Genomic DNA, 46506 nt, shown 5'->3' on the forward strand with positions numbered 1-46506 from the left:
GGCGGCGTGCGCATCCTCAGATGCAACTCCGCCTGGCCCGGTATCTGAGGATGCCGACTCCGCGTCGAAACGGGAACCAGTAAATCCCGGCAGAAATTTGCCGACAGGTTCCACCAGATGTAGTGCGCCCAGAGGGCACCCGGAATTTCTGCCGTGGTATTTACGCCAGACTGTAATCGCGTGTTTTCTGGCCAATATCTTCTTGACCCAATGTCTTCAGGAGAGAAACCAACAATGACTTTGGAACGCATCCTGTTCGATGACCTTGAGATCGGCGAGATTGCCATGGAGCTGGACTACGAGCCGCCCCAAGAAATTGTGCGCTGGGGGCTCGAAACCTTTGGCGACCGGGTGGCCATCGTCTCCTCCTTGCAGATCGACACCATGGCCATCCTGGACATGGCCTACCAGATCAACCCCAACGTCCGGGTGATCACCGTGGACACCTGGCGCCTGCCCGAAGCCACCCTGGAATTCCTGGACGAGGTGCGGGCCCACTACCCCCAGGCCCGGTGGGAGGTCCTCACCCCGGACGCCCAGGAGGTGGAGACCATGGTGGAGCGCCACGGCGCCGACCTCTTCTACAAGTCCGTCTCCCTGCGCTTCCTCTGCTGCCACATCCGCAAGGTACGGCCCCTGGTTCGGGCGCTCCAGGGGCTGGACGCCTGGTTTACGGGCCTGCGCCGGGACCAGTGGGCTTCCCGTTCGGCCATCAAGAAGGTGGAGCTGGACCACGACCACGGCGGTATCGTCAAGCTCAACCCCCTGGCCGACTGGACCGAGGAGGAGGTCTGGGCCTACCTGGAGGAGAACGGCGTGCCCGTCCATCCCCTCTATGCCCAGGGCTACACCAGCATCGGCTGCGCCCCCTGCTCCCGGCCCATCCAGCCTGGCGAGGACAAGCGGGCCGGCCGCTGGTGGTGGGAACAGGACGCACCCAAGGAGTGTGGCATGAACTGCCCCATCGAGACGGGCGGCTTCGAGCATGAGGCGGAGATCATCCTGGCCCAGGCCCACGGCGATGGGGGAGCCGAGACCTCGTATCTGGCCGGCGTTCGCCAACGCAACGGCCACCGGGTCTAACGCCTATGGAAGCCTTCATCCCGTACATCCAGGCCGTGGGCCGGGGCGAAAAGCTCAAGCGAGACCTGACCTGTGACGAGGCGGAAGAGGCCATGCGCCTGATCCTGGCCGGGGACGCATCCCCGGCCCAGGTGGGCGCCTTCCTGGTCAGCCAGCGGGTGAAAGGCGAGAGCGCCGAGGAGATCGTGGGCTTCACCCGGGCTGCTCGAGCCTTCGCCCAGCAGATTGCCCCCCGGGTGGAAGGGCTGATGGACCTGGGCCTGCCCTACGACGGCAAGGTCAAAACCCTGCAACTGGCGCCGGCGGCCGCGATAGTCCTCGCGGCCGCCGGGCAGCCGGTGGTATTCCACGGCGCGCCCGATGTGCCCACCAAGCGGGGGGTGGGACCGGCCGAGGTGTTGGCGGCCCTGGACATCCCGGCTGACCTGCCGCCGGAGGTGGTGGAGCGCCAGGTCGAGGAGGTGGGGATCGGCTTCCTCTACGCGCCCCGCTTCATCCCGGCCTGGCATGCCCTGACACCCATCCGGCAGCAGTTCGGCCTGCGCACCGCGTTGAACACAGTGGAGAAATTCCTCAACCCGGCCAATGCACCGCTGGTGGTGGCCGGCTTTTTCCACATGGGCTACCTGCAGCGCATGCGGCTTGCCCTCCAGGCCCTCTTCGGGCAGGGCTGGATCATCCAGGGGCCGGAGGGCTCCATCGAGTGCCCGCCAGGGCGGGCCACCCGGGTGCTGTCTGCAGATCCGGCGGCCGATCCCCTGGTCATCGACAGCCAGGCCCTGGGGCTGGAGGGCCGCGGGGAACTGGCCGCCCCAGGCGAGCCCGCTGCGCACGCCCGCCTGCTGCACCAGCTCCTGGCTGATCCTGCCGGGGCTGAACGGGCGGATGCCCTGCGCTTCGCCAGGGATACGCTCTTCCTCACGGCAGGGCTGCTGCTCTTCCTGGGGGGACGGGCCGTTGACCTGGCCGCTGGCGTGGAACTGGCCCGACAGACGGTGGAGCAAGGGGCCGCGCTGGAGCGCCTGCAGGCGTGGCAGGCCCTCTGCCGTGCGGCGACGGTTGGGGGCTGATCCGCCCGCCCGGGCAATTTCGCGCCACGGGCCAGGATCGTCTAGAATCACCCCCTGCCAGACGGCATCAGAACCTGTCTAACGCACGAAGGAGTAAACCATGTCCCTGTACGAAGAACTGATGAAAGCGAACGAGCACTACGCCGCATCCTTCGACCGCAGCAGCCTGACCGCGCCGCCAGCCCGGAAGCTGGCCGTGGTGGTCTGCATGGACGCCCGCCTGACGGTAGAGGAGTTCCTGGGGCTGCGCACGGGCGATGCCCATATCATCCGCAACGCCGGGGGCGTCGTGACCGAGGATGCCCTGCGTTCCCTGATCATTTCCCACAAGCTCTTGGGCACCCGGGAATTTCTGGTCATCAACCACACCGACTGCGGCATGCTCACCTTCAAGGATGAGGATCTGCGTCGGCGGCTGGCCGAAGAGACCGGCGCCGATGCCAGTGAGCTGGAGTTCCACGCCTTCGACGATCTGGAAGCCAACGTCCGCGCCCAGGTTCAGAAAATCAAGGATAGCCCCTTCATCGCGGACGACGTGGTGGTGCGGGGCCTGATTTACGACGTCAAGACGGGCCGGTTGCGGGAGGTAGCCTGACGTGCACATGGGGGCGGGCTGAGGGCCCGCCCCCGCTGTGCCTACAGGAAAGGACGTCGGTTTCCGTAGGTGCGGTTTTTAACCGCACGATGATGCCAGATCCAGGCGGGTGAAGGAAAGGCGACGGAAGCGCAGCTGCGAGCTGCGCCTACGGGGAAGAACGTCGGCGTACCCGTTGCATCCAATCCGGGCGGATGGCGGCCCTTGCCGTAGGTGCGGTTTTTAACCGCACGATGATGCCCGATGTCACCAGGCCCCCACGGATGCCGGTACTCCGTAGATTTGGCCACCTTCGGCGGGCCGGAGACCCGCCCTCCGTCCCCGTAGCATCCGACCCGCGCCAATGGCGTTCCTGTCCTGTAGGGGCGGGGCTTGCCTCGCCCGATGGTGCTCCGGCGGGCCGGCGTCACAGCAGCGGATTCCAGCGCAGGGAAAGGCCCACGGCCAGGACGGTCAGAAGGGCGCCCAGGCCGGCAAAGGCCGCGCTCACCTCGGTGGTCTCGTGACGGGTGATCAGGTAGGTGGGCAGGCTGCGGAAGACGTCGTGGAGCTCGCCGGCACTCTCCGCCGAGTAGTACTCGCCCCCGGTCATGTCCGCAATCTGGATCAGCGTCTCTTCGTCGATACCCCGGCGGAAGCGCCCGCCGCCCCCGCCAAAGCCAAAGCCCCCCACGAAGGGCTCGTAGCCGTCGAAGGCCCCACAGTCCATCCGCCCGCCCGTGGCCGTGCCAAAACCGATGGTGTAAACCCGGATGCCCCGGTCCACCGCCTGCTGGGCCGCGTCCAGGGGGAGAACACCTGCGTTGCTGGCGCCGTCGGTCAGCAACACGATGATATCCGGCGCGTAGGCACCGGGCACCACCGGCGTCACCGGCGGGTCGCTGCTGCGGCGCTGGGCTGGGGCCACGTTGGGGTCCACCTCCGCGATGGCGTCGATGGCCTCCAGGATGGCGCTGCCCACGGCCGTGCGGCGCCCCGTCAGCAGGCTCTGGATCACATCCCGCAGCACCCGCTTGTCGGCCGTGGGCGGGTGTACCATCTCCGCGAAGCCGGCAAAGGCCACCACGCCGATCTGGGTGCCGGGCGGCTGGCTGTCCACAAATTCGATGGCCGCGTTCTTGGCTGCCTGGAGCCTGTTAGGCTCGATGTCGGTGGAGCACATGCTGCGGGAGACGTCGATGGCCAGGATGATGGCCGTCTGATTGGTGGGCATGGCCACCACCGCCACCGGCCGGCTCATGGCCACGATCAGGCTGGTCAGGGCCGCCAGTAGCAGGGCAAACGGCACATGGCGTCGCCAGCGGGACTGTTGGGGCAGGGCAGCCCGCACCAGGGAGAGGCTGGAGAAGCGCACGGCAAAACGCTGCCGTCGGCGCAGCATCCACCAGTAGGCATAGATGGCCAGCGGAATCAAGGCCAGCAGCCCCAGAAACCAGGGCCAGAGTAAGTGCATGGAACACCTCCTTCTTCACGGCACACGGCCGAACCACAGCATGGAGAGCGCGCCGCCGCTCAGGATCATCAACAGGGCCGCGCCGGCAAACAGGAAGGTGAGCTCGGTGCGGTCGGGCCTGGTGACCAGTTGCAGATCCAGGTTTTCGTAGATGGCGCTGAGCTCTTCCTCGTCCTGGGCGTTGTAATACTCGCCCTGGGTCATTTCGGCGATGGCCTGGAGCATGGCTTCGTCCAGCCGGGTGTGGAAAAGCAACCCCTCGACCTCGATGGTAGTGCCGGCGGAGCTGCCGATGCCGATGGTGTAGATGCGCACGCCCCGATCTGCCGCGATCTGGGCCGACTCCAGGGGGTCGGGCGGCGCGGTATTTTCGCCGTCGGTGAGCAGCACAATCACCGCGGAGCGGTAGCTGCCCGGTGGGGCCGGTGTGGGCGTGGGGATGGGCGTGGGCGTCAGGTTGCTGTAGACCGCGCCGCTGGGCTCCGGCGTGGCGAAGATGGTGTTGAGCGCGGTCAGGATGCCCGAAGCCAGGGAAGTCCCCCGTTCGGGCTGGAGCCGGTGCAGGGTGGCCAGCACCGCCGCCCGGTCGGTGGTGGGGGGCTGGACGGTGAAACCGCTTTCGCTGAAGGCCACCACGCCGATCTGGACGGTGGCGGGCTGGCGCTCCACAAATTCGATGGCCGCGGCCCGGGCGGCCTCCATGCGGCTGGGCTGCAGATCGTCGGCCGCCATGCTGCCGGACACGTCGAAGGCCAGCATGACGATCCCTTCCAGCCGGGGGAGGCTCAGCTCGGCTTCCGGGCGGGCCAGCCCAATGCAGAGGAGGGTCACCCCCAGCAGAAAGAGGCCGTAGGGCAGGTGGCGACGCCAGCCCGGGCGCTGCCCCTGGGCTGTCTGCACCAGACCCAGCGCTCCCCGGGCCGCCAGGATCTGCTCCCGCCGCCGTTGGATGCGCATGTAGTAGAAGGCTAGCGCCGGCACCGCCAGCAGACTCGTCAGCAGATAGGGCCAGATGAAGGTCATGCTCACCCCGATGAATTAAGACCGGGTGACCGGGCGAACCGGGTGGGTAATAACCCGATCCCCAATCACCTTTTCACCCCGCCGCCCCCAGTTTTCGCCGTTGCTTGCGCAGGGAAGCAAAACGCACGATGGCCCGCACCAGGTCCTCCTCCGTGGAGAGGGAGAGGGGATCCACCCCTGCCCGCTTGAAGGCCTCGGCCAGCTCGACCTCCCGGCGCTGCGCCAGCTCCGCGTATGCCTCCCGAAAACGGCGATCCCCCGTGTCCACCAGCAGTTGCTCCCCCGTCTCCGCGTCTTCCATCACCACGAGTCCCACGTCGGGCAACTCCCGCTCCCGGGGATCCCACAGGCGGATGGCCAGCACCTCGTGGCGACGGCTGAGGAGCTTGAGGGGGCGTTCCCAGCCGGGCGCGCTGATGAAGTCGGAGACCACAAAGAGGAGGGAGCGCCGCTTGATGGTGTTGAGCCCGCTGTTGAGCAGTTGGGCCAGCTCGGTGAAGGGCGCCCGGGGCAGTTTGGGCTGGCGCAGCAGCTCGTGGAGCAGCCGCAACACCTGGATGCGCCCGCCCCGGGCCGGTATCACCTGCCGCACCCGGTCCCCGTAGAGGATGGCGCCCACCCGGTTGCCGTGGCGGGTCAACAGCCGGGCCACCGTGGCCACGAAATCGATCAGGATCGCCCGCTTCTGCCGTTCCAGCGTACCAAAATCCATGGACGGGCTCAGATCCAGCAGGAACCAGGCCGTCAGCTCCCGATCTTCCGTGTACTGGCGCACGTAGGGCGTGTCCATGCGCGCGGTCACGTTCCAGTCGATGTAGCGGATATCGTCCCCGGGCTGATATTCCCGCAGGTCGGCCAGGTCTACGCCGTAGCCGTAGAAAAGGGTGCGGTAATCGCCCTGGAGCAGGCCATCCAGCCGCCGGATCACGTGCCACTCCAGCCGGTGCAGGATGTGCTCCGGCGTGGCTGTGACCGGGGGCGTGGCCATGCCCTTACCGGACGCCCCGGGCCCTGATCTGCTCATGGACCGATACCTCCGGCAGTGGAATGCGAGCCAGGATTTGGTCCAGCAGGTCGTCTGCGCTCACGTTGTCGGAGAGCGCCTCGTAGGAGAGGACCAGCCGGTGGCGAACCACATCGTGGACCATGTCCCGCACGTCCTGGGGCAGCGCATACATGCGGCCCCGCATGAAAGCCAGGGCCCGGGCGGTCAGGATCAGGTTGATGGAGGCCCGGGGGCTGGCCCCAAAGGTGATGTAGGGGGCCAGCTCCGCCAAGCCCACTTCCCGGGGCTGCCGGGTGGCGCCGACCACCTTCACCGCGTATTCGATCAGGGCCGGATCCACGTAGACCTGGTCCACCTCCTGTTGGAGGGCCATGAGCTGATCCGTGGTCAGCACTCGCTGCACGGCCTGGAGGGCGCCGGTCATGCGCTCCACGATGACGAACTCCTCGGTGAAGGAGGGGTAGCCCACCAGCACCTTGAGCATGAAGCGATCCACCTGGGCCTCAGGCAGGGGGTAGGTGCCCTCCACCTCGATGGGGTTCTGGGTGGCCAGCACCAGGAAGGGCTGGGGCACCGGGTAGGTCTCCCGCCCGATGGTCACCTGGCGCTCCTGCATCACCTCCAGCAGCGCGCTTTGGACCTTGGCCGGCGCCCGGTTGATTTCGTCCGCCAGGAGCAGGTTGGTGAAGACCGGGCCGAAGGAGGTGTTGAAGTCGCCTGTCTTCTGGTTGTAGATGCGGGTGCCCACCAGGTCGGCCGGCACCAGGTCCGGCGTGAATTGGATGCGCTTGAACTCGCCGCCGATGGCCTGGGCCAGGGTCTTGATGGCCATGGTTTTGGCCAGCCCCGGCACCCCTTCCACCAGGATGTGACCCCGGGCCAACAGGGCCACGATCAGCCGCTCCAGCAGGTGATCCTGGCCGACAATGATCTTTTTGACCTCGTAGAGCAGGCGCTCGATGATGAGGTTCTTGTCGCCGTCGAGGGGGGGTGGAGTGGTCATGGTTGGTGTTTTTCCTGGTAGGTAGTGGATTGGTAGTTGGTAGACGGTAGTTGGTAGACGGTAGACGGTGGTCGTGGTGGGGCCAGGGTGCGCATAGTCATTGACGGACTGTGCACCACCCAAGGCGTAACCGTTGGCCCGTGCCCGTCTTCGCTAATAGGGCGGGATCTCGCCCCCGCCGCCGGCGGCTACGGTGATGGGCACGGCAAAGCCGATGCCGATGAAGAAATTCTCGTCGGTGGGATTGGCCAGCCCGGTGACGATGCCGACGACGTGGCCTTCCCGGTTCAGGAGCGGCCCGCCGGAGTTGCCCGGGTTGACCGCCGCGTCGAACTGGATCAGCCCTTCCAGCGGTGGCCCTCCGTTGGGCGGCCGGAAGGTGCGGTCGAAGCCGGAGATGATGCCCGCGCTCATGGAGCCGTACAGCCCCAGGGGATGACCCACCACGTAGGCCTCGTCCCCCACCTGCATGGCCCGGGGATTGCCCAGGACGGCCGGCACGATCACCCCCGGCAGGCGGGCCGGGCTGAGCAGCGCAATGTCCAGCTCCGGCCGGGCCGAGACCACCTGCGCCGGCGAGGCGGTGCCGTCGGCAAAGGTCACGGTGATGGCCAGGGAGTTGGTGACCACGTGCAGGCTGGTGAGGACGCTGGCGTTGGCATCGATGACCACGCCGCTGCCCAGGCCCGCGCCATGTTGGGCCTCGCCCTCTGTCCCTTCGCCCGGCGTTTCCACCTGGACCAGCACCAGGGAGGGCCGAATGACCTGGTACACGTAGGAGGAATACGCCGGCATGGGCGTGGCCGATGCCATGGCCTGGACCACGGTTTCGTTGACGTCGTTGATGGAGAGGGGTTCAGGCGGCGGGAACAGGTGGTTGTAGATGCCCAGCGCGGCCAGGGTGATCAACACGCCCAGCAAGGTGGGCGCGGCACGCTGTATGAGGTTGCGAAAGCGATGGAGGCTGCGTTGCCAGGCGTAGAACCGATTGGCAGCCGATTCGTCCATGTGGCCATTGGTGGAACTACGATCCGCTCCAGGTGGGGCATTGGGCCCGTATGGGGTATTATATCATCGATATCGCGTGCAAAATATGAAGATTTCATGTGAATTTTTCTGTGGATGTTCCAATGACTGCAACCCGGCGTTGCCTGCCGGAATGGACGAGGAGGGCACCTTTGCAGCTACGTCTTCTGGCCCCAGAGTTCGCCGTCTGTCGTCTGGACCAACACGCCGCCATCCCTGGCTGGGCCACGGCCGGCCCTTTCTATGCCATCACCCGCACCGGCCGTGAACTCTCCATCGTCTGTCCGGCGGAACAGGTGCCCCAAGAGGTACACTGCCAGCGGGGATGGCGCTGCCTGGAAGTGGATGGCCCCCTGGATTTCAGCCTGATCGGCGTGCTGGCCTCCCTGACGGCGCCCCTGGCCCAGGCTGGGGTCAGTGTGTTTGCTCTCTCCACCTACGACACCGACTACCTGATGGTTCAGATATCCAACCTCGACCGGGCCATTACGGCCCTGGCAGCCGCCGGTCACATGGTCCATCCAGAGTGATATCCAACCCCTCACCACAGGAAGGCAACATGTCGACTGAATCCACGTTCCAATCCACCGAACCCATGCCCCTGCCCCCGGACTTCAACCCGGAGACCCTCATGGTGGCCAAGACCACCGAGTATGGGCTCTTCCACGAGGTTCGCCGGGCGGCACGCCTGGCCGCAGATCTGGTGGCCCATGGTACGCCCCAGGACTGTGCCCTGGCTGCCCGCATTCTGGAGGCGGTGCTCCGCTGCCAGGAGCGGGATCCCCGGGATCCCCACCATGGCAACTTCTACTGGATGCGGGAAGACGACCATGTGGAGGACCTGAACGCGGTGGAGTTTGTGCTGGAAGCCCTCCTCCCCATGATGATCCGTCACGAGGACCGGCTTCCTGCCGAGATTCGATCCGCTGTGCGGGAAGCCATCCGCCTGGGGCTGGCGGAGATCCGGCGGCTGGATGTGCTGGTGGCCTACACCAACATCGCCGTGCTGGACATCTTGAACACCTGTCTGGGAGGCGAATATTTGGGCGATGAGGCCCTGGCCCGTCGAGGCTACGAAAAGCTGGCCGCGTGGATCGCCTTTACCAACCGGTCTGGCCACCCCATGGAGTACAACAGCCCCACCTACACCGCCGTCACCTTGCGGGCCCTCAAGCGGTTGACGGACCTGGTGCGGGATGAGGCCACCCGGCAGCGGGCCCGGGCCATGGCCGCTCGTCTGGCCCTGAGTGTGGCCCTTCACATCCACGCCGGAACGGGGCGCTGGGCTGGACCCCACGGCCGGGCCTATCAGCCGTCGGTGGTCTGCGAGACGCCGCCGGAGGTGGAGATGTTGCAGGCCTGGATCGAAGATGGCACCGTGCCCGCCTGGGTGGGCCAGCTCCTGGCCGAGCGGCCGGCCGTCTACCAGGTGACCGAGACGGCCGAGGCCAGCCGGGACCTGGCCTTGACCACCTTTCTTACCCCCGAGTTTGCCCTGGGCACAGCCAGTGCCAGCTTCCATCCCCAGGCCAATGTCTGCATCGCCCACGTTCGACGTCCCCGCTCTGAACAGGACCCGGCCGGCTGCGGCGTCTTCTACACCCGCTATCTGTTCGATGAGAAATGGTTCGGCGACGCGTATCACCCTACCGACCGGACCAAAACCCGCAACCTGCCGGATGAGGGGAGCTTCGTGGGCGTGCAGCGGCGCAATCAGGCCCTGTGCGTCTACGGGCTGGCGGGCCGCAGCCAGTTCCACAGCGCCAAGGCCGCACTCATCTGGACCCGGCGCGCAGCCCTGGACCAGATCTGGGTGGATGGGCAAGAAGTGTCCACACTGCCGGTGACCATCCCGGAGGGCGCGACCGTGGTGGTAGCCAGCGGCGATGCCTACGTGGCCATCCACCCCTTGAGCCGCACCGCCCTGGGCAAGGAGGCGCCGGCGCGCCTGGTGGAGCGGGATGGCGACCTGGTGCTGGAGCTGTACAACTACCGGGGGCCCGAGAAGCGCTTCTGGGAGCTCAACTGGCCGGGCGCGTTCTACAAGGGGCGCCCCATCTGTGCCTTCTACGTGGAAGTGGCTCCTCGTAGCGCGTATCCAGAAGCGGCGGACTTTGCCGCGGCCATCCATGCCGGGGAATTCGCCGAGACGCTGGAACCCGCTTTCACCTATCCGGCCGAGGGAGAGCGCCGCTACACGGTGGCCTACCGGCGAGCAGGTCAAGAACTGGGGCTCTCAGTGGACCTGATGCAATGGCGGCTTCTGGGTCGTTGGACCGAAGCCGGGCCACTGGGTTGGCCCATGCTGGAGGGGGAATTTGTCCGGCAGGCGGCCGAGGGCACGGTGGAAGTGGCCGGGGCACGCCTCAGCGCCGACGGTGGACCCCTCTGGCTGGTCAGTTTGCCGGAATCCCGCCGGTGGATTGGGGGCTATCTGGGCCTGGGACCCACCAGCCTGCATCTGGCCACCCCAGAGGGCGAGATCACCCGTAGCGTCGACGGCCCCGACGTTCTGGTGTGGGAAGCGGGGCATCCATCCGCGTGAGATCGGCCACTAGCGGGGCTGGCATTTCCGGGGGTACGCCTCAGAAGGGAGAAGGAATGGGGCGTACCCCCGGCGTTTTGGTGGCTTTGATGCGACTGGCCAACCCGTGATATACTGAGGACAGGCCGACGGCGGCAGACACCGCTCCCCGGTGCCGCTGTTGACTCCGTCCATGCCCGTTTCAGTTTCATCCAGCTACCCAACCATTTGACCCTGCCGTCTTCATTGCTCCCTGCTGTAGCCGTGCATGCCCAGGGCAGCCCCGTCCCATGGAGAGGCCACCGCAACCGTTGGATCCCCCCTTACGCTGTCGGTTTCCGCTGCGGCGTAGTCCGCCGGGAGCGGACCTGTCGGCATTTAAGATCCGTGTGCTCCCATATCATCCACATTTCACCCACATCCCCAATGAGAACCAAGGAGGTTTAAGATGTCCCTGTCCAACAAGCGGGTAAGCAGGCGTCAGTTCCTGGTCACCTCATCGGCTGCGGTCGCCGGGCTGGCCCTGAGCGCCTGTGGTACTGCGGGCCCGGCTCCAGAGGTTGCTCCCCCTGCCGCGGAGGCGCCACCAGCCGCAGCCGCCGAACCGGCGGTCGCCGGCCAGCGTTTCAAGGAGGCGCCCATGTTGGCCGAGCTGGTCAAGGCCGGCCAACTTCCCCCCGTGGATGAACGGCTCCCCAGCCAGCCCATGGTGGTGGAGGTGGTGGATCAGATCGGCACCTACGGCGGCACCTGGCGTGGCGGCACGGCGGAGGTCAACGGCAATTTTTACATCCGCAACGGCGGCTACCAGCAGCTCCTGCGCTGGACACCCACCTGGGATGGCATTATCCCCAATCTGGCCGAGTGGGTGGAAGCCAACGACGAGGCCACCGAGTTCACCTTCAAGCTGCGGGAGGGCATCCGCTACTCGGACGGCGAGCCGCTGACCGCGGACGACATCCTCTTCTGGTACGAAGATGTCCTCATGAACAGCGAGCTCACGCCGACGGTGCCCAAGTGGCTCACCCGCGACGGCGAGCCAGTGGTGGTGGAAAAGGTCGACGATTATACGGTGGTCTTCAAGTTTGCCTCTTCCCATGGCCTTTTCCTCAAAGAAGCTACCCAGACCAACTTCGACCGGAGCTGCCACTATCCGCGGCACTATCTGGAAAAGTATCACCCCAAGTACAATCCGGATATCGAGTCTGTGCTGGAAGAAGAGGGCTATTCCAACTGGGTGGAGCTCTTCGGTACCAAGTCGGAGCCCCATTTCAACAAGGATCTGCCCGTGTTGCGCCCCTGGCTCTTCAAAAATAGCCTGGGCGAGGCCACGGCCCGGGTGGAGCTGGAACGGAACCCGTATTTCTGGAAGGTGGATGCCGAGGGCCAACAACTTCCGTACATTGACCGCTATGTGGTGGACATCGTTTCGGATGTGGAGGTGCTGGTGCTCAAGGCCCTCAACGGCGAGCTGGACTATCAGGAACGCTTCATCTCTGCGCCCAAAAACAAAGCCGTCCTCTTTGACAACATGGAACAGGGCGGCTACCACTTCTACGATCTGACGCCCACCACTGTCAACGAGATGATCATCCAGTTCAACCTGAACTGCACGGACCCGGTCAAGCGGGAGATCTTCCGCAATAAAGACTTCCGCATCGGCCTCTCTCACGCCATCAACCGCCAGGAGATCATCGACGTGGTGCACATCGGTCAAGGCGAACCCTGGCAGGCCGCGCCCAGGCCGGAGTCCCGCTTCCACCACGAGCGGCTGGCCAAGCAGTACACCGAGTATGATGTGGACCTGGCCAACGAGTACCTGGACAAAACCGGCTGGACCCAGCGGGATTCTGCCGGTTTCCGGATTGGTCCCGACGGCAACCGCATTTCCTTTATTATGGAGATCGACGTGGCTCGCACCACCTACGTGGACGCCCTGGAGCTGATCCGGCGACACTGGGAAGTGGTCGGCGTCGAGATGATCGTCAAGACCATGGAGCGCTCCCTCTGGGAGGAACGCTGTCGCGGCGAGGGGCTGGACTTCCACGCCTCGGCCCATCGTTTCGGTGGCGGCAGCGGCGACGCGGTGATCCTGGATGCCCGTTACTACCTTCCCATGAACAACAACTCCATGTATGCCAAGGCGTGGGCCTGGTGGTACAACGGGAGCAACCCGGAGCTGGCCGAGGAACCGCCCGAGGCGGTCAAGCGGGCCTATGAGCTCTACGATGCCATCGGCCGCACCGCGGACGACCAGGAACAGTTCAACCTGATGATGCAGATCCTGGACATTGCCGCCGACGAGTTTTACTGCATTGGCACCGTGTTGGAGCCCAATGCCTTTGGCGTGGTAACCAACCGCATGCGCAACACTGCGGATGTGATCCCCAACTCCTGGATCTATCCGACGCCGGCTCCTTACAATCCGGAACAGTTCTTCGTGGTGGATGGCTAGGCTGGGAGGGGGCAGGGCTTTGCACCTGAATTGCCCGGTCAGGCCCATCGTCAACCTGGGGCAGGATTTCATCCATGGATGGTAAAAGGCCGTCGGGGCGGGTAACTCCACCCTGGCGGCCTTTTCGCGCCGCAACCTCTTCATGGCCAGGGGCAATTCCGTTTCTCCCTGCATTTGGACCCTGGCCTGGATTCGCCCTACAATGGCCCCTGGCCATTGCCCTCTCAGACGGGCGATGGCCCGCTTTTCGTGGAGACGGAACTTTCGGCAACAGGATGGTCACGCCTTGACGAACGAAACCAATGAAACCGACATCCAGTTGATCCTGGCCTCCGCCAGCCCCAGACGCCGCCAGTTTCTGGCCGAGCTGGGGTTCCAGTTTACTGTCTTGGCGGCGGACATCGACGAGACGCCCCTGCCCGGCGAAGCGCCCGTGGAGCTGGCCCGGCGTCTGGCCGAAGCCAAGGCCCAGGCGGTGGCTCGCCAATGCCGGGAGATGGGCCGCCCCCAGCCCAACGCCGCGACCCTGGTGGTAGCCGCGGACACGGTGGTGGCCCTGGGCGATGTCCTGTTGGGGAAGCCCGAGGACGAGGCGGACGCAACCCGCATGTTGCGAACCCTGCGGGGCCGGCCCCATCAGGTCCACAGCGGAGTCAGCGTCCTGCGCCTGGACGACGGCCAGCAGCGGACCCGGGTCAACTCCACCACCGTCCACATGCGCCATTACAGCGACGCGGAGATCCGGGCCTATGTGGCCAGCGGCGATCCCCTGGACAAGGCCGGGGCCTATGCCATCCAGCACCCCACCTTTGCCCCGGCATCCCGGGTGGAGGGCTGCGTCTCTGGCGTCATCGGACTGCCCCTGGCCGACCTGGTGGCGCTGCTGGCCGACTTTGGCCTGGCCTGGCAAGGTTCATTGCCGACCCTCTGTGGCAGGCACACTTCCTTTCCCTGTTGCCAGCTGGATGGCCAGCCAGAAAGCATTGACAGGGATAGGCCCTCCTGATACACTGCCTGTGGCAGGCTGCCCTGCAGTGGACGGACGGCAGCCTGTGGGCTGTGGAGACTGGAATCTCCCTTGGGAGGATGGTGATTTGGCCAGACGGAAGTACGAGCCAACCTACGAATACGAAGAGTTCGAGGCCGAGTTTGAGTCCCTGGCGGAGGAGCCGCGGCGGGGGCGTAAGCCCAAGCCCAAGAAGGCATCCGCGAACCTGCTGCCGGGCATTGTGATTCGTGCCCGGGGCCACCACTACGACGTGCTGCTGGACGCCCCGGACGAGGCAGCCCAGAGCGGAACCCAGGATGGCAGGGCCGGCGACACAGTATTGCTCTGTGAAGTGCGGGGGCGGCTCCTGCTGGAGAAGGGGCGGGATACCCTGGTGGCCGTGGGCGACCGGGTGTGGGTGATGCCCCACGGCAAGGGCCGGGGCTGGATCGAGCGCATCGAAGAGCGCCACAGCGTCCTCAGCCGCCAACAGCCCGGCACCACGGTCCCCGCCGAGGACGTGATCCTGGCCAACCCGGATCAGGCCCTGGTGGTCTTCGCCGTGGCCCAGCCCGAGCCCCACCTGCGCATGCTGGATCGCTTCCTGGTCATCGCGGAGGCCAACGAGCTGCCCGCCATCATCTGCGCCAACAAGATCGATCTCACCGGCGAAGCGCAGGCCCGGTCCCTCTTCCAGCCCTACGAAGAGATCGGCTACCGGGTCATCTACGCCAGCGCCGTCACCCGGGCCGGCATCGACGAGCTCCGGGACCTGCTCCTGGACCGCATCACGGTGGTGACCGGTCCCAGCGGCGTGGGCAAGAGCAGCCTGCTCAACGCCATCCACCCGGACCTGAATTTGCGGACCGGCGACCTGCGGGACTTTCTGGACAAGGGCCGCCACACCACCCGGGCCGCCCAGCTCTTTCATCTGCCCTTCGGCCGACGGACCTTTGTGGCTGATACGCCTGGCATCCGGGAACTGGGCCTCTACGAGATCGACCCGGCCGATCTGGGTTTCTATTTTGTGGATATCAAGCCTTTCGTCAACGATTGTCGCTATCCCAACTGCACCCACGACCACGAGCCGGGCTGTGCGGTCCGGGCCGCGGTGGAGGCGGGCAAGATTCGACGGGAGCGCTACGAGAGTTATCTGCGCCTGTTGCACGGCGACGAATAGGCGACAAATAGGCGGCCGACGTCGTCCCTACGCACCAGCATACTGTTGCCAGAAACGAACCATCATGGTAGACATCCTGACCGATCTGAATCCCCAGCAGGCTGAAGCGGTGCGGACCGTACATGGCCCTGTCCTGGTGCTGGCCGGGCCTGGCTCCGGCAAGACCCGGGTCCTCACCCGGCGCATCGCCTACCTGCTGGAAGAGGCAGGCATCGCGCCCTGGAACATCCTGGCGGTGACCTTCACCAACAAAGCCGCGCGGGAGATGCGGGAACGGGTGGAGGCGCTCCTGGCAGAGAAGTTCGGGCCACCCCTGCCCGGCGGCCCTTCCCGCCTGGGCGGCCTCACCATCGGCACCTTCCACAGCATCTGCGCGCGGGTGTTGCGGGTGGAGACCGAGGCCATCGGCTATCAGCGCAACTGGCTCATCTACGACAGCGCGGATCAGCTCGCCCTGGTGCGGGCCGTGCTGCGGGAGATGAACCTGGACGAAAAGCGCTACAGCCCCCAGGCCATCCGCGTCTTCATCAGCCGCCAAAAGAACGAGCTGATCACCCCTGACGGGTTGCAAACGGCCAGCTACTTCGAAGAGATCGCCGGCCGGGTCTACACCCGTTACCAGGAGGCCCTCCAGCTCAACAACGCCATGGACTTCGACGACCTGCTCATGAAGGTCGTCCTCCTCCTGCGCAGCCGGGAGGATCTGCGCATCAAGTACCAGCGCAAGTGGCAGTATCTGCTGGTGGACGAATTCCAGGACACCAACACGGCCCAGTATGAGCTCTTGCGGCTGCTGGTGAACGAACCGGAGGGAAAGCGGAACCTCTTCGTCGTCGGCGACGAGGATCAGTCCATCTACCGCTTCCGGGGGGCCGATTACCGCAACGTCATGCGCTTCCGGGAGGATTACCCCGAAGCCCGGGTGGTGATGCTGGAGCAGAACTACCGCAGCACCCAGACCATCCTGGATGTGGCCAACGCGGTCATCGCCCACAACCGCAACCGCACCCCCAAACAGCTCTTCACCGAGAACGGCCAGGGCGTGGCCGTGACCGTCTACGAAGCCTACAACGAGGTGGAAGAGGCGGCCTACGTCTGCGACGAGATCGAGCGTCTGGTGGCGGGCCCTCCTGGCGTGCGGGCCTTCGAGCTGGGGGACATCGCGGTCATGTATCGGACCAACGCCCAGAGCCGCGCCCTGGAGGAAGCCTTCGTGGGCCGGCAGCTCAAGTACCGGCTCATCGGCGCCACCCGCTTCTACGAACGGAAGGAGATCAAGGACGCCCTGGCCTACCTGCGCCTGGTCCACAACCCTGCCGACACCGTCTCCCTGGACCGGGTCATCAACGAGCCGCCCCGGGGCATCGGCGTCAAGACCTACGCCGCGCTCAAGGACTGGGCCGCAGACCTGGGCGTGAGCGAATATGTGGCCCTCCAGATCCTCCACCACGGGCCCGAGTATGTCTCCCGGGTGATGGGGATCGCCTTGCCCCGCGTGGCCTACAAGGCCCCTCCCCTGGGCAAACGGGCCGAGAATGCCCTGGTGGAATTTGCCAGCCTGCTGGAAGGGTGGATCCGGCGCAACCAGCAGGGCCACTATGCCAGCGTGGCCGAGCTCCTGGACGCGGTGCTCCAGGAATCGGGATACGTGGCCGCGCTGCGGGATGGCACCGACGAGGGCGAGGAGCGCTTTGCCAACCTCCAGGAGCTGCGGAGCGTGGCTGTGCACTACACCCAGGGCATGGTCACTGCCGACGGTATCCCGCCCGAGACCACTCCCCTGTCCCTCTTCCTGGAAGAGATCAGCCTGGTCAGCGACCAGGATCAACTGGACGCGGCCGATGACGGCAGCCCCGGCGGTGCGGTTACCCTGATGACCCTCCACACGGCCAAAGGGCTGGAGTTCCCGGTGGTCTTCATCGTGGGCATGGAGGATGGCATCCTGCCCCACAGCCGCAGCCTGGAAAGCGAGGACCCCGAGGATATGGACGAAGAGCGCCGCCTCTGCTACGTGGGCATCACCCGGGCCAAGCGCCGGCTCTACCTGGTCCACGCCTTCCGCCGCAGCCTGTGGGGCGGCAGCGAAGTCCAGACCCCCAGCCGCTTTCTGCAGGAGATTCCCCCCCACCTGCTTCGGGGCATGGTGGACCGGCAGAGCCGCCGTGCTGCCGCCTACGAGCGGGCAACCCGGTGGGATGCCGGGCCCGAACGTCAACCGCGCGCGGGTGCTGCCAGAGGGCAGCGTGCCCCGGGCGATGGTCGGCGGCGAGAAGCGGCCGCGGCCACCTACTGGTCTCCCGGCCCTTCGGGCCCTGCCCCCCGCATCCAACGCCCTTCCGCCCGGTCAGCGGAAGCCGAGACCCAATTCAAACGGCGGGACAGCGTGCGCCATGCCCGCTTTGGCGTGGGCACGGTGATTGAAAGCACCCGGGTGGGCGACGATGAAGAGGTCACCGTGGCCTTCCCGGGGATCGGCGTCAAGAAATTGCTGGCTTCCCTGGCCGGCCTGGAAAAACTCTGAAGCGATCCCCATGGCCGAGCAGCCTTCCCAGTCGCCTCCCTGGAGCACCACCACCAAAGCCATTGTGGCCAGCGTGGCCCTGATCTTGCTGGCGCTGATCATCTGGCGTTTTCAGTCCCTGCTGCCGCCGTTGATCATGGCGGCCATCCTGGCCTATCTCCTCAACCCCCTCATCACCTGGCTGACCTCCCACACCCGCCTGTCCCGGGGGCAGAGCGTCTTCCTGGTCTACGGTGCCCTGCTCCTGTTCTGGATCGGTGGGGGCGTGCTGTTGGGCTTTGTGGTGGTGGATCAGGTGGTGAAGCTCAGCCGCGTCCTGCCCGAGCTGATCCCGCGCCTGGTGGACCAGGGCCAGGCTATGTTGCAGGAGTGGAGCAGCCGCACCATCACCATTGGCCCATACCAGTGGAGCCTGGACACGGTACTGCCCGGCCTGGACTGGGCGGAGCTGGCCAACCAGGCCCGGTCCGCCATTCAGTCGGTGGTGAGCCGGGGCGGGCTGCTCATGGCCCAGGCCGTGCAGGCCACGGTCAACACGGTGGGGGTCGGTTTCCTGGTCTTTATCCTCTCCATCTACATCTCCAACGATGCGCCCCGCTTTGCTGCGGCCATCAGTGAGATCGCCCAGCAGCCGGGCTACCGTCACGACGTGGAACGGCTCATGCGGGAGATTGGGCGCATCTGGGATGCCTACCTGCGGGGTCAGGTGCTGCTGGCCCTGGTGATCGGCATCGTGGTGAGCGTAAGCCTGGGCCTCCTGGGGGTGAGCTACGCCCTGGGCCTGGGAGTGTTGGCCGGCCTGTTGGAATTTCTGCCCGTGATCGGGCCGGTGACCAGCGCCGTGGTGGCGGTGTTGGTCGCCCTTTTCCAGGGGGACAACTACCTGGGCCTTTCGCCGGTCTACTACGGCCTCCTGGTTTTGGGCGTGATGATCGTGATCCAACAGGTGGAAAACAACGTGCTGGTCCCCCGCATCGTGGGGGACGCCCTGGACCTGCACCCCCTGGTAGTCATGATCAGCGTGCTCATGGGCACATCTCTGGCCGGCCTGCTGGGCGCGGTGCTGGCCGCACCGGTGACAGCCTCCCTCAAGCTGATCGGCATCTACGCCTGGCGCAAGATGCTGGACCTGCCTCCCTTCCCGGAACCGGAGCCCCCGCCACCGCGTCGCCAGAATAGCCTGGTCAGGTGGCTGCGGGTGGCGTGGCGGGCCTGGCGCCGCCGGCTAGCGTCTACCCATCCACGGGTGTAGCACCCCAGGCACCACTCACATCTCCATCCCCGACCCAACGGAGGAAACGGATGAGTCTATCGTCGCAATCCATCTATCCCTTGACCTTCGATCCGGTCTTCAAAGATTATCCCTGGGGCGGCCGAAACCTGGCCACCCGCCTGGGCCGTCAACTGCCGGATGGCATTGTGGCCGAAAGCTGGGAGATCGCCGCCCACCCCAACGGCTCCAGCACCGTCAACCGGGGCCCCCTGGCCGGCCTGACCTTGCCCGCGGTGCAGGAGCGCCTGGGCGAAGCATTGGTGGGCAGCCGCAACCGCGCCGCGCTGGCCCAGGGACGCTTCCCGCTGCTCATCAAGTTGTTGGATGCCAACCGCTGGCTCTCGGTGCAGGTGCATCCAGACGACGATTATGGCCTGGCCCACGAAGGGGAGCCCGGCAAGACCGAGATGTGGGTGGTGTTGGACGCGGCGCCGGATGCAGAGCTCATCTACGGCTTCAAAGCCGGGGTGGATCGGGAGCGCTTTGCCCAGGCTGTGGCGGATGGCAATTGCGAGGCTTTTCTCCACCGTGTGAAAGTCCAGCCGGGAGATGTCATCTTCGTGCCGGCCGGCGCCATCCACGCCCTGGGTCCCGGCCTCATCGTGGCGGAGATCCAGCAGAACAGCGACACCACCTACCGCATCTACGACTGGGGGCGGGATCGCCCCCTCCACATTCGGCAGGCCCTGGAGGTGTTGGATTTCAGCCTGGTGGAACCGGGCCCGGTGGTGCCCACGGTGTTGGCGTCGAATGGCCTGCAACAGGAAGTCATCGGCCACTGCCGCTACTTTCACACCGAGCGGCTCCACCTGCCCCAGGGTGCCACCTTTGCCGGCCACTGCGACGGCACCACCTTTGAAATTTGGGGCGTGACCCAGGGCAAGGCCACGGTGCATTGGGAGGGAGAACCCCTGACCCTCTCCGCCGTGGCGTGGACCCTGTTGCCGGCCCGGCTGGGCGAGTTTCGCGTCCAGGCCGACACCGACGCCACCCTGCTCCGGGTCCTGACGCCTCCGGCCTGAAAAGGGGGGATCCCATGACCTACGACATCGTCATCCAGGGCGGCCTGATCGTCAACGGCGACGGCGCTGTGGAAGCCGACCTGGCCATCCAGGGGGAGACCATTGCCGCCATCGGCCTGGACTTGTCCGGCCGCCGGACCATCGACGCTGCCGGCTGCTACGTGATCCCGGGCGGGGTGGATCCCCATGTGCACCTGCAGATGCCCCTGGCCGGCCGGGTCAGCACCGACTCCTTCCTCACCGGCACCGTGGCCGCCGCGTGTGGAGGCACCACCACCGTCATCGACTTCGTGACTCCCCAGCCGGAGCAGCCCATGTTGGAGGCTCTGACCCGGCGGCAGGCCGAGGCTGCGGAGGTCGCGGTGGACTACGGCCTGCACATGACCATCCCCACCTGGCACGCCGCGGCCGAGGAGCGGCTGGCCCAGGTACCCGCAGCGGTGGAAGCCGGCTGTGCCACCTTCAAGCTCTATCAGGCCTACGCCGGCATGATGCTGGATGACGTCTCCCTGTTGCGGGCGCTGTTGGCTGTGGCCCAGGCCGGCGGCGGCGTTGTTCTCCACAGCGAGACGGGCCCCGTGCTGGACTTTTTGCGGGCCCAGGCCCTGGCCGAAGGGCACACCTCTCCCATCTGGCATGCCCATACCCGGCCCGCCCGCCTGGAGGCCACGGCGGTGCACCGGGCCGCGGAGCTGGCCTACCAGGCCCACTGTCCCCTCTATGTCTTCCACGTGGGCTGCGCGGAGGCGGTGGCCGAGATTGTGGCCGCCCGGCTGCGGGGCGTGGAGATTTACGGGGAGAGCTGCCCCCACTACCTGCTGCTCAGCGCAGAGGAACACCTGGATGGGCCCGAGGGCCATCTCTTCGTGTGCGCGCCACCCCTGCGCAGCCACGAGGACCAGGATGCCCTCTGGCAGGCCCTCGCGGACGGGGACCTGGACGTGGTGAGCACAGACCATTGCCCCTGGACCCGGGCCGAGAAGACCCAGCCGGATTTCACCCAGATCCCGGGCGGCCTGCCCGGTATCGAGGCCCGCCTCTCCCTGATTCACCACTTCGGCGTGGCCGAAGGACGTCTTTCCCTCTCCCGCTGGGTGGCCCTCTGCTGTACCAACCCGGCCCACCTGATGGGGCTGCCCGGCAAGGGAGTGCTGGCGCCGGGCTACGATGCGGATGTGGTCATCTTTGACCCAGAGCGGGAGAAAACCCTGGGCGTGGACAGCCTTCACGAAGCTGCGGACTGGACGCCGTACCAGGATATCACCGTCCAGGGTTGGCCTCGGACGGTCCTGCTGCGGGGCCAGGTGATCGTGGAGGATGAAGCCTACGTGGGACAGCCGGGCCAGGGACGCTTCATCGCTCGCCACCTGGATTGAATGCCATGTTCCTCTTCCTGTTCAAGTTACTGCCGCTCTTCATCTATCCCTTGGGCCTGGCCTGTCTCTTTCTGGCCTTGGGCTTGCTGCTGCATCGGCGGCCCGGCTGGCAGAGCGCCGGCGTCAGCCTGGCCCTCCTCACCCTCCTGGTCTTCGGCAACCGGTGGGTGGCCAAGGGGCTGGCCAGCAGCCTGGAATGGCAGTACCTGCCCGAAGGGGAGATCCCGGAGGCGGAGGTGATCGTCATTTTGGGTGGCGCCACCAGGCCGCACGAAGATCCCCGGCCCCTGACGGAGGTCAACGAGGGTGGCGACCGCCTCCTCTACGGCGCCTGGCTCTACCACCAGGGGAAGGCCCCGGCCGTTCTGGTCAGTGGGGGATACATCGAGTGGCTGGGCTCCACCACGCCTGAAGCCCAGAGCATGCGGGAGAGCCTTCTGCTGCTGGGCGTGCCGGACGAAGCCATCTGGCTGGAGGCAGAGAGCCGTAACACCTACGAAAACGGGCTGCGGGTCCAGGCCATGCTGGAGCCCATGGGCATCCGTCGCATCATCCTGGTTACCTCGGCCATGCACATGCCCCGGTCTGTCCTCATCTTTCGCAAGCTGGGCTTCGAGGTCATCCCCGCCCCGACCGACTTCATGGTCACCCAGGCCGAGATGGCCTACCTCCGCCGTGGAGACTGGCAGGTCCAGCTCCTGAACCTGGTGCCCGCGGCCGACAACCTGGAGCTCTCCACCCGGGTGTTGAAGGAGTACATCGGGATTCTGGTGTACCGGCTACGCGGCTGGCTGTGACCCTGGGCACATCCCCGATTTGCCGAAAATCCTTGTGCCTGACCGGGGTGGATGACGCCCGGAATGGCGCATTTTGTTGCCAATTTTGGCGGATGTGACATAATCCGTTGGTTATGATATAATAGGTCAGAGGCATTTGGCATTTCATGGCAAGGGGAGGTAATTTATGCAATTTGCAGTCGGCCAGAATATTGTCCACCCGTCCCACGGCGCGGGCACGGTGATCGACGTCCAGAACCAGGAGCTGGTGGAAGGGTTCCGCCGCTATTACGTGATTCGTTTTGATGGCAAACGGCTTACCGTGCACGTCCCCTTTCGCCGGACCGATGAAGTGGGCCTGCGCAAGGTGATGTCCCGCTCCAAATGTCAGGATGTGCTGGATACATTGCGCAAGCTACCCAAGCCTCTGCCCAGCAATTTCAAGGAACGCCGCAAATTGATCGAGAACCTGATCCACTCGGGGCAGCCCACCAAGATTGCCGAGGCGGTGCGGGAACTCAACTGGCGGGGCGAAGAAAAGCGCCTGAATACCGCGGATTCCGACCTGCTGGCCCAGGGCAGGGAGATGTTGATCCAGGAGATGGCCCTGGCCACCGGCGCCGACCCGATGGAGATCCGACAGCGCATCGACCGCGCGCTGGAAGCTTCTGTCCAGGCCAAGCTGGCCGAACAGAACCGGGGCGTCGAGCATTGATGCCGAGCAGTGTCAGGCTGGAACCGTCGTTCTATCCCAATTTGATCCAGGTCGGTGCGACCATGGTATACTATTGATGACGGCGATGTCAGCCGGTGGGATAAATGCCCGGCCTGCTCATCGCCGCTGATTGTTGACCGGATTGATAGCAGCCCCCCATGGGCCTGAACGTGGTGCGTGGTGTGTACGTTGAAAGCACTCTGCGCACCACGTGTTGCGTATGGCGTAGTAAATCCCGGTAGCAATTCGTCGATCGTTTCCCCCAGAGGTAATGCTGTCGAATTTCTGCCGTGGTATTTACGCCAGACTGTAGCCGCAGGCGTATGGGGTCCTGTGTAGCAGATCTCGACGCGGGATCTGAATCGGGAAAGATAGATCAATACCCATGCCCAAGACCCGTCGCCATCGTGTGCGTCACAGCACCCAGCGTGCCGTCGACTCCAGGATGCCCTTGGTGGAAGAGGGCACCATCGTCAAAGATTGGGGCGGCAAGCTGGCCGTCGCCCTCACCATGCCCAACACCTACTACGTGGGCATGAGCAGCCTGGCCCTGCAGCTCCTCTACCGGATGTTCAACCAGCATCCCCAGGTGGTGTGTGAGCGCATTTTCTGGGAGAAGGGTGCCGCCGAGGCCGGGCAACCCCTCCATTCCCTGGAAACCGGGCGGCCAGCCGAAGATTTTGACGTGTGGGCCTTCACCATCTCCTGGGAGATGGACTATTTCAACGTGGTGGATCTCTTGCGCCAGGCCAACATTCCACCCCTGGCCGCAGACCGTCAGGGCTCCCGCCAGTGGAACGGGCGGCCCTGGCCCCTCCTCATCGCCGGCGGCCCCGGCGTCACCATGAACCCGGAGCCCATGGCTCCCTTCTTCGATGCCATTCTCATCGGCGAAGGTGAGGAAGCCGTTCCGCACCTGATCGACCTTTGCCGGGAGGGGCTCGACGATCCGGCGGCCCTGCTCAAGACCCTGGACCAGACCCCTGGCTGGTATGTGCCCAGCCTGCGCCCCTCCAACCGCAACCATCCCGATTTTCGCCAGGTGGAGCGGCTGTGGGTGCGGCGTTTGGACCAGTACGACACCGCCAGTACCCTCTACACCCCCGACACCGAATTTAGCAACATGCACCTGATGGAGATCGCCCGGGGCTGTGGACGGGGCTGCCGCTTCTGCCTGGCCGGTTACGTCTACCGACCCGCCCGGGAACAGCCCCTGGACCGGCTGCTGGCCTCCGCGGAGCGGGCCATCGCCGCCGGCCATACCAAGATCGGCCTGGTCAGCGCGGCCGTGAGCGACCACACCCAGATCGACGAACTGGCCGTGGCCCTCCAGGAGATGGGCGCCAGCATCAGCGCCAGCTCCATGCGCATGGATCCCATCAGCGTGCCCCTCATTCGGGCCATGGCGGCCACCGGCGCCCAGACCCTGACCGTCGCGCCCGAGGCCGGCAGCCAGCGCCTGCGCAACGTCATCAACAAGACCCAGACCGAAGCCCAGATGATGGAGGCCATCTCCCTGGCCCAGGAGCTGAATTTCCCCCAACTCAAGCTCTACTTCATGGTCGGCCATCCCACCGAGACAGAGGACGACATCCAGGCCCTCATCGACTTCACCCTGGAGGCCCGGCGGCGCTTCAAACGGCGCATCGCCATCAACGCCACGCCCTTTGTGCCCAAGGCCCATACCCCCTTCCAGTGGGAGGGAATGGCCCCTGCCGACCTGATCCGTCGCCGCCAGAAGACCATCTACCGGGCGCTGGCCCGCCACGGGATCGACGTCCGGGCCGACTCGCCCGACTGGGCCGCGGTCCAGGCCATCCTGAGCCGGGGGGATCGGAGCCTGGCCCAGGTGTTGCTGGCCATCCCCTCGGGCGGGCTCAGCGTGCGCCGCTTTTTCCAGACCATGGCCGAACAGGGGCTGGACCCGGAACACTACCTGGGGCCGTGGCCGGTGGGGTCCCCCCTCCCCTGGGACATTGTGCAGAGCGGCGTCAGCGAAAATTATTTCCACTACGAGCTGAAGCTGGCTGCCCGCAACGCCACCGGCCTGAGCTGTCCCCCGGATAGCGCGGGGTGCCTGAGCTGTGGCGCCTGCGATCCGGACTGGGCCTTCCGCTATGGTGCCAATGAGAACCGCCCCGTCCCCGCGGCCCGGGGTGGCCCCTGGCGAGCCCAAGACTGGCAGCCCTGGACCCGCCTGAAACAGGAACGGCACAGGCAGGTGGCCCCCATTGAGCTCACCGCCTGATGCCAACCAAAATCGAAAATTGAAGTCGGGGCCTGCCGACCCCTCGCCATCCACAAAGGAGGAACCCATGGCAACAAGTTCACGTCTGCGTACCTTCCGTCTCTGGCTGGCCCTGATCGGAATCCTGGCCGGTTTCAGCCTCGCTCCGCCTGTCCAGGCGGACAGCCACCAGCCGGCCGAGCCGCCCGCCCGGGTTCCCCTGGCTGCCCAGGCCAGCACCCAGGGTCCCATCGACAACCTGGAAGATGCCCGTCAGGCGGTCATCCAGATCGAAGCGGTGGGCACCTTCATGGATCCCGCCGAAGGGCTGGTGGCCAACGCGGCCGGCAGGGGCTCCGGCTTCATCATCGACGAGACCGGCATCGCCGTCACCAACAACCACGTGGTGACCGGCGGCGCCCTCTTCAAGGTCTACGTGGATGGCTACGACAGGCCCCTCAACGCCCGGGTGCTGGGCGTCTCTGAATGTGCCGACCTGGCCGTCATCGACATCCAGGGCGAAGGCTTCCCCTACCTCCAGTGGTACGAAGGCCCCATCCGGGTGGGACTGGACGTCTACGCCGCCGGCTTCCCCCTGGGTGACCCCGAGTACACCCTCACCCGGGGCATCATCTCCAAGGCCCGGGCCAGCGGCGAAACCAGCTGGGCCTCGGTGGACCAGGTCCTCCAGCACGATGCCAGCCTCAACCCTGGCAACTCTGGCGGCCCCTTGCTGGATGCCCAGGGGCGGGTGGTGGGCGTCAACTACCGCCGCAATGAAGCCGACCAGTTCTTCGCCATTTCTCGAGACGAGGCCTTGCCCCTGATCGCCCTGCTGCGGGAAGGCCACGACGTGGACTCCATCGGCATCAACGGCGAGGCGGTCACCGATGGCCAGGACCTGTTCGGCATCTGGGTGGCTTCGGTGAAGTCCGGCTCGCCAGCCGACCGGGTGGGCCTCCAGCCTGGCGACGTCATCCTGACCATGGAAGGGGTCAGCCTGGCCACCGACGGCACCATGTCCACCTACTGCGACATCCTGCGCAGCCACAGCCCGGAGGATGTCCTTTCGTTGGAGGTGTTGCGCCTGAGCACCCAGGAGATCCTCCAGGGCCAGCTCAACGGCCGTCCCCTGGAGCCCAAGCTTTCCTTTGCCAGCCAGTTCGAGCAGCAAGGGCAGACACAGGCGGAAGCGGGTACGCCCGGAACGGCCCAGGAGCCGGCCCCGCCCGCATACGACGAGTACATGACCATCACCGACGAGCAGGGTATTTTCTCCGTGGAGGTGCCCACCACCTGGGTGGACGTGACCGATACCCCCTGGCAGGCCGGGGATGAGATCATCGGCATCAGCCTCTTTGCCTCGCCGGACCTGGACGCCTTTGCCGACGATTGGGGCGTGCCGGGCCTGCTCCTGCGCTACTCCGAAGTGCTGGCCCAGGAGATGACCACCGACGACCTGTTGGACGTCCTGGATCTCTCCAGCGACTGTACCTACAAAGAGCGTTCTCCCCTCTCGGTGGGGAACCTCTCCGGCGCCTTCGATGTCTGGGTGAGCTGTGCGGAAGCCCAGACGGCCGCGCTGGTGGCGGCGCTGGCACCTCCTGGCGGCGAGTTCCTGGTGCGCGTTGAGATTTACGTGGCGAGCGATGCCGACCTGGATGTGGTGGACCGGGTCTTCAACACCCTGGTGGTCACCCCGCCTGGCGCCCAGGTGGAAACAGCCGCGGCGACGGAACCAGCCAGCGGTGACGAGCCCCCGGACACCACCGGCCTCCAGTACGACTACGTGGCCGTGGAGGACGAGACCATCTCCGCGTTGTTGCCTGCCGCCTGGTCCGACCACTTCAGTGACGAGTGGCTCATCGACGGCGAATCCATCGGCCGCCAGTTCAGCGCCTCCACCGACCTGGCCGCATTCAACGACAGTTGGTCCATCCCCGGCGTCTTCATCTACACCGTCCTGGAGCTGGCGGATGATTTCGACCCGGTGGATGGCCTGGACGCCTCCGACTTTTCCGACATCTGCCAGTACGACGACCGGGCTCAGCACAGCCACACCATCTTCGGCGTCAGCTATCAGGGCGCCTACGACATCTGGCACAACTGTGGGGACGAGGAGAACATCTACCTGGTACTCTCTGCCGTGTCGGAGCCCCGGGATCACGCAGTGCTCATCTACTTCCTGGGTACCAGCGAGGCCGACGTGGAGGCCTTCGATGTGCTGGCCCGCAGCTTCTTCGTCTCCACCCCGGTCACCGCGCCCATCATCCAGGAGAGCCAGCAGGCCAGCCAGCCCATTGCCTACACCACCGTCGCCGACGCTGAAGGACTGGTGGCGGTGGATGTCCCCGAAAGTTGGGCGGACGTGGGCAACGAGGACTGGATCCTGGAAAATGAGGTGGTGGGCCGCATGTTGACGGCCGCACCCGACCTGGACGCCTTCATCAACGGCTGGGACACGCCCGGTGTCCTCATCGGCGCCTCCCAGCTCCTGGCGTCCTTGATGACCCCGGCCGAAGTGCTGGACCTCTTCGACTTTTCGGATGAGTGTACGGCCGATGACCGGTACGAATATGCCGATGCGGTCATCAGCGGCGTCTACGACGTCTGGCTCGACTGCGGCGGCAGCGGTGGGACCTTCGTCGTCCTGGCCGTGAACCCGGTGGCCGACGGCGACCTCCTGCTGCTCCTGCTCATCAACCTGCCCGATGAAACCGATCTGCCGGCGTTTGAGCGCATTCTCCAGTCGCTGTCGCCGGGGAACGTGGGGCGAGGCCCCGAACCGCCCGTGGCCACGGTCATCGTCAATGCCCTCAACGTGCGCAACGGGCCGGGCACCAACTACAGCCGGGTGGGCGCTGTACGCGACGGCACCGAGTTGCAGGTGGCCGGGCAGGTCAACGAATGCGCCTGGCTCTTCGTGACCACCCCGGATGGACTGGACGGCTGGGTGTCGGGCAATCCCCAGTACGTGAGCCTCAGCGTGCCCTGTGCCCAGATTCCGGCGGTGGAACCGCCGCCCCCTCCCCGCCAGAGCTCACCCGCGGCCCCGGCGGCCGGCTCTGCCCAACAGCCCGCGCCGGCCAACAGCCAGCAGGGGTGCTACCTCTTCCAGAATCACCTGGGCGCGGAGCTGACCATCACCTTCACCGGCCAGGGCGGCAGCTGGAACCAGACTTTCAAGCTGGGCCCCCAGGCGGAGGTGGAGAAGTGCTTCCCGCCGGGCCGCTATACCTACACCCTGGACGCGCCGCCGCCCTGGGGATCCACCAACGGTGAACTGGAAGTGCGGGCCGGCGACTACTACCTCTTCCCTGTGCGGGGCGAGTAGACGAGATGGTTCAAAGTCCGGAGTCCGAAGTCTGGGCTGTGGACTCCGGACTCAGGACTTCGGACTCATCCAACATGCAGCGAATCGTTCACGGCAATGGCGTAATTACCTGGACCTTCGAGGGCCTGGCCGACTATCCGGTCCAGGCCCACGTCACCACCCGCCACGGCGGTGTGAGCCCGCCCCCCTGGTCCAGCCTGAACTTCAGCGTCTCCCGGGGGGACAGCCCGGAGCGGGTCGCCCAGAACCGGCGTCGCCTGGCTGCAGCCCTGGGCTTCGACCCCCAGGCGATGGTGGCGGCCCGTCAGGTCCACGGCACCGGCGTGGCCAAGGTGGACTGGTCCGACGCGGGCAGCTGGCAGGCCGGGGTCGACGCCCTGATCACCGATGCGGCAGGGCTGCCCCTCTTCCTTACCTTTGCCGACTGCGTGCCCCTGGTGTTCTACGAGCCCCGGCGGCATGTGCTGGGCCTCTGTCACGCCGGCTGGCGGGGCACGGTGAATGGCGCGGCCGTGGCCACCCTGTGGGCCATGCAGGCGGCCTACGGCGTGGATCCTGCCTGCGTCCGGGTGGGCATTGGTCCCAGCATCGGCCCGGCCAGCTACCAGGTGGGGCCGGAAGTGCTGGAGATGGCCCTGGCCCGTCTGCCTGGCGCCTCCCGCTACTTCCACTACCCATCCAACGGCCAGGGAGAGGAGGAGGCCCGGCCCCACTTTGACCTGTGGCAGGCCAACGTGGGGCAGCTGGTGGCCGCGGGCGTCCGTCCGGAGCACATCGAGGTCAGCGGCATAGACACGGCCACCCACACCGACGACTTCTTCAGCCACCGGGCTGAGCGGGGCCGCTGCGGCCTCTTTGGCATGGTGGCCTGGCTGCTGCCCCGGGAGCCCGACACCGGGACGCAGGAGGAGGGGTAGAAACAGGATGGATGGGTGTCGATGGCCATCAGGCTCGGACAACCGGCTACGCTTTGTCCGTCTGTTGCTGCGCCTGGCGCCGGCCCTTGTGGTGTTGTTTCTGGGCTGGCCGTTTGCGGCCCTGGCGGCCGATACCGACGAGCCGGCCGAATTGACGGGAGCTCCGGCGCTGGTCAACCCCGGCTTCGAGTGTGACGTGGGCTTCCACCCGTCCACCAATCCCGTCGGGGAGACGGTGTACATCCCCGATGGCTGGAACGCCATCTTCCTCCAGGGAGCGCCCCTGGTCCACAGTGCCCGCCTCTTCTTCGAGGGCCGGGCCGACCCTGCCGCCGGCTGCCAGTCGGAGCGGGTGCACGTGGAGCGCATCGAAGGCCGGGATAGCGTGGTGGTGCGGGCCCAGGACCTGGAGACGCCGCCCACGCCTGGCAAGCCCTTCGACGTGGCCCTCTACCAACAGGTGCCTGTGGTGTCGGGCACGGCCTACAGCCTCAGCGGCTGGTTTCTCAGCCTCTGTGGCGGCAGCGCCGTGCCCAGCGACTGCCCCGACGGCTACTACATGGACAAGTTGCTGGGCCTGGATCCGGCCGGCGGCGTGGATCCCCTGGCGTCCACCCTGGTCTGGTCCAGCGACCGCCGCAACTTTGTGGATGAGGAGAACCGGCGCATCGGCTGGAGCAACCTTCGCACCGTGGCCGTGGCCCAGGCCATGACCCTCACTGTCTTCGCCCGCCTCTCCAGCCCCTTCCAGTGGCACGGCAACCACGGCTTCATGGACGCCATCAGCCTGGTGGAGGCGCCCACGGCCACCCTGGCACCGTTGCCACCGATGGTGGTGGGCAACCGGAGCCTGGAGGTTCGCTGGGACGGCGCGCTCTCCGACGACATCGCCGCCATTCCCGGCGGGACCTACCGCCTCTTCTTTGACCTGCAAGTGCGGGTCCAGGGGGAGGAAGCGTGGTACGACTGGATCGTGGGCGCGGAGGGCGCCGGGAGCGCCATCTTTACCGCCGCCTGCCTGAACACCACCTACGAGTTTCGAGTGCGCGCCCGGGCCGAGCAGCCGCCGGCGCCCCCCGAGGGAGCCTGGCCCAACCATCGCTACCCAGGCCCCTGGAGCGAGCCGATGGCCGTCTACTTTAGCCGGCCGCCCATCACCACCACGCTGCCCTTTCCCGGCACCGCGCGCCTGTACCTTCCCCTGGTGCACGGCACCGTCTATGCCGGGCCACCTTGTTGAGGGCGAGGTTGGTTGCCAGGGGCATGTTTTGCCAGCGGCCTGAATCGCTGGTACAATCGCGATGGAGTCCCAACGGGACACCGGCCCTCCGGTGTCGCTCAGTTTAAAGCTGCAGCCATGGCAACGACCCAGACAGACACCTCAGTGGATACAAACACGCCGGTGGATATTGCCGCCAACCTGGCCCAGGTGCGCCAGCGGATGGTGGCAGCCGCCCGCCGGGCCGGCCGCGACCCGGCGGAGGTCACCCTGGTGGCCGTCAGCAAGACCCACCCCCTGGAAGCCATCCGGGCGGCCTGGGCGGCCGGCCAGCGGGACTTCGGCGAAAACCGGCTGGAAGAGCTCTGGGAGAAGGTGGAGGCCGCCCGGGACGCCGGCCTGTCGGACATCCGCTGGCACCTCATCGGCACCATCCAGAGCCGGAAAACCCGTCAGGCCGTGGGGCCTTTCGTGCTCATCCATTCGGTGGACCGGGTCAAAATCGCCCGGCGGCTGAGCCGGGACGCCCTGGAAGCGGGGCAGGTCCTGGATGTCCTGCTGGAAGTGAACGTCAGCGGCGAGGAGACCAAGCGCGGTTTCGCGCCGGACGAGCTGCTGGCCGAAGCCCCGGGGATGCTTCAGCTGCCGGGGATTCGCATCCGAGGCCTGATGACCATGGCGCCCCTGGTGGACGATCCCGAGGAGGCCCGGCCCGTCTTTCGGGGGCTGCGAGAGCTGCGGGATCAGCTCCGGGCGCGTTGCCCGGAGGGCGACTGGTACCACCTCTCCATGGGCATGACCAACGATTTTGAAGTGGCCATCGAAGAGGGCGCGACCCTGGTGCGGGTTGGATCGGCCATTTTCGGCGCCCGGCAGGCGTAATCAACAATGCAACCGGCCAAGAGGCCACAGGTGTAGATGAACATGTTGGAGAACAAAAAGATCGTCTTTATCGGCAGCGGCGCCATGGGTGAGGCCATGATTCGGGGCCTGTTGAGCCACGACCTGGTCACACCAGAGCAGATTGTGGCATGCGACCCCGTGGCCGCCCGTCGCCAGCAGATGCAGGAAGCGTACAGCGTCCACGTGAGTGAAGACAACGCGGCCGCTGTGAAAGATGCCGATGTGGTGGTCCTGAGCATCAAGCCCCAGGTGGCGGCCAAAGTCTTCGCCGGCCTGAAGGGACACATCCCGCCTTCGGCCCTGGTTCTGAGCATCATCGCCGGGCTGCCCATCCGGGTCATGCAAGAGGGGCTGGGCCATGGGGCCATCGTGCGCTGCATGCCCAACACGCCGGCTCAGGTGGGCATGGGCATGAGCGTCTGGACGGCGACGGAAGCGGTGACCCAGGCTCAACGGGCCCAGGCCGAGGCCATCCTGGGGGCGTTGGGTGAACAGATTGCGGTGGAGGACGAGGGCTATCTGGACATGGCCACCGGGCTGAGCGGCTCGGGGCCGGGCTACGTCTTCCTGCTCATCGAAGCCCTCATCGACGCCGGTGTCCACATCGGCTTCAGTCGGGGTGATGCCCAGAAGATGGTGTTGCAGACCATTGCCGGCAGCGTGGAATTGATGCGGACCACCGGCCTTCACCCGGCCGATCTGCGCAATCGGGTGACCAGTCCCGGCGGCACCACCGCCGCAGGCCTTTTGGAATTGGAAAACAGCGGCGTGCGTGCGGCGCTGGTGCGGGCTGTGGTAGCCGCCTATCGGCGCAGCCAGGAGCTCGGCGCCGTGTATGACGAGTAGCATGAAAAGAGAGTGCCCATGATCACCTTGTTAATCATTTTGTTGCAGCTGTACAGTTACGTGTTGCTGGCGCGGGCTCTGGTGAGCTGGATCCCGAACCTGGATCCCTACCATCCCCTGGTTCAGTTCCTGTACCAGATCACCGAGCCGGTCCTGGAGCCGATCCGGAAGTTGGTGCCGCCCCTGGGCGGGATCATGGACATCTCCATCATCATCGCCTTCTTCCTGCTGATCGTCCTGGAACAGCTCCTGCGCTCATTGGCCTGACAGAAAGGAGAGAGCACATGGCTGGCACACTCAGGCGTCCACAGGGATGTGGAGACCGGGGCCATATGGCGCCAGGTGCTGTAACTCGGAGGGGCGCCGGCCCCCTGGCAGGATTAGCCAGGCGAATGGGACGGGGGCGTCAGCGCTGGCTGGCAGGCCTCTGGAGTGTCCTGGTCGCCCTGACCCTGGTGGCTTGCCAGCCTATCCAGCCGGTGGCCTCGGAGCAGGGCGAGGTGACCACCTTGCCGGAAGGAGCGGTGGACGTGTCGAGCCTGTCAGAGGTGGAGCAACAACTGGTGGCCCAGGCCCGGGCCGACCTGGCCCAGGAGCTGGGGGTAGCTGCCGAGGAGATCCAGGTGGCCGGGGTGGAGGCCGTGGACTGGCCAGATGCCAGCCTGGGTTGCCCGGAGGAAGGGATGATGTACGCCCAGGTTATCACCCCGGGCTACCGCATCGAGCTCCGCGTGGATGGAAACAGCTACGAATATCACACCGGCAACCAGCCGGACGGTCCCATGGTGCGCTGCGAACCCACAGATTCTTGAGTAGGGGCGGGCCGCCGTGCCCGTCTGCTGTCGCCAGTCACGAAAGGGCGCCGGTTTGTGGTAGGGCGGCTCCCAGCCGCCCGATGGCGCCACATCCGGGTGGATGAAAGGACGGCGACGCCTGCGCAGCATGTAGGGGCGAATCACGATTCGTCCTGCCTGCGACGGGGCGCCGGTTTCGTAGGGGCGGGCCCTTGGCCCGCCCGCTGTTGTTTAATCCTCCCTGGACTCAATGAAAGGCAGCCACAGGGTCGGGACGACGAAGGTGAGGTCCACCCGTTTTTGCAGGTGCGTGCCCGGTACCACCACCCACATCACCATGGGCTCCCGTTGTCCCGCCGGAATGGTGACCGTGGTGGTGATGGTGCCGCTGATGGTCAGGGTGGCCGTGGGCGTCACGCTCCCCGTGCTGGCAAAGACCTGGACCGGCAGGCCATCCCCGACCGGGTTGCCGTAGGAATCGGTGACCCGGAAGGTGAGGGGCAAGGAGTAGCTCTCTGCTGGCGGGAACAGGGCCGGCAGGTCCAGGGGCCCCTCGATCTCCGTGGCCGGGCCGGGCTGGATGGTCACGGTGACGTTGGCCCGCAGGTGGCCAATTTGGGCGCGGATGGTTGTCTGGCCCGCCCGGGTGCCGGCCTGGAAGGTGTCCGTGTACACGCCGTTGTGGACCACCACATCCCGGGCGGTGCTGCCGTCGCCGAAGGCGCCCAGGTCGGTGACCAGGGAAATGGGCATCTCTCCAGCCATGGGTTGACCCTCATCGTCCAACAGCCGCAGGGTCAAGCTCCCCGTTTGGCCTACCTGCAGCGTGGAAGGGGTCACCGTGAACTCTACCTGGACAGGCTCCGCCTGGACGTAGACGGGGGTTTGCCCGGCGGCCTGACCCACCTGGAGATGCAGGGTATAGTCGCCTGCCGTGATCGGCGCCTGGAACTGGAGGGTCGCCACGCCCCGCTCGTTGCTGAGGGTGCCCGTTATCACTGCCTGGGGGGGCAGCTCCTCACCGGCCGGCCCCAGGCCGTAGTAGACCACCGCACCACCCACCGGCAGGGAACCGGATCCCTGGTCCGGCGTCACCACCCGGACGAGGAAGCTCACCGCTTCCCCTTTGAAGACCACCTGGGGCGAAGAGGCCAGGGGCTGCAGCCCCAGATCGGCGGAAGCAGCCAGCAGGGCCGCGTGCGCGTTGATGCGCCCGAAACCCAGGGACGCATCCCGGCCGGGCGCGGTATCTCCGTTCACGTCCTCGGCCGTTTCCTGAATCAGCGCCCGGATCTGGTCCCGGCTCAGGTCAGGGCGCAGGCTCCACAGGAGGCCCGCCAGGGCGGAGACGTGGGGCGTGGCCATGCTGGTGCCGGAGAGGGTACCGTAGCCGCCGTTGCGGTAGGTGCTGAGGATGCCGGCGCCCGGCGCGGCCACTTCTACCTCCGTCCCCTGGTTGCTGAAGGAGGCCCACTGGTCGTTGGCGTCGGTGGCGGCCACGGCCATGACCTGGGGGTAGGCGGCCGGCCAGTAGACCGGCGGCGACGGGAAGCCAGGGCTGTGGTTGCCGGCGGCCGCCACCAACAACAGGCCCTGGCGGTAGGCGTTGTCCACCGCCACGCGCAGGGCAGATGGATCGGTGTTGAGGGTGAGGCTCATGTTGGCAATCCGGGCGCCGGCCCTCACCGCGTAGTAGAGGGCGTCGATCAGGTCGTCGATGTAGCCCCGCCCCTGGGCATCCAGCACCCGCAGGGGCAGGATCTGGAGCTGCCGGCCCAGGCCGGCGATACCCTCGCCGTTGTTGGCCGTGGCCGCCAGGATGCCCCCCACGTGGGTGCCGTGGCCGTAGGGGTCGTTGGGCTCGTTGTCTTGCTCCACCCAGTCCCAGCCGTAGAAGTCATCCACAAAACCATTGCCGTCATCGTCCACACCGGCCACACCGGCCAGCTCAGCCTGGTTGTGCCAGAGGGGCGCGTTCACCAGGTCGGGGTGGGTGACATCGAAGCCGCTGTCAATGAGGGCCACGGTGATGGCGGGGCTGCCCTGGCTGATGCCCCAGGCAGACAGGGCCCCGATCCGTTCCAGGGCCCACTGTTGGGGCAGCAGGGGATCGTTGGGCGGCGGCTCCTGGGGCGGATTCAGCAGCAACCTGGACGCGGCCTGGATGCGGGCGTTGAACTCGGCGAAGCGGATAAAGGGCGCCTGGTCCACGGCTGCCCGCCGGACTTCCATGGCGCTGTACAGCTCTGCACTGCTGGCCAGCACCGCCTCATCCGCAGGTCGGGCCGCGATCAGCCCGAATTCCGGCCAGCGACGGGTTAGCTCCAGCCCGTTTGCCTGCAGCCAGGCGCGGAGTTCCGCTTCCGACGGCTCGCCTTCCAGGCCCAACAGCAAGGTGGATGGATCCACCTCTGCCTCCGCTTCCAATGCCGATGCGGCCGGCGTGTCGGTCACCATTTGGGGCCGTGCCTGAACCTTCCACCCTGGCATGACCAGCCCCACAACCAGCAACAGGGCCAAAATGGGCCGCCTGATCTCCATGGTCCCTCTTTCGTTTTTGTGCTAAAATCTCCCTGCAACCATTTTCTGTGTCCATTTTCGAATGTTCCCGGCGAATACGCAAACAGCCATGGATACGATTTCACTGGAACGCTTTGAAGAGTTGGTCGAAGAGGCGCTGGACTCCATCCCCGAAGCCCTGTGGGCTGCGGTGGACAACCTGGCTGTGGTGGTGGAGGAGTGGCCCACCCGCCAGCAGTTGGCCCAGGTGGGGATGCGCCGCGGCCAACTGCTGCTGGGCCTCTATGAGGGTGTGCCCCTGACAGAGCGGGGTCAATACTACAGTCTGGCGCCGCCGGACAAAATTACCATCTTCCGCCAGCCCATTCTCCAGGTCTGCCCGCCGGGGGATGAAGACGCCATTCGCCAGCAGGTGCGGCGCACCGTGCTCCATGAAATTGCCCACCATTTTGGCATCAGCGACGAGCGTCTGTGGGAGCTGGGCGCCTATTGACGGTCAAGAAGGGGAGGCATACGTTGGTTGGACTGCATCTGACGAATCGTAGACGGCCGTTGGCCTGGTTGACCCTCTGGCTGCTGGCCCTCGTGGTGGCCGGCTGCTCTGTGCCGGGCATCCCCTTGCCGGAGCTGCCCATCGATCTCTCCGATGTCCCCGGCATTCCCGATGGGCTGCAGGAGTTCCCGGACCTGCTGGGGCAGTTGGGCCTGCCGGATCTCAGTCAGCTGGAGAACCTGCCGGTGCTGGAGGATCTGCCGGCCCTCCAGGCTGGACCCGGCGCCATCATCTACAGCGGCCCGCTGGAACGGCGCCTGGAAGTGGGTCAGGCCATTCCCGGCACAGATATCCGCCTGACGGCTATCAGCGCCGACGGCGCCCAGTTCGAAATCGCCGGCCTGCGTAGCGTGCGCACCGTGGGCGACTCCCTGGACTACGACGGGCCGTGGCCGGGCCTGGCCGGGGTGACCTACAACCTGCGCCTGCGCATCTACCAGGTGACCGACCGCACCGTGCGGGCTGCGGGCGTCCATCGCCTACACATCGAGAACATCACCCCGACCCCTGCCGAGGTCGACCTGGGGGCCAACACCCTCAAGTTTCCCTTCACCACCAGCGCATCCAGCGGCCAGCTCTTCACCGGCATGACCATCGGCTTTCTGGGCAGCGAAGCCCGGGGCGCGCAGCTGAGTGGCCTGCCCGAGGGCGAATATCCCTACCGCAAAGTGGGCGACAGCATCCGCTGGCAGGGCTACCTGCGACCGGACATTCCCGTGGATTATCAGGTACGGGTTTTGTACTACACGGAGAACAGTGCCCGGGTGGGCGGCATCGTCACCGTCGCCCTGCCCGTCCGGTGAGGGTTGTATGGCACAGGACAGCTATCGCATCCAGTTCAATACCCGCAGCGAATTTCACCGCAGCGCCGGCCACCCACCGTTCCAGGCCATCCCCGCCCACTACTACAACATCACCGACTCGGAGGCCTGGCCGGTGGCGGGACTGCTGGTGCTGCTGGATGGCAAAGGCCAGCCGGTGCGGGCCGAGCTTCACCTGTACGAAGATCAGCCCAGCCACGTCCACGAAGCTGCCATCCGCCAGAGCCGGCTCCTTCTCCAGGAGCGCTACACCGGCGACGATCCCCTGCCCCTGCGCATCATGCAGACCTACCAGCACCGGGACGCCATGCACGTGCGGCTCTCCACGGTGACAGATGCCACCCCCCAGACGCCACCCCGCGGCACGTCTTCCCGCCTGCTGGTGGCGGCCCTGGGGATCGCGGTGATGCTCTTCCTGGTCTGGCTGGTGGCCTTCTACCAGCCGGGCGGTACCCCCGATGAAACGGCAGCCTCGGCGCCCGCCGGCTCGGAAACTCCCGGCCCCAATGTGGTGGCTGCCCTGTTCACCAACCAGTCGGACGGCGGGGAGGCGGAAGAAGTGCTGCCGCCCAGCCGCAACGCCCATCCCGGCATCGGCATCGGGGTACGGGTCCAGATCGCGCCGGGGCTCCGCCTCACCCTGCGCAGCGAGCCCGGCCCCAACGCCGGCGAGGTGCGGGGAGCCATGGAGAGCGGCCAGACGGCCCTGGTGATCGGGGGGCCGGCCTACACCCGGGGCGATCAGGACACCATCGTCTGGTGGTACGTCCAGTTGGATGACGGCACCGAAGCCTGGGCCGCTGCCAACACCAGCACCCGCACCGTTCTTCTCCCGGTGGAGTGAGGGTGGAGAAAGGGCATCACAGCAGGGTCATCAGCCCGGGGTGGATGGCCAGCTCGATGGATGCGCCGGGATCCGGCAGGCGCAGGACCGGCTCCCCGCCGTCGCTGGAGAGGCTGTAGGCCGGAAGCTCGAAGTGCAGCCGTTCCATGCCCTGGCTGCCGGCCACCTCCAGCTCGATGCCGTAGTGGCTGCCCCGGAACGATCGCCGCGTCAGCTTCCCCTCCAGCCGGAACGACCCCGGCAGCTCCCCTTGTCCAGGCCAGCGGGCCGCCTCCGGCCGGATCAGGAGGGTGTAGGATCCCGCGGCGCGGCCGGCTGCATCGGGCGGTGCGGGCAGTTCGCCCAAAGGCGTCCGCAGGCGTCCGTTGCCGGGCTGCTCCAGGGTGGCGGGAATCAGGTTGCGGAAGCCCAGGAAGCGGGCCACGAAGGGCGAGGCCGGGTGGGTGTAGACGGCTTCCGGCCGGCCCACCTGTTCGATGCGTCCCCGGTTCATCACCACCACCCGGTCGGCCAGGGCGAAGGCCTCTTCCTGGTCGTGGGTGACGTAGAGGGCCGTCACCCCCACCCGGGTCAGGATGCTGCGCAGCTCCACCATCAGCGCATCCCGCAGGGACTGGTCCAGGTTGCCCAGGGGCTCGTCCAGCATCAGGAGCCGTGGGTTGGGCGCCAGGCTGCGGGCCAGCGCCACCCGCTGCCGTTCCCCGCCGCTCAATTCGAAGATGGAGCGTTCGCCGTACCCCTCCAGGTTGACCAGGTCCAGCATCTCCGCCACCCGGCGTTGGATTTCCGCTGCCGGCCGGCGGGCCATGCGCAAGCCGAAGGCGATGTTCTCCGCCACAGACTTGTGGGGGAACAGGGCAAAGTCCTGGAACATGAAGCCGAAATGGCGCCGGTGTACGGGCAGCTCCCGCAGGTCCTGGCCCTTGAGCAGGATCTGCCCCGTGTCCGCGTCTTCCAGGCCGGCGATGACCCGCAGCAGGGTGGTCTTGCCGCAGCCGCTGGGCCCCAAGACACAGAGGATCTCCCCGGCGTAGACCTCCAGGTGGATATCCTGTAGGGCCACGGTGGTCTGGCCGTAGCGTTTGCTCACCCCGATCAGGGTGAGCATGGGCTGGGTGGTCGTGGTCATCGTCGTCAAAACTCGCCGATATCCTGGAAGCGGAAGCGTTCGATGGCCAGGAGCCCAGCGGCCGAGACCACCATCAGGATGGTGCTCATGGCCAGGGCCTGGCCGTAGTTGAGCAGGCCCGGCTGGCCCAGGGCCCGGTAGATGACCACCGGCATGGTGGGTACATCGGGCCGGCTGACCAGCAGGGTGGCGCCGAATTCCCCCAGGCTGATGGTGAACGCAAAGGTGGCGCTCACCAGGACGGCCCGGAAGAGGATGGGCACGTCCACCTCCCACCAGCCTCGCCACGGAGGCGCGCCCAGCACCGCCGCAGCCTCCCGCAGCCGCGGGTCCAACCCCCGCAGGGCCGGCAGAAAGGTGCGCACCACAAAGGGCGAGGCGATCAGGCTGTGGGCGATGGGAACCAGGGCCAGGGAGGTGCGCAGGGGACCCATGGAGATGATGTAGCCGAAGCCCAGGGTCACCGCGGAGGTGCCCAGGGGCAGCAGGAAGATGGGATCCAGCAGGGCGGTGACCCAGCTCCGGGGGCGGGCCAGGAGGTAGGCGCTGACGATGCCCAGAAAGAGGCTGAGCACCACGGTGGCCATGGCGAAGAGCAGGGAGTTGCGCACCGCGGTGAGGGGCGGCACGAAGAAGGCGCTCTGGCGGCGGTTGACGGCCAGCTCCCGGTAGTAGGCCAGGGTGAAACCCTCTCCGCCCAGGGTGAAGCTGCGCCAGGCCAGGGCCAGCAGGGGGGCCAACAGCAGGAGCAGGGTCACCACCAGGATCAGCCCCAGGCCGAGCCGCTGCCAGGTACCGGTCACCGGCCGGGCTGTCCGCTCCTGGGGGCGCATCTCCAGGGGCAGGCTGGCCCGGGCCTGGAGCCGGGTGTAGACAGCCATGATGGTGAAGGTGATGGCCATCTGCACCAGGCTCAGGAAGGCGGCCACCGGCAGGTTGAAGAGGCTCACTGCCTGCCGATAAATTTCCACCTCCAGGGTCGCATAGCGGAGTCCCCCCAGGATGAGGACCACCCCAAAGCTGGTGAAGCAGAAGAGAAAGACCAGCAGGCTGGCGGCCAGAATGCTGGGGGCCAGCAGGGGCAGGGTGATCTCCCGGAAGAGGCGCCAGCGGCTGGCGCCCAGCACCGCGGCTGCCTCTTCCAGGTGGGGGTTGAGGTGGGCCCAGAAGCCGCCCACCGTGCGGACGATGACGCTCACGTTGTAGAAGGCGTGGGCCAACAGGATGATCCAGACTGTCTGCAACAGGCGGATGGGCGGTTCATCCAGGTGGAACCACTCCTGGAGCCACTGGTTGAGCAGGCCGTTGTCGCCCACCAGGGTGATGAACGCGGTGGCCACCACCACCGTGGGCATGACAAAGGGGATGGTGGTCAGGGCCCGCAGCAGGCTCTTGCCCGGAAAGCGATAGCGGGCAAAGGGGTAGGCCACCGGCAAACCCAGGATCAGGGTCAGCCCGGTGGAGGCGGCTGCCTGCCAGGTGGTGAACCAGAGCACCTTCCAGAAGAAGGGCTGGCGCACCGTCTGCTCGATGCCGCGCAGGGTCCATGTTCCCTCCGGCCGGAAGCTGGTGGCCAGAATGTGGCCCAGGGGATAGAGGTAGAACCCGGCCAGAAAGAGCAGCGGCAGCGCGTAGAGCAGATAGAGGGGCAGCCGGCTGAGTTTTCGCACCCTACCGCAGCATCACGTTGGTCCAGGCTTCGATCCACCGTTCCCGGTTGGCGTCGATGGCCGCCGGATCCAGTTGGGCGGGCTCGGCCGGCTTCTCCGCAAAGCGCACAAAGACCTCCGGCAACTGGGCGTTGACGTTGGCCGGGTAGACGAACATCTGCAGGGGGATGTCCTCCTGGAAGGGCACATCCAGCATGAAGTCGATGAGCTTGCGGGCCTCCTCGGGGTGGGCCGCGCCCCGCAGCACGCCCACGAACTCGATCTGGCGGAAGGTGCCGCCCGGCGGCGAGATGTTGACGCTGGCCGGTTCGGTGCGCCCGTCGGTGGCGTAGACCACGTCCGCAGGGGGGCTGGTGCTGTAGCTCACCACCAGGGGACGGTCCCCGCTGCCACCGGAGCCCACGGTGAAGTGGTCGAAGTAGGCCTCGCTCCAGCCGTCGGTCACCAGCACGCCGTTCTCCTTCAGGGCCTGCCAGAAGTCCAGGTAGCCATCTTCACCGAAGTAGGCCACGGTGGTGAGCAGGAAGGCCAGGCCCGGCGAGGAGGTGGCGGGGTTTTGCACCACCAGCAGGTTGGCGTACTCCGGCTTGATGAGGTCCTCCAGGCTTTGGGGCAGGGGAATACCCCGTTCCTCAAACCAGGCCCGGTCTGCGTTGAGGTTCACGTAGCCATAGTCCACCGGCAGCAGGCGATTTTCCGGGTCCAGCTTCAGCTCGTCGTCGATCTGGTCCAGCAGGGGCGAGGTATAGGGCTCGAAGATGTCCGCATCCAGGGCCCGGCTCAGGAAGGTGTTGTCCACGCCGAAGAAGACATCCGCCAGGGGGGCATCCTTGCTCAAGATCACCTTGTTCAAGGCCTCCCCCGCGTCCCCCAGCTGGAGGAACTGCACCTGGATCTGGTTGCTCTCTTCGAACTGGGCCAGGACCTCCTCGCTGACGTTGAAGGAGTCGTGGCTGGCCAGCACCACGGTGGCCGGTTCGGCTTCGCTGGTGGACATGTTGGCCGGGGGTGCCACCGGCTGACAGGCTGCCACCAGGAGCAGGCTGCAGAGAAGCAGGAAGAAGGTTTTCCGGTTCATCAGGCCCTCCGTTTTGAATAAAACAGATTGATGCGCCAAGGCGGATAAAAAAACCTTACCCGATTGGGTAAGGTGAGTTTCCCAGGGAAAGTGGGCTATGGTTTCCTCCGCTGGCATTACCCAGATCAGGTCCATTGGGTCGGTGGCAGGTCGGCCACCCTCTCAGCCCGGCGCTTCCGAGCTCCCCGTCTGTGATGTCGGCCGCCAGGCTCAGAACCCGCGACCCTTCTGCGTTTCAGTCTAGCACACTCCGCTGAAATCGTCGAATTATCCCCCCACCTGTGGGGCCAGAGGTCCCCCGGGAGACATGGCCACCGCCCTGTAGGCGCAGCTCGCAGCTGCGCCTATGTCTCCGTCGCTTCACCCGCCTGAATCTGTGAAACCGTGCGGTCGGAGACCGCACCTACGGTTTGGTGACGGATCTGACAGAAGAATATGCCTTCATTCCCTATGCTGAATGTGGTATGATGGCAGGGAACGATGCCCCATTCGGGGGGGCGCCCTCGAATGAAATTGGTGGAAAGTGTTGGTAGGGAGTCGAAATATGCGCGCGTTTGTCCTGAGTGGTGGCGGAAATCTGGGTCCCCTTCAGGTGGGTGCGCTGCGGGCTCTGCTGGAACGGGACATCCGCCCCCAGATGCTGGTGGGCTGTTCGGCCGGCGCCCTCAACGCGGCGTTCCTGGCCCGGGAGCCCACCCTGGAACAGGTGGAACACCTGGCCGACATGTGGCGCCAGGTGACCCGACAGGATGTCTACCCCAACGGCCGGCTGAGCGTCCTCTGGCGCTTCCTGAGCGGCCAGGACAGCCTCTACGACAACCGCCGTTTCTATGCCTTCTTGCAGCGCATTGGCGTTAGCCCGGCCTGGACCTTCGGCCAGATCCAGGGCGCCAGGCTGTACGTCACGGCCACCAACCTCCGTACCGGCCAGCTCCATGTCTTTGGCGACGACCCCAACGACCGGGTTCTGGATGCCCTCATGGCCAGCACCGCCCTGACCCCGCTTCACCCGCCGTGGACAGTCAACGGCGAGCGGTACATTGACGGCGGAACGGTGACCCCTCTGCCCCTGCGGGTGGCCCTGGAGCGCGGGGTGCGGGAGATCTACTCCCTGCACATCGTCAGCGCACGGGAGGAAGAAGAAGAGCCCGGCCTGGTGCGCGGCGTGGTGGGGCTGCTCCGGCGCAGCGTGGCCACCATGTTACGCCTCCAGGCCCAACACGACCTGCTGCTGACAGAAGAGCGCCAGGGGAAGATTCGCCTGCACCACATCCGGCTCTCCACGCCCAACCCGCCCAAGGCCACCGACTTCAGCGGTGAGGAAGAGATGTTCGACCTGGGGTATCGGCAGGCGGTGGCCTACCTGGAGCAGCGGGCAGGAGCGTCCACTGTCTCCGGCCGTGGGAGCAGCGTCTGGTGGCGCCGCCTGGCCGAAGCCGTCGGCATCCCCAGGCGGATGGAGATACCCCCGCCGGAGCGGCAAGTGGCCGGTCAGGAAGCGCTTCCGCCCTGCTGATCCCGGGCACACTGGGGACAGTGGCGGGGATCTTCCAGCTCGATGAGGTGCTTGCCGCACACGGCAAAGGTCACCTCCACCCGCTGGCGCAGAAATTTCCGCCGCACCTCTGCTTCCAGCATCAGGTCCGGGCAGTTGGTTTCGATGAGGATCTTGGGCACCGGGCAGGTGTTACACAGGGAGCGGTGCCAGGGGTAGGGGTTATTGGGATTGGCCGCCAGCAGGCGGCATTCCTCCTTGTTTTTTCCTCGAAAATAGTCACCGTAAAAGTATCGACAGTTGACCGGTTTATTCATGGATTTTTAGCACAGAGACAGGGCGGCGCCACGTCCGCAGCCCCAGTCGCGGAGTTGCGAACGTGGCCCCATGTCTGAAAAAAAAAGACCGCCAGCTTCGGGCCAGCGGTCTTGCCTTCCCGGACGGCCAGGACCCGATCCGCCTCAGTACAGTCTGGCGTAAATACCACGGCAGAAATTCCGGGTGCCCTCTGGGCGCACTACCTCTGGCGGAAACCATCGGCGAATTTCTGCCGGGATTTACTCAGTTCTTCCAGAAGGGTGATTCATCGTCGTCTGGGTAGTCCGGATAGTCCGGGTAGTCCCAGTCGGCGTTCATGAGGCTTTCCGGGTCGATGAAGAGCCGGTTGGCCAGCTCCTCTTTACGTTGCTGCTGTTCCGGCAGCAGGCGGCCGAATTCATATTCCAGGCTGATCAGGGTTTCCAGCTCCGCTTCCAGCAGGTGATAGTCCTCGTGGGAAAGGGGCACGCCGGGCCGCCGGGCTGCGTGGAAGTTGCTCACATACTCCTCGTAGACCGGGCAGGTGTCGGCGTCGGCCTGGGCCTCGTCCTGGAAATCCCGGTAGTCCTGGAAGTCGCTGTCCAACTCATCCACCAGATCTTCCAGCGCGTCCACCGCGGCGATCCAGTCCTCGTCGGTCTCCAGATTTTCCTCGGCCGGTTGGCGGCTATAGGTGACGCCGGGCAGGCGGCCTGCACTGTTGGGCGCCACCTCCCGGAAGTCCCGATCTTCCTCCAGCCCGGAGAGATCCAGGGTGTAGCCCATGTCCTGGGTCAGGCGCAGCATGCTGTATTCCTGGAGGACGTAGTGCAGGTCGTCGGGCGGCGTTGGGTCGCTGTAGCACCCCCGCCCGATGAGCCGGGCGGCCAGTTCCCAGGTGGGCATGGCCAGGCGGGTGCGGCGATCCTCGGCCACGATCTCCTCGGCCAGCAGGGCCAGCTGGATGTTTCGGTGTTGAATGGCCTGCTCGTCCCGGCTCTCGCTGGGCTGCAGGCGCATGGTGTAGTGGCCGGCGATGCTGTCCACCACGCCGATGATGATGTCGTCCCGGCTCTGGCCTCCCTGTTCCTCGATCCAGGCCACAAAGTCGCTGCCCAGCCGGAGGGACCAGGTCTTGTGCTCGATGGCAGCCACGGCTTGCACGGTGGGTCCTCCCCAGAGCTCAACGGTCAGCACCCGGTCGTCGGGCCGGTAGGCCTGGAAGAACTGCGGAAAGAAGGCGATATGTTCCAGCTCATCCAGGAGAAGGAAGCCACGGCGCAGCTCGTCGTTGTTCAGGGTGTGGCGGTACCAGGTATTGGCCAGCAGGTGGGAAAGCCAGCCATATCGCCCGGGCGCGACCGGAACCGCCTGGAAGAGCTGGTTGATGGCCCGATAGACCGCGCTACGGGCACTTTTGCCCAGGGGGCGTTGGCTGGCCACCTTGGCCAGGAGCGCGTCCACGCTCAACGGCTGGCGGGAGGCACTCAGCGCATTGGCAACACAGCTTGCGTAGCTGGGAAACCGTTCAGATTTACTCATACCCCACTTCCTTCTCACGGGTGCGTACCCCCTCTGGGGGCTGCCGGGGTGTCGCCATGGCGCCTGACCCCTGCCCCCTACCGGGGCGCATCCCCTTTCTCGCAGTGTCGCTGGACACGTCCCCCAGTGGCGCGCTCACGGCAGTGCACTCCTGTCACTGCCGACCCGCAGCTCTCTCAAGTGGGACGTACCCATGTCGTTGAAACTGGCGTTATTATCGCGCAGATGGGGGGAAATGTCCATCATTTTTCTAATCGGATTCCGCTGGGAGCGCCGGTGACCGGTAGTCCGGTTCCGTGGCCAGGCGCATCAACTCGCCGCCCAGCCGCGCCGCATAGTGGCGCAGGGTGTCCAGAGTCTGGGCGAAGGCGGCGTAGCTGAAGCCGGACCGGGGCAGCTCGGCCAGCAGGTTCACATCGCCATCCTCGTCCAGGCCAAAGTAGGCCAGCCGCATCTGCTGGTTCAGGGCCAGGAGGGTGGCGTAGAGGCGCGCCCGACAGGCAGGTTGGACGGCGGGCAGAAAAGGGCTGACGGCAAAATGGATCCAATCCGGGCTCAGGGCCACGTAGAGGTCGTATGCCCGCCTGTCCTCCGTGGCAAAGGTACTGCACCAGACCTGGTCATCCAGCACCTGATAGGCCCAGGCGTAACGTTGAAAGTAGTCGCCGATTTCCATGCCCTTCCTCCTGGCCGGAGTGCTCCTGGGGTGGTTCGGCTACTCGGCCAGCAAGGCCTGGGCGATGCTTTCCCACTCTTCGGCCAGGGACTGATGGGAGACGGGCTTTCCGGCCCGCCGGTACCAGTAGGCCGCGTTGCCCGGGTCCCCTTCCACCCGATGGAGGTAGGCGTGAACCCAGGCACCGGTGGCGTCGTCCTGGGCCTGGGCCAGGCTGTGGGCTTTGTCCCACTCGCCCCTGGCTTCGTGCCAGAGGGCCTGGAGGGCCAGGCTCAAACCGGCCGGCGGCTGGGCCTGTTCCAGGGATTGACGAAATTCTTCCAGGGTCATGGTGGTTGTCCTTTCTGTCTTTTGTGTAGTTGGAGGGGTAGACGGTAGACGGTAGACGGTAGTCAGTAGTCGGCGCATGCTGTCTACCGACTACCTGTCGTACATCAGCACATCGTGTTGGGAATTGAGAACCTTAACAACTGAAAACCATCAGCACATCGTGTCATTCCAGACGTTGATTGGTCAGGGCGGCTGGAATGGCAAGGGTGCGTTGGAAGAGAC

The 46506-nt window shown here is 66.0% G+C and carries 39 protein-coding genes and 1 riboswitch; of the genes, 26 read left to right on the top strand and 13 right to left on the bottom strand.

The features are described 5' to 3' along the window. Window positions 1-234: 234 nt before the first annotated feature. From FKZ61_RS21630 to FKZ61_RS21640, 3 genes are all read left to right on the top strand, one after another. Window positions 235-1083, top strand: coding sequence for a phosphoadenylyl-sulfate reductase (locus FKZ61_RS21630; protein ID WP_141612229.1), 849 nt, complete (start codon window positions 235-237; stop codon window positions 1081-1083). Window positions 1084-1088: 5 nt separating this feature from the next. Further along, window positions 1089-2153 (top strand): anthranilate phosphoribosyltransferase, encoded by a 1065-nt coding sequence (locus FKZ61_RS21635; RefSeq protein ID WP_141612230.1) that lies wholly within the window; start codon window positions 1089-1091, stop codon window positions 2151-2153. 100 nt (window positions 2154-2253) lie between these two features. Beyond that, window positions 2254-2748, top strand: coding sequence for a beta-class carbonic anhydrase (locus tag FKZ61_RS21640; protein WP_141612231.1), 495 nt, complete (start codon window positions 2254-2256; stop codon window positions 2746-2748). Window positions 2749-3154: 406 nt separating this feature from the next. On the opposite strand, the gene FKZ61_RS21645 is transcribed toward FKZ61_RS21640, so the two are convergent. The 5 genes from FKZ61_RS21645 to FKZ61_RS21665 all read right to left on the bottom strand — a co-directional run bounded on the left by FKZ61_RS21645 (window position 3155) and on the right by FKZ61_RS21665 (window position 8241). Then, the gene (locus FKZ61_RS21645) at window positions 3155-4201 is read right to left on the bottom strand and encodes a VWA domain-containing protein (protein WP_141612232.1); all 1047 of its coding nucleotides are present in this window, start codon (window positions 4199-4201) and stop codon (window positions 3155-3157) included. Window positions 4202-4216: 15 nt separating this feature from the next. Continuing rightward, window positions 4217-5224 (bottom strand): VWA domain-containing protein, encoded by a 1008-nt coding sequence (locus tag FKZ61_RS21650; RefSeq protein WP_141612233.1) that lies wholly within the window; start codon window positions 5222-5224, stop codon window positions 4217-4219. Window positions 5225-5297: 73 nt separating this feature from the next. Next, window positions 5298-6248 carry a DUF58 domain-containing protein gene (locus FKZ61_RS21655; RefSeq protein ID WP_141612234.1) on the bottom strand — a complete coding sequence of 317 codons (951 nt, stop codon included), beginning with the start codon at window positions 6246-6248 and terminating at the stop codon, window positions 5298-5300. Further along, a complete protein-coding gene (locus tag FKZ61_RS21660; protein ID WP_141612235.1) occupies window positions 6217-7233 on the bottom strand; it encodes an AAA family ATPase in 1017 nt (338 codons plus the stop codon). The genes FKZ61_RS21655 and FKZ61_RS21660 overlap by 32 nt, the downstream gene beginning before the upstream one ends. 153 nt (window positions 7234-7386) lie before the next feature. Beyond that, window positions 7387-8241 carry a S1C family serine protease gene (locus FKZ61_RS21665; protein ID WP_211358681.1) on the bottom strand — a complete coding sequence of 285 codons (855 nt, stop codon included), beginning with the start codon at window positions 8239-8241 and terminating at the stop codon, window positions 7387-7389. Window positions 8242-8411: 170 nt separating this feature from the next. On the opposite strand from FKZ61_RS21665, the gene FKZ61_RS21670 reads away from it, so the two are divergent. The 19 genes from FKZ61_RS21670 (at window position 8412) to FKZ61_RS21760 (ending at window position 33347) form a co-directional block, all read left to right on the top strand. Then, a complete protein-coding gene (locus tag FKZ61_RS21670) occupies window positions 8412-8789 on the top strand; it encodes an ACT domain-containing protein (RefSeq protein ID WP_229964348.1) in 378 nt (125 codons plus the stop codon). 29 nt (window positions 8790-8818) lie between these two features. After that, on the top strand, window positions 8819-10804 hold the full coding sequence (locus tag FKZ61_RS21675; RefSeq protein ID WP_141612237.1) for a hypothetical protein: 1986 nt from the start codon (window positions 8819-8821) through the stop codon (window positions 10802-10804). A 427-nt stretch (window positions 10805-11231) separates the two neighbouring features. After that, window positions 11232-13238, top strand: coding sequence for an ABC transporter substrate-binding protein (locus FKZ61_RS21680; RefSeq protein ID WP_141612266.1), 2007 nt, complete (start codon window positions 11232-11234; stop codon window positions 13236-13238). A gap of 286 nt (window positions 13239-13524) precedes the next feature. After that, complete coding sequence (locus FKZ61_RS21685) at window positions 13525-14244, top strand: Maf family protein (protein ID WP_211358682.1); 720 nt, start codon at window positions 13525-13527, stop codon at window positions 14242-14244. 88 nt (window positions 14245-14332) lie between these two features. Then, on the top strand, window positions 14333-15406 hold the full coding sequence (gene rsgA, locus FKZ61_RS21690; protein WP_211358683.1) for a ribosome small subunit-dependent GTPase A: 1074 nt from the start codon (window positions 14333-14335) through the stop codon (window positions 15404-15406). Window positions 15407-15470: 64 nt separating this feature from the next. After that, window positions 15471-17927 carry an ATP-dependent helicase gene (locus FKZ61_RS21695; RefSeq protein WP_141612240.1) on the top strand — a complete coding sequence of 819 codons (2457 nt, stop codon included), beginning with the start codon at window positions 15471-15473 and terminating at the stop codon, window positions 17925-17927. Between the two features lie 10 nt (window positions 17928-17937). Next, on the top strand, window positions 17938-19179 hold the full coding sequence (locus FKZ61_RS21700; protein WP_170200139.1) for an AI-2E family transporter: 1242 nt from the start codon (window positions 17938-17940) through the stop codon (window positions 19177-19179). A gap of 50 nt (window positions 19180-19229) precedes the next feature. Beyond that, complete coding sequence (locus FKZ61_RS21705; RefSeq protein WP_141612242.1) at window positions 19230-20222, top strand: type I phosphomannose isomerase catalytic subunit; 993 nt, start codon at window positions 19230-19232, stop codon at window positions 20220-20222. A gap of 14 nt (window positions 20223-20236) precedes the next feature. Beyond that, a complete protein-coding gene (hydA, locus tag FKZ61_RS21710; protein ID WP_141612243.1) occupies window positions 20237-21598 on the top strand; it encodes a dihydropyrimidinase in 1362 nt (453 codons plus the stop codon). A gap of 5 nt (window positions 21599-21603) precedes the next feature. After that, window positions 21604-22395 carry a YdcF family protein gene (locus FKZ61_RS21715; RefSeq protein ID WP_141612244.1) on the top strand — a complete coding sequence of 264 codons (792 nt, stop codon included), beginning with the start codon at window positions 21604-21606 and terminating at the stop codon, window positions 22393-22395. A gap of 166 nt (window positions 22396-22561) precedes the next feature. After that, window positions 22562-23089, top strand: a complete 528-nt coding sequence (locus tag FKZ61_RS21720) for a CarD family transcriptional regulator (RefSeq protein ID WP_141612245.1) — start codon at window positions 22562-22564, stop codon at window positions 23087-23089. Window positions 23090-23543: 454 nt separating this feature from the next. After that, window positions 23544-25337 (top strand): radical SAM protein, encoded by a 1794-nt coding sequence (locus FKZ61_RS21725; RefSeq protein ID WP_229964349.1) that lies wholly within the window; start codon window positions 23544-23546, stop codon window positions 25335-25337. Window positions 25338-25404: 67 nt separating this feature from the next. Beyond that, window positions 25405-28650, top strand: a complete 3246-nt coding sequence (locus tag FKZ61_RS21730) for a trypsin-like peptidase domain-containing protein (protein WP_141612247.1) — start codon at window positions 25405-25407, stop codon at window positions 28648-28650. A 74-nt stretch (window positions 28651-28724) separates the two neighbouring features. Next, a complete protein-coding gene (locus tag FKZ61_RS21735; protein ID WP_170200141.1) occupies window positions 28725-29567 on the top strand; it encodes a polyphenol oxidase family protein in 843 nt (280 codons plus the stop codon). Between the two features lie 7 nt (window positions 29568-29574). Continuing rightward, window positions 29575-30807 carry a hypothetical protein gene (locus tag FKZ61_RS21740; RefSeq protein ID WP_141612249.1) on the top strand — a complete coding sequence of 411 codons (1233 nt, stop codon included), beginning with the start codon at window positions 29575-29577 and terminating at the stop codon, window positions 30805-30807. A 117-nt stretch (window positions 30808-30924) separates the two neighbouring features. Continuing rightward, window positions 30925-31668, top strand: coding sequence for a YggS family pyridoxal phosphate-dependent enzyme (locus FKZ61_RS21745; protein ID WP_141612250.1), 744 nt, complete (start codon window positions 30925-30927; stop codon window positions 31666-31668). Window positions 31669-31710: 42 nt separating this feature from the next. Then, window positions 31711-32535 carry a pyrroline-5-carboxylate reductase gene (gene proC, locus FKZ61_RS21750; protein ID WP_141612251.1) on the top strand — a complete coding sequence of 275 codons (825 nt, stop codon included), beginning with the start codon at window positions 31711-31713 and terminating at the stop codon, window positions 32533-32535. 18 nt (window positions 32536-32553) lie between these two features. Continuing rightward, a complete protein-coding gene (locus tag FKZ61_RS21755) occupies window positions 32554-32802 on the top strand; it encodes a YggT family protein (protein ID WP_141612252.1) in 249 nt (82 codons plus the stop codon). Window positions 32803-32927: 125 nt separating this feature from the next. Beyond that, window positions 32928-33347: a hypothetical protein gene (locus FKZ61_RS21760; protein WP_141612253.1), complete on the top strand. Its 420-nt coding sequence runs from the start codon at window positions 32928-32930 to the stop codon at window positions 33345-33347. 213 nt (window positions 33348-33560) lie between these two features. Here the strand turns inward: FKZ61_RS21760 and FKZ61_RS21765 are convergent, their stop codons facing one another. Beyond that, window positions 33561-35870 (bottom strand): S8 family serine peptidase, encoded by a 2310-nt coding sequence (locus FKZ61_RS21765; RefSeq protein WP_141612254.1) that lies wholly within the window; start codon window positions 35868-35870, stop codon window positions 33561-33563. 88 nt (window positions 35871-35958) lie between these two features. On the opposite strand from FKZ61_RS21765, the gene FKZ61_RS21770 reads away from it, so the two are divergent. From FKZ61_RS21770 to FKZ61_RS21780, 3 genes are read left to right on the top strand one after another with little or no spacing between them, the layout of a single operon-like run. Further along, complete coding sequence (locus FKZ61_RS21770; RefSeq protein WP_141612255.1) at window positions 35959-36342, top strand: metallopeptidase family protein; 384 nt, start codon at window positions 35959-35961, stop codon at window positions 36340-36342. A 23-nt stretch (window positions 36343-36365) separates the two neighbouring features. Next, on the top strand, window positions 36366-37205 hold the full coding sequence (locus tag FKZ61_RS21775; protein WP_141612256.1) for a hypothetical protein: 840 nt from the start codon (window positions 36366-36368) through the stop codon (window positions 37203-37205). Between the two features lie 7 nt (window positions 37206-37212). Continuing rightward, entirely contained in the window at window positions 37213-38067 is an 855-nt protein-coding gene (locus FKZ61_RS21780) for an SH3 domain-containing protein (RefSeq protein WP_141612257.1), read from the top strand. Between the two features lie 16 nt (window positions 38068-38083). Here the strand turns inward: FKZ61_RS21780 and FKZ61_RS21785 are convergent, their stop codons facing one another. Genes FKZ61_RS21785 through FKZ61_RS21795 form a run of 3 tightly spaced genes read right to left on the bottom strand, consistent with a single transcriptional unit; the run spans window position 38084 to window position 41863 of the window. Beyond that, window positions 38084-39196, bottom strand: a complete 1113-nt coding sequence (locus FKZ61_RS21785; RefSeq protein WP_141612258.1) for an ABC transporter ATP-binding protein — start codon at window positions 39194-39196, stop codon at window positions 38084-38086. A 5-nt stretch (window positions 39197-39201) separates the two neighbouring features. After that, on the bottom strand, window positions 39202-40866 hold the full coding sequence (locus tag FKZ61_RS21790) for an ABC transporter permease (RefSeq protein WP_211358684.1): 1665 nt from the start codon (window positions 40864-40866) through the stop codon (window positions 39202-39204). A gap of 1 nt (window position 40867) precedes the next feature. Further along, a complete protein-coding gene (locus FKZ61_RS21795) occupies window positions 40868-41863 on the bottom strand; it encodes a thiamine ABC transporter substrate-binding protein (RefSeq protein ID WP_407659967.1) in 996 nt (331 codons plus the stop codon). A gap of 166 nt (window positions 41864-42029) precedes the next feature. Continuing rightward, window positions 42030-42142, bottom strand: a riboswitch (TPP riboswitch). Between the two features lie 346 nt (window positions 42143-42488). On the opposite strand from FKZ61_RS21795, the gene FKZ61_RS21800 reads away from it, so the two are divergent. Further along, window positions 42489-43460: a patatin-like phospholipase family protein gene (locus FKZ61_RS21800; protein ID WP_141612260.1), complete on the top strand. Its 972-nt coding sequence runs from the start codon at window positions 42489-42491 to the stop codon at window positions 43458-43460. Here the strand turns inward: FKZ61_RS21800 and FKZ61_RS21805 are convergent. The 4 genes from FKZ61_RS21805 to FKZ61_RS21820 form a co-directional block, all read right to left on the bottom strand. Next, window positions 43436-43756 (bottom strand): hypothetical protein, encoded by a 321-nt coding sequence (locus tag FKZ61_RS21805; RefSeq protein WP_141612261.1) that lies wholly within the window; start codon window positions 43754-43756, stop codon window positions 43436-43438. The genes FKZ61_RS21800 and FKZ61_RS21805 overlap by 25 nt on opposite strands. Before the next feature lie 244 nt (window positions 43757-44000). Beyond that, window positions 44001-45278: a hypothetical protein gene (locus FKZ61_RS21810; protein ID WP_141612262.1), complete on the bottom strand. Its 1278-nt coding sequence runs from the start codon at window positions 45276-45278 to the stop codon at window positions 44001-44003. A gap of 250 nt (window positions 45279-45528) precedes the next feature. After that, window positions 45529-45954, bottom strand: coding sequence for a YbjN domain-containing protein (locus FKZ61_RS21815; RefSeq protein WP_141612263.1), 426 nt, complete (start codon window positions 45952-45954; stop codon window positions 45529-45531). Window positions 45955-45993: 39 nt separating this feature from the next. Next, window positions 45994-46284 (bottom strand): hypothetical protein, encoded by a 291-nt coding sequence (locus FKZ61_RS21820; RefSeq protein WP_141612264.1) that lies wholly within the window; start codon window positions 46282-46284, stop codon window positions 45994-45996. Window positions 46285-46506 lie beyond the last annotated feature (222 nt).

This window comes from Litorilinea aerophila, assembly GCF_006569185.2.
Taxonomy (GTDB): domain Bacteria; phylum Chloroflexota; class Anaerolineae; order Caldilineales; family Caldilineaceae; genus Litorilinea; species Litorilinea aerophila.

Excerpts from the sequence above, each read along its gene's own strand:
- FKZ61_RS21675 (WP_141612237.1), top strand. The coding sequence starts at position 8,819 with ATGTCGACTGAATCCACGTTCCAATCCACCGAACCCATGCCCCTGCCC.
- FKZ61_RS21630 (WP_141612229.1), top strand. The coding sequence starts at position 235 with ATGACTTTGGAACGCATCCTGTTCGATGACCTTGAGATCGGCGAGATT.
- FKZ61_RS21810 (WP_141612262.1), bottom strand. The coding sequence starts at position 45,278 with ATGAGTAAATCTGAACGGTTTCCCAGCTACGCAAGCTGTGTTGCCAAT.
- FKZ61_RS21820 (WP_141612264.1), bottom strand. The coding sequence starts at position 46,284 with ATGACCCTGGAAGAATTTCGTCAATCCCTGGAACAGGCCCAGCCGCCG.
- FKZ61_RS21645 (WP_141612232.1), bottom strand. The coding sequence starts at position 4,201 with ATGCACTTACTCTGGCCCTGGTTTCTGGGGCTGCTGGCCTTGATTCCG.
- FKZ61_RS21815 (WP_141612263.1), bottom strand. The coding sequence starts at position 45,954 with ATGGAAATCGGCGACTACTTTCAACGTTACGCCTGGGCCTATCAGGTG.
- FKZ61_RS21780 (WP_141612257.1), top strand. The coding sequence starts at position 37,213 with ATGGCACAGGACAGCTATCGCATCCAGTTCAATACCCGCAGCGAATTT.
- FKZ61_RS21720 (WP_141612245.1), top strand. The coding sequence starts at position 22,562 with ATGCAATTTGCAGTCGGCCAGAATATTGTCCACCCGTCCCACGGCGCG.
- FKZ61_RS21635 (WP_141612230.1), top strand. The coding sequence starts at position 1,089 with ATGGAAGCCTTCATCCCGTACATCCAGGCCGTGGGCCGGGGCGAAAAG.
- FKZ61_RS21795 (WP_407659967.1), bottom strand. The coding sequence starts at position 41,863 with ATGTCCACCAGCGAAGCCGAACCGGCCACCGTGGTGCTGGCCAGCCAC.
- FKZ61_RS21695 (WP_141612240.1), top strand. The coding sequence starts at position 15,471 with ATGGTAGACATCCTGACCGATCTGAATCCCCAGCAGGCTGAAGCGGTG.
- FKZ61_RS21755 (WP_141612252.1), top strand. The coding sequence starts at position 32,554 with ATGATCACCTTGTTAATCATTTTGTTGCAGCTGTACAGTTACGTGTTG.
- FKZ61_RS21740 (WP_141612249.1), top strand. The coding sequence starts at position 29,575 with ATGGATGGGTGTCGATGGCCATCAGGCTCGGACAACCGGCTACGCTTT.
- FKZ61_RS21650 (WP_141612233.1), bottom strand. The coding sequence starts at position 5,224 with ATGACCTTCATCTGGCCCTATCTGCTGACGAGTCTGCTGGCGGTGCCG.
- FKZ61_RS21705 (WP_141612242.1), top strand. The coding sequence starts at position 19,230 with ATGAGTCTATCGTCGCAATCCATCTATCCCTTGACCTTCGATCCGGTC.
- FKZ61_RS21770 (WP_141612255.1), top strand. The coding sequence starts at position 35,959 with ATGGATACGATTTCACTGGAACGCTTTGAAGAGTTGGTCGAAGAGGCG.
- FKZ61_RS21655 (WP_141612234.1), bottom strand. The coding sequence starts at position 6,248 with ATGAGCAGATCAGGGCCCGGGGCGTCCGGTAAGGGCATGGCCACGCCC.
- FKZ61_RS21760 (WP_141612253.1), top strand. The coding sequence starts at position 32,928 with ATGGGACGGGGGCGTCAGCGCTGGCTGGCAGGCCTCTGGAGTGTCCTG.
- FKZ61_RS21800 (WP_141612260.1), top strand. The coding sequence starts at position 42,489 with ATGCGCGCGTTTGTCCTGAGTGGTGGCGGAAATCTGGGTCCCCTTCAG.
- FKZ61_RS21765 (WP_141612254.1), bottom strand. The coding sequence starts at position 35,870 with ATGGAGATCAGGCGGCCCATTTTGGCCCTGTTGCTGGTTGTGGGGCTG.
- hydA (WP_141612243.1), top strand. The coding sequence starts at position 20,237 with ATGACCTACGACATCGTCATCCAGGGCGGCCTGATCGTCAACGGCGAC.
- FKZ61_RS21745 (WP_141612250.1), top strand. The coding sequence starts at position 30,925 with ATGGCAACGACCCAGACAGACACCTCAGTGGATACAAACACGCCGGTG.
- FKZ61_RS21735 (WP_170200141.1), top strand. The coding sequence starts at position 28,725 with ATGCAGCGAATCGTTCACGGCAATGGCGTAATTACCTGGACCTTCGAG.
- FKZ61_RS21730 (WP_141612247.1), top strand. The coding sequence starts at position 25,405 with ATGGCAACAAGTTCACGTCTGCGTACCTTCCGTCTCTGGCTGGCCCTG.
- FKZ61_RS21700 (WP_170200139.1), top strand. The coding sequence starts at position 17,938 with ATGGCCGAGCAGCCTTCCCAGTCGCCTCCCTGGAGCACCACCACCAAA.
- FKZ61_RS21665 (WP_211358681.1), bottom strand. The coding sequence starts at position 8,241 with ATGGACGAATCGGCTGCCAATCGGTTCTACGCCTGGCAACGCAGCCTC.
- FKZ61_RS21680 (WP_141612266.1), top strand. The coding sequence starts at position 11,232 with ATGTCCCTGTCCAACAAGCGGGTAAGCAGGCGTCAGTTCCTGGTCACC.
- FKZ61_RS21805 (WP_141612261.1), bottom strand. The coding sequence starts at position 43,756 with ATGAATAAACCGGTCAACTGTCGATACTTTTACGGTGACTATTTTCGA.
- FKZ61_RS21660 (WP_141612235.1), bottom strand. The coding sequence starts at position 7,233 with ATGACCACTCCACCCCCCCTCGACGGCGACAAGAACCTCATCATCGAG.
- FKZ61_RS21640 (WP_141612231.1), top strand. The coding sequence starts at position 2,254 with ATGTCCCTGTACGAAGAACTGATGAAAGCGAACGAGCACTACGCCGCA.
- proC (WP_141612251.1), top strand. The coding sequence starts at position 31,711 with ATGTTGGAGAACAAAAAGATCGTCTTTATCGGCAGCGGCGCCATGGGT.
- FKZ61_RS21785 (WP_141612258.1), bottom strand. The coding sequence starts at position 39,196 with ATGACCACGACCACCCAGCCCATGCTCACCCTGATCGGGGTGAGCAAA.
- FKZ61_RS21715 (WP_141612244.1), top strand. The coding sequence starts at position 21,604 with ATGTTCCTCTTCCTGTTCAAGTTACTGCCGCTCTTCATCTATCCCTTG.